At 56.7% G+C, this 57,671-nt stretch carries 52 protein-coding genes, 1 rRNA gene and 1 pseudogene (1 of these 54 running past the window's edge); 27 read left to right on the top strand and 27 right to left on the bottom strand.

All coding sequences use genetic code 11. The annotated features are described in order from the left end of the window. Positions 1–839 (top strand): annotated as a pseudogene (locus tag GVK32_RS29580) (IS4 family transposase) (it extends 472 nt beyond the left edge of the window). 50 nt (positions 840–889) lie between these two features. Here the strand turns inward: GVK32_RS29580 and pfkA are convergent. The 3 genes from pfkA to cpxP form a co-directional block, all read right to left on the bottom strand. Beyond that, entirely contained in the window at positions 890–1,852 is a 963-nt protein-coding gene (pfkA, locus tag GVK32_RS25180; RefSeq protein ID WP_041143431.1) for a 6-phosphofructokinase, read from the bottom strand. A 203-nt stretch (positions 1,853–2,055) separates the two neighbouring features. Continuing rightward, entirely contained in the window at positions 2,056–2,952 is an 897-nt protein-coding gene (gene fieF, locus GVK32_RS25175; protein ID WP_159873204.1) for a CDF family cation-efflux transporter FieF, read from the bottom strand. 158 nt (positions 2,953–3,110) lie between these two features. After that, positions 3,111–3,614: a cell-envelope stress modulator CpxP gene (cpxP, locus tag GVK32_RS25170; RefSeq protein WP_041143429.1), complete on the bottom strand. Its 504-nt coding sequence runs from the start codon at positions 3,612–3,614 to the stop codon at positions 3,111–3,113. A gap of 149 nt (positions 3,615–3,763) precedes the next feature. Between cpxP and cpxR the strand changes: the two genes are divergently transcribed. Together cpxR and cpxA are read left to right on the top strand one after the other, a co-directional pair. Continuing rightward, positions 3,764–4,462 carry an envelope stress response regulator transcription factor CpxR gene (gene cpxR, locus GVK32_RS25165; protein ID WP_004203671.1) on the top strand — a complete coding sequence of 233 codons (699 nt, stop codon included), beginning with the start codon at positions 3,764–3,766 and terminating at the stop codon, positions 4,460–4,462. Then, the gene (gene cpxA / locus GVK32_RS25160; RefSeq protein WP_159873202.1) at positions 4,459–5,832 is read left to right on the top strand and encodes an envelope stress sensor histidine kinase CpxA; all 1,374 of its coding nucleotides are present in this window, start codon (positions 4,459–4,461) and stop codon (positions 5,830–5,832) included. The genes cpxR and cpxA overlap by 4 nt, the downstream gene beginning before the upstream one ends. Positions 5,833–5,871: 39 nt before the next feature. Here cpxA and yiiM read toward each other — a convergent pair whose 3' ends face one another. Further along, the gene (gene yiiM / locus GVK32_RS25155) at positions 5,872–6,546 is read right to left on the bottom strand and encodes a 6-hydroxyaminopurine reductase (protein ID WP_041143427.1); all 675 of its coding nucleotides are present in this window, start codon (positions 6,544–6,546) and stop codon (positions 5,872–5,874) included. A gap of 71 nt (positions 6,547–6,617) precedes the next feature. Continuing rightward, positions 6,618–7,238 (bottom strand): superoxide dismutase [Mn], encoded by a 621-nt coding sequence (gene sodA, locus GVK32_RS25150; RefSeq protein ID WP_159873200.1) that lies wholly within the window; start codon positions 7,236–7,238, stop codon positions 6,618–6,620. Between the two features lie 291 nt (positions 7,239–7,529). Here sodA and rhaT point away from each other — a divergent pair, with 291 nt between their 5' ends. Further along, positions 7,530–8,564: an L-rhamnose/proton symporter RhaT gene (rhaT, locus tag GVK32_RS25145; protein WP_159873198.1), complete on the top strand. Its 1,035-nt coding sequence runs from the start codon at positions 7,530–7,532 to the stop codon at positions 8,562–8,564. Positions 8,565–8,568: 4 nt separating this feature from the next. Here the strand turns inward: rhaT and rhaR are convergent, their stop codons facing one another. Beyond that, a complete protein-coding gene (rhaR, locus tag GVK32_RS25140) occupies positions 8,569–9,417 on the bottom strand; it encodes an HTH-type transcriptional activator RhaR (protein ID WP_227697903.1) in 849 nt (282 codons plus the stop codon). A 73-nt stretch (positions 9,418–9,490) separates the two neighbouring features. Further along, positions 9,491–10,327 carry an HTH-type transcriptional activator RhaS gene (gene rhaS, locus GVK32_RS25135; protein WP_159873196.1) on the bottom strand — a complete coding sequence of 279 codons (837 nt, stop codon included), beginning with the start codon at positions 10,325–10,327 and terminating at the stop codon, positions 9,491–9,493. 313 nt (positions 10,328–10,640) lie between these two features. Between rhaS (GVK32_RS25135) and rhaB the strand changes: the two genes are divergently transcribed. From rhaB to rhaM, 9 genes are all read left to right on the top strand, one after another. Beyond that, positions 10,641–12,107, top strand: a complete 1,467-nt coding sequence (gene rhaB / locus GVK32_RS25125; RefSeq protein WP_159873192.1) for a rhamnulokinase — start codon at positions 10,641–10,643, stop codon at positions 12,105–12,107. Then, positions 12,104–13,363: an L-rhamnose isomerase gene (gene rhaA / locus GVK32_RS25120; RefSeq protein ID WP_159873190.1), complete on the top strand. Its 1,260-nt coding sequence runs from the start codon at positions 12,104–12,106 to the stop codon at positions 13,361–13,363. The genes rhaB and rhaA overlap by 4 nt, the downstream gene beginning before the upstream one ends. Before the next feature lie 77 nt (positions 13,364–13,440). Next, positions 13,441–14,271 carry a rhamnulose-1-phosphate aldolase gene (rhaD, locus tag GVK32_RS25115; protein ID WP_159873188.1) on the top strand — a complete coding sequence of 277 codons (831 nt, stop codon included), beginning with the start codon at positions 13,441–13,443 and terminating at the stop codon, positions 14,269–14,271. 142 nt (positions 14,272–14,413) lie between these two features. Further along, positions 14,414–15,400, top strand: coding sequence for a rhamnose ABC transporter substrate-binding protein (rhaS, locus tag GVK32_RS25110; protein WP_159873186.1), 987 nt, complete (start codon positions 14,414–14,416; stop codon positions 15,398–15,400). 51 nt (positions 15,401–15,451) lie between these two features. Continuing rightward, the gene (locus GVK32_RS25105; RefSeq protein WP_159873184.1) at positions 15,452–16,963 is read left to right on the top strand and encodes a sugar ABC transporter ATP-binding protein; all 1,512 of its coding nucleotides are present in this window, start codon (positions 15,452–15,454) and stop codon (positions 16,961–16,963) included. Then, positions 16,963–17,967 carry an ABC transporter permease gene (locus tag GVK32_RS25100; protein ID WP_159873182.1) on the top strand — a complete coding sequence of 335 codons (1,005 nt, stop codon included), beginning with the start codon at positions 16,963–16,965 and terminating at the stop codon, positions 17,965–17,967. The genes GVK32_RS25105 and GVK32_RS25100 overlap by 1 nt, the downstream gene beginning before the upstream one ends. Continuing rightward, entirely contained in the window at positions 17,964–18,965 is a 1,002-nt protein-coding gene (locus tag GVK32_RS25095; RefSeq protein WP_159873180.1) for an ABC transporter permease, read from the top strand. Before GVK32_RS25100 ends, GVK32_RS25095 begins: the two co-directional genes overlap by 4 nt. A 52-nt stretch (positions 18,966–19,017) precedes the next feature. After that, complete coding sequence (gene fucO / locus GVK32_RS25090) at positions 19,018–20,166, top strand: lactaldehyde reductase (RefSeq protein ID WP_159873178.1); 1,149 nt, start codon at positions 19,018–19,020, stop codon at positions 20,164–20,166. Next, complete coding sequence (gene rhaM / locus GVK32_RS25085) at positions 20,163–20,477, top strand: L-rhamnose mutarotase (RefSeq protein ID WP_159873176.1); 315 nt, start codon at positions 20,163–20,165, stop codon at positions 20,475–20,477. Before fucO ends, rhaM begins: the two co-directional genes overlap by 4 nt. 51 nt (positions 20,478–20,528) lie before the next feature. Here the strand turns inward: rhaM and GVK32_RS25080 are convergent, their stop codons facing one another. The 6 genes from GVK32_RS25080 to GVK32_RS25055 form a co-directional block, all read right to left on the bottom strand. Continuing rightward, positions 20,529–21,815, bottom strand: a complete 1,287-nt coding sequence (locus tag GVK32_RS25080) for a carbohydrate porin (RefSeq protein ID WP_370461204.1) — start codon at positions 21,813–21,815, stop codon at positions 20,529–20,531. Positions 21,816–22,014: 199 nt separating this feature from the next. Beyond that, positions 22,015–22,608, bottom strand: a complete 594-nt coding sequence (locus GVK32_RS25075; RefSeq protein WP_045853681.1) for a DapH/DapD/GlmU-related protein — start codon at positions 22,606–22,608, stop codon at positions 22,015–22,017. Between the two features lie 60 nt (positions 22,609–22,668). Further along, positions 22,669–23,934, bottom strand: coding sequence for an MFS transporter (locus GVK32_RS25070; protein ID WP_159873172.1), 1,266 nt, complete (start codon positions 23,932–23,934; stop codon positions 22,669–22,671). A gap of 41 nt (positions 23,935–23,975) precedes the next feature. Continuing rightward, complete coding sequence (locus GVK32_RS25065) at positions 23,976–26,099, bottom strand: alpha-galactosidase (protein WP_159873170.1); 2,124 nt, start codon at positions 26,097–26,099, stop codon at positions 23,976–23,978. 113 nt (positions 26,100–26,212) lie between these two features. Beyond that, positions 26,213–27,208, bottom strand: coding sequence for a substrate-binding domain-containing protein (locus GVK32_RS25060; protein ID WP_115193847.1), 996 nt, complete (start codon positions 27,206–27,208; stop codon positions 26,213–26,215). Between the two features lie 95 nt (positions 27,209–27,303). Further along, a complete protein-coding gene (locus GVK32_RS25055) occupies positions 27,304–27,852 on the bottom strand; it encodes a helix-turn-helix domain-containing protein (protein ID WP_159873168.1) in 549 nt (182 codons plus the stop codon). A 100-nt stretch (positions 27,853–27,952) separates the two neighbouring features. On the opposite strand from GVK32_RS25055, the gene GVK32_RS25050 reads away from it, so the two are divergent. Together GVK32_RS25050 and GVK32_RS25045 are read left to right on the top strand one after the other, a co-directional pair. Continuing rightward, the gene (locus GVK32_RS25050) at positions 27,953–28,612 is read left to right on the top strand and encodes an AzlC family ABC transporter permease (RefSeq protein WP_132514430.1); all 660 of its coding nucleotides are present in this window, start codon (positions 27,953–27,955) and stop codon (positions 28,610–28,612) included. After that, the gene (locus tag GVK32_RS25045) at positions 28,612–28,935 is read left to right on the top strand and encodes an AzlD domain-containing protein (RefSeq protein ID WP_159873166.1); all 324 of its coding nucleotides are present in this window, start codon (positions 28,612–28,614) and stop codon (positions 28,933–28,935) included. The genes GVK32_RS25050 and GVK32_RS25045 overlap by 1 nt, the downstream gene beginning before the upstream one ends. Before the next feature lie 41 nt (positions 28,936–28,976). Here the strand turns inward: GVK32_RS25045 and GVK32_RS25040 are convergent, their stop codons facing one another. Both GVK32_RS25040 and fdhD read right to left on the bottom strand, forming a co-directional pair. Continuing rightward, entirely contained in the window at positions 28,977–29,189 is a 213-nt protein-coding gene (locus GVK32_RS25040) for a YdgH/BhsA/McbA-like domain containing protein (protein WP_123710474.1), read from the bottom strand. A gap of 127 nt (positions 29,190–29,316) precedes the next feature. Continuing rightward, on the bottom strand, positions 29,317–30,153 hold the full coding sequence (gene fdhD / locus GVK32_RS25035) for a formate dehydrogenase accessory sulfurtransferase FdhD (protein WP_159873164.1): 837 nt from the start codon (positions 30,151–30,153) through the stop codon (positions 29,317–29,319). A gap of 156 nt (positions 30,154–30,309) precedes the next feature. Here fdhD and fdnG point away from each other — a divergent pair, with 156 nt between their 5' ends. The 5 genes from fdnG (at position 30,310) to GVK32_RS25010 (ending at position 36,943) form a co-directional block, all read left to right on the top strand. Beyond that, positions 30,310–33,360, top strand: a complete 3,051-nt coding sequence (gene fdnG / locus GVK32_RS25030; RefSeq protein WP_159873162.1) for a formate dehydrogenase-N subunit alpha — start codon at positions 30,310–30,312, stop codon at positions 33,358–33,360. 12 nt (positions 33,361–33,372) lie between these two features. Continuing rightward, complete coding sequence (gene fdxH, locus GVK32_RS25025; RefSeq protein ID WP_041143395.1) at positions 33,373–34,275, top strand: formate dehydrogenase subunit beta; 903 nt, start codon at positions 33,373–33,375, stop codon at positions 34,273–34,275. Further along, a complete protein-coding gene (gene fdoI / locus GVK32_RS25020) occupies positions 34,272–34,907 on the top strand; it encodes a formate dehydrogenase cytochrome b556 subunit (RefSeq protein WP_041143394.1) in 636 nt (211 codons plus the stop codon). Before fdxH ends, fdoI begins: the two co-directional genes overlap by 4 nt. Next, the gene (fdhE, locus tag GVK32_RS25015; RefSeq protein ID WP_045853695.1) at positions 34,904–35,833 is read left to right on the top strand and encodes a formate dehydrogenase accessory protein FdhE; all 930 of its coding nucleotides are present in this window, start codon (positions 34,904–34,906) and stop codon (positions 35,831–35,833) included. Before fdoI ends, fdhE begins: the two co-directional genes overlap by 4 nt. Before the next feature lie 189 nt (positions 35,834–36,022). Then, on the top strand, positions 36,023–36,943 hold the full coding sequence (locus GVK32_RS25010) for an alpha/beta hydrolase (RefSeq protein WP_159873160.1): 921 nt from the start codon (positions 36,023–36,025) through the stop codon (positions 36,941–36,943). Between the two features lie 13 nt (positions 36,944–36,956). On the opposite strand, the gene fabY is transcribed toward GVK32_RS25010, so the two are convergent. The 5 genes from fabY to typA form a co-directional block, all read right to left on the bottom strand. Next, on the bottom strand, positions 36,957–37,898 hold the full coding sequence (gene fabY / locus GVK32_RS25005) for a fatty acid biosynthesis protein FabY (protein ID WP_159873158.1): 942 nt from the start codon (positions 37,896–37,898) through the stop codon (positions 36,957–36,959). A 44-nt stretch (positions 37,899–37,942) separates the two neighbouring features. Next, positions 37,943–38,380: a D-aminoacyl-tRNA deacylase gene (gene dtd / locus GVK32_RS25000; protein ID WP_045853698.1), complete on the bottom strand. Its 438-nt coding sequence runs from the start codon at positions 38,378–38,380 to the stop codon at positions 37,943–37,945. After that, on the bottom strand, positions 38,377–39,237 hold the full coding sequence (locus tag GVK32_RS24995; RefSeq protein WP_159873156.1) for a virulence factor BrkB family protein: 861 nt from the start codon (positions 39,235–39,237) through the stop codon (positions 38,377–38,379). The genes dtd and GVK32_RS24995 overlap by 4 nt, the downstream gene beginning before the upstream one ends. Positions 39,238–39,239: 2 nt before the next feature. Continuing rightward, the gene (gene yihX / locus GVK32_RS24990; protein WP_159873153.1) at positions 39,240–39,830 is read right to left on the bottom strand and encodes a glucose-1-phosphatase; all 591 of its coding nucleotides are present in this window, start codon (positions 39,828–39,830) and stop codon (positions 39,240–39,242) included. Between the two features lie 134 nt (positions 39,831–39,964). Further along, positions 39,965–41,788 carry a ribosome-dependent GTPase TypA gene (gene typA / locus GVK32_RS24985; RefSeq protein ID WP_159873151.1) on the bottom strand — a complete coding sequence of 608 codons (1,824 nt, stop codon included), beginning with the start codon at positions 41,786–41,788 and terminating at the stop codon, positions 39,965–39,967. Positions 41,789–42,167: 379 nt separating this feature from the next. Between typA and glnA the strand changes: the two genes are divergently transcribed. The 3 genes from glnA (at position 42,168) to glnG (ending at position 46,232) form a co-directional block, all read left to right on the top strand. Continuing rightward, positions 42,168–43,577: a glutamate--ammonia ligase gene (glnA, locus tag GVK32_RS24980; protein ID WP_123710481.1), complete on the top strand. Its 1,410-nt coding sequence runs from the start codon at positions 42,168–42,170 to the stop codon at positions 43,575–43,577. 187 nt (positions 43,578–43,764) lie between these two features. Further along, positions 43,765–44,814: a nitrogen regulation protein NR(II) gene (glnL, locus tag GVK32_RS24975; RefSeq protein ID WP_041143386.1), complete on the top strand. Its 1,050-nt coding sequence runs from the start codon at positions 43,765–43,767 to the stop codon at positions 44,812–44,814. A gap of 8 nt (positions 44,815–44,822) precedes the next feature. Next, positions 44,823–46,232, top strand: a complete 1,410-nt coding sequence (glnG, locus tag GVK32_RS24970; RefSeq protein ID WP_041143385.1) for a nitrogen regulation protein NR(I) — start codon at positions 44,823–44,825, stop codon at positions 46,230–46,232. 69 nt (positions 46,233–46,301) lie between these two features. Here the strand turns inward: glnG and hemN are convergent, their stop codons facing one another. Together hemN and yihI are read right to left on the bottom strand one after the other, a co-directional pair. Then, positions 46,302–47,675, bottom strand: a complete 1,374-nt coding sequence (hemN, locus tag GVK32_RS24965) for an oxygen-independent coproporphyrinogen III oxidase (RefSeq protein WP_159873149.1) — start codon at positions 47,673–47,675, stop codon at positions 46,302–46,304. Positions 47,676–47,863: 188 nt separating this feature from the next. Further along, positions 47,864–48,370 carry a Der GTPase-activating protein YihI gene (yihI, locus tag GVK32_RS24960; RefSeq protein ID WP_041143383.1) on the bottom strand — a complete coding sequence of 169 codons (507 nt, stop codon included), beginning with the start codon at positions 48,368–48,370 and terminating at the stop codon, positions 47,864–47,866. A gap of 594 nt (positions 48,371–48,964) precedes the next feature. Between yihI and yihA the strand changes: the two genes are divergently transcribed. Further along, entirely contained in the window at positions 48,965–49,597 is a 633-nt protein-coding gene (gene yihA, locus GVK32_RS24955) for a ribosome biogenesis GTP-binding protein YihA/YsxC (protein ID WP_095105733.1), read from the top strand. Positions 49,598–49,957: 360 nt separating this feature from the next. Here yihA and polA read toward each other — a convergent pair whose 3' ends face one another. After that, positions 49,958–52,744 (bottom strand): DNA polymerase I, encoded by a 2,787-nt coding sequence (gene polA, locus GVK32_RS24950; RefSeq protein ID WP_159873147.1) that lies wholly within the window; start codon positions 52,742–52,744, stop codon positions 49,958–49,960. A 395-nt stretch (positions 52,745–53,139) separates the two neighbouring features. Here polA and GVK32_RS24945 point away from each other — a divergent pair, with 395 nt between their 5' ends. Next, positions 53,140–54,039, top strand: coding sequence for an acyltransferase (locus tag GVK32_RS24945; RefSeq protein ID WP_159873145.1), 900 nt, complete (start codon positions 53,140–53,142; stop codon positions 54,037–54,039). 51 nt (positions 54,040–54,090) lie between these two features. Here the strand turns inward: GVK32_RS24945 and dsbA are convergent, their stop codons facing one another. The 3 genes from dsbA to GVK32_RS24930 form a co-directional block, all read right to left on the bottom strand. Beyond that, complete coding sequence (dsbA, locus tag GVK32_RS24940; RefSeq protein WP_041143379.1) at positions 54,091–54,714, bottom strand: thiol:disulfide interchange protein DsbA; 624 nt, start codon at positions 54,712–54,714, stop codon at positions 54,091–54,093. 27 nt (positions 54,715–54,741) lie between these two features. Next, the gene (locus GVK32_RS24935; RefSeq protein ID WP_159873143.1) at positions 54,742–55,728 is read right to left on the bottom strand and encodes a serine/threonine protein kinase; all 987 of its coding nucleotides are present in this window, start codon (positions 55,726–55,728) and stop codon (positions 54,742–54,744) included. Between the two features lie 75 nt (positions 55,729–55,803). Beyond that, entirely contained in the window at positions 55,804–56,073 is a 270-nt protein-coding gene (locus GVK32_RS24930) for a YihD family protein (protein WP_045853708.1), read from the bottom strand. 71 nt (positions 56,074–56,144) lie between these two features. Between GVK32_RS24930 and mobA the strand changes: the two genes are divergently transcribed. Then, complete coding sequence (mobA, locus tag GVK32_RS24925; RefSeq protein ID WP_159873141.1) at positions 56,145–56,735, top strand: molybdenum cofactor guanylyltransferase MobA; 591 nt, start codon at positions 56,145–56,147, stop codon at positions 56,733–56,735. Then, complete coding sequence (gene mobB, locus GVK32_RS24920; protein ID WP_159873139.1) at positions 56,732–57,244, top strand: molybdopterin-guanine dinucleotide biosynthesis protein MobB; 513 nt, start codon at positions 56,732–56,734, stop codon at positions 57,242–57,244. The genes mobA and mobB overlap by 4 nt, the downstream gene beginning before the upstream one ends. Before the next feature lie 307 nt (positions 57,245–57,551). On the opposite strand, the gene rrf is transcribed toward mobB, so the two are convergent. After that, positions 57,552–57,667 (bottom strand): 5S ribosomal RNA (gene rrf, locus GVK32_RS24915). Positions 57,668–57,671 lie beyond the last annotated feature (4 nt).

Genomic DNA, 57,671 nt, shown 5'->3' with positions numbered 1-57,671 from the left:
GGATGGTTGGGCTGATGGCAACCCATTCTCATATGCTGCTGGATGCCGCGTTTGGTGGCGTTGCCGAAGGCGAGCTGACACTGGCTCACCGCCTGATTTCTTCTGCTCCGGACCATACCCTCACACTGTTCGACCGTTGTTATTTCAGCGCGGCTTTCTTCCTTGAGTGGTAACAGGCAGGCACCGCCACGCACTGGCTGACGCCCGTAAAAAGCAAGCTTCGCTACGAAGTTATCGAGCGATACAGCGATTACGACATGCTGATTGAGATGCCTGTCTCTCCTCAGTCCCGCAAGGCAGCCCCTCATCTTCCGGCCGTGTGGCGGGCAAGAATGGTGAGTTATGTCAGCGGTGGGGGAAAAGGAAAAATCACCGGATTTCTCACGTCCATGACGGACCCGGCGGTCTGGCCGGTAGAGGATTTATTGCGTATTTACTGGGAACGCTGGGAGATTGAACTGGGATATGGGGAGCTGAAGCGCCGTCAACTGAAGGGCGAAGTGACGCTGCGAAGCCGCTTTCCCGAGGGTGTGAAACAGGAATTATGGGGAATACTGGTCTCTTATAATCTGCTGAGAAAGGAAATGGTGGATATTGCAGGGGAAGCAGGAGTCATACCGACGCGAATTAGCTTTATTGCGGCATTAAATATCCTGGTGTCGCAGGTCAGAGTGAGTGGTAAAGGCGCGGCAGGAAGCATCCCTAAGCATCTGAAAGGTATGAGGGAAAATGTAAAAGCGTTTATTCTTCCAGAAAAAAGAAAGCACCGACGATACGATCGTACAGTGCTTTACGTTCCACCTACATATCCGTTCAGTTTTAAGTCACGTGGGGCTTAAGTGAACGGCATTATTCTCTCTGAGAAGGCCTTTTTGTTTTACGCCGAAACTTAGTACAGTTTCTTCGCGCAATCCAGCCAGTCATTTTTGAACGGACGCTTCATGTTTTCGATAGCGTCGATAATGTCATGATGAACCAGCTTCTCGTTCTGAATACCAACACAGCGGCCGCCGAAGCCCTGCAGCAACAGGTCAATCGCGTAGGCGCCCATGCGGGATGCCAGGATACGGTCATAAGGAACCGGAGAGCCGCCGCGCTGAATGTGACCCAGAACGGTTGCACGCGTTTCACGGCCGGTCTCTTTCTCAATGTAGTCAGCCAGTTCGTGGACGTCGCACATGTGCTCTGTGATGGCCACAATCGCATGTTTCTTACCTTTGGCGATACCCGCTTTGATTTCAGCGACCAAATCGTCGCGGCTGTAATCAACCTCAGGCACCATGACGAATTCACAGCCGCCGGAAATAGCAGCCGCCAGCGTCAGATCGCCACAATAGCGGCCCATCACTTCAACGACGGAGATACGCTGGTGTGAGGAAGAGGTATCACGCAGACGGTCAATCGCTTCAACAACGGTGCTCAGCGCGGTGAAGAAACCGATGGTGTAGTCGGTGCCTTTAATGTCGTTGTCGATGGTGCCCGGCAGACCGATGCACGGGAAGCCCATTTCGGTCAGGCGCATCGCCCCCATGTACGAACCATCACCGCCGATAACAACCAGCGCATCCAGACCGCGCTTTTTCATGTTCTCAAGGGCCACGGCGCGAACGTGCTCTTCGCGGAATTCCGGGAAACGAGCTGAACCCAGGAAGGTGCCGCCACGGTTGATCATGTCGGAAACGCTATAGCGGTCGAGCTGGATCATACGATCTTCATACAACCCAAGGTAACCGTCATAGATTCCAAAAATTTCCAGACCTTCCGTTAATGCCGCGCGCACAACGCCGCGAATTGCCGCGTTCATGCCCGGCGCATCACCGCCACTTGTCAACACACCGATTTTCTTAATCATGACTACCTCTGAACTTAGGAAGCAAAAAATAATCCTGTTGCCTGAAGCGCTCCCTTATCAGGAGTGCACGACGATAATTGCAATAGTATATCAAACGCTTCTGGCTGAATTGATTCAGGTCAGACCAAACGGCGGTAATTTATACAAATAATGCCGGCCTGCCCCACATTTTTACATCGAGTTTACAGACTATAACTCAAAGCTTAAAAAACGCCCTGCCGCGCCAGCGGCACCACAGAACAGGGGTCCTGATGAATAATGACATCGGAACCCGGAAAACGGTGCAGAATCGCCTGCTCCACCTGGTCGGCAATGACGTGTGCCTGAACCAATGGCAGGTTATCTTCCATTTCCAAATGTATTTGAATAAAACGAGTCGGCCCTGACTGCCGCGTCCGTAGATCGTGTGCCCCGCTGACGCCAGGCCATGCGGTCACGATATTGATAATGTCCTGACGTTCCTCATCAGGCAGCGCGCGGTCTAACAGCGACTGGACGGCCTCATAGGCCATGCGCAGCGCGCTATACAAAATATAGACGCCTATCCCTAACGCAAATAGCGCATCGGCACGATGCCAGCCGTACCAGGAGAGGCCCAGCGCCACCAGAATAGCGCCGTTCATTATAACATCAGACTGATAATGAAGCATATCTGCACGCACCGCCTGACTCTGCGTTTTTCTCACCACCCAGCGCTGGAAGGTCACCAGCACCAGCGTACTGAGCAGCGCAATCAGGGTCACAATCATCCCGACGCCCGCCGCCTGCATCGGTTCCGGGCGCGCCAGGTGCTGAATACCGGTTAAAAACAGGAACAGCGCCGACCCGGAGATAAACATACTTTGCGCCAGCGCCGCCAGCGACTCGGCCTTGCCGTGGCCAAAGGTATGCTCCTCATCGGCAGGTTGTAGCGAATAGCGCACCACCAGGAGATTGGTTAACGAGGCGGCAATATCCACCAGCGAGTCCACCAGCGCAGCCAGAATACTCACCGAGCCGGTATACCACCACGCAAAAATTTTAATCAAAAGTAACGCGGAAGCCATCACCGTCGCCGCAATGGCCGCACGACTCACCAGCCGCCCATAAGATTGATTCATAAACGCTCCTTCACCCGCAGTGCGCTTAGTATAACTCGATCTATTGCGACGACGGATGACAAGCGGGAGGTCGTTTAGCTGAATGACAGGCAAAAAAAACCCCCACATCATGTGGGGGAAGACAGGGATGGTGTCTATGGCAAGGAAAACAGGGTTTGTTACTGGGGTTGCACGGTATTGCTACTACTTGAAAGCATCTTTGCTGAGCCTTTCTGCATCCTTACAACCTCACGCAACTGATCCATTCGCTGCTGGTGCTTAGCATTTAAAACCGCTTGCTGCTCTGGCGTTAACAGGTGGTACATCTGGTTGCGAACCTTCGCCATTTCGATCTGGCGGTCAACCTGTTCCTGCGCCATCTTATCGGCCTGAGCACGCACAGCGTTTTCATCAAATTTTTCTGCGGTGACAAGGCTATGCATTGTCTCCATTTCGCTAACATTAACGGGTAACCTATCGTGGCGTGCCCGTTGCATAAGATCTCGTAACTGCTGTCGTTGCTGTTCGGTTAAACTTATGCCATCAAACATGTGGCCCTGGATGCTGCGCTGCGCCCCTTCTTCTCCGGGGAGCCAGTTAACGCTGGTAACGACTTCAGCGGCCTGGCTATTAGCACTTAGCGCCAGCGTTGAGGCCATGACGGCAGCAATAACATTGCGCATCACATACTCCCAAAACGTTTGTGTCGCGATTCAACGAGGGACAGTTTACGATTCGGGCTGCAAACATGCGTCAGGGGGTGTAAAACAACGTAAAGTCATGGATTAGCGAGCCTTGATGACGTAATTTCTGCCTCGGAGGTATTTAAACAATGAACAAAATCCTGTTAGTTGATGATGACCGGGAGCTAACCTCCCTGTTAAAAGAGCTGCTCGATATGGAAGGCTTCAACGTGCTCGTAGCCCATGATGGGGAACAGGCGCTGGCTCTCCTGGACGACAGCATCGATTTACTTTTACTTGATGTAATGATGCCGAAGAAAAACGGTATCGATACGCTTAAAGAGTTGCGTCAGACACACCAGACTCCCGTTATCATGCTAACTGCCCGCGGTAGCGAGCTGGATCGCGTTCTCGGCCTTGAACTGGGCGCGGACGATTATCTGCCTAAGCCGTTTAACGATCGTGAGCTGGTGGCGCGCATACGCGCGATTCTGCGCCGCTCCCACTGGAGTGAGCAGCAGCAAACCACCGAAGCCGGCTCACCGACGCTGGAGGTTGACGCATTGAGCCTCAACCCGGGCCGTCAGGAAGCCAACTTTGATGGTCAAACGCTGGAGCTTACCGGAACGGAATTCACCCTGCTGTACCTGCTGGCGCAGCATCTTGGCCAGGTGGTCTCTCGTGAACATCTGAGTCAGGAAGTATTGGGAAAACGCCTGACGCCGTTCGACCGCGCCATCGATATGCATATTTCTAACCTGCGGCGTAAGCTGCCGGAGCGTAAAGACGGCCACCCGTGGTTTAAAACCCTGCGCGGACGCGGCTATCTGATGGTTTCAGCTTCATGATTGGAAGTTTAACCGCACGCATCTTCGCTATTTTCTGGCTCACGCTGGCGCTGGTGTTGATGCTGGTTCTGATGCTGCCCAAGCTGGATTCGCGCCAGATGACCGAACTTCTGGAAAGCGAGCAACGCCAGGGCATCATGATTGAGCAGCACGTTGAGGCCGAGCTGGCGACCGATCCACCCAACGATCTGATGTGGTGGCGTCGTCTGTTTCGGGCGATAGATAAATGGGCTCCGCCGGGACAGCGCCTGCTGCTGGTCACCAGCGAAGGGCGCGTTATCGGCGCAGAACGCAACGAAATGCAGATTATTCGCAACTTTATCGGCCAGGCCGATAATGCCGATCATCCGCAAAAAAAACGCTACGGTCGTCTGGAAATGGTCGGCCCGTTTTCCGTCAGGGATGGTGAGGATAATTATCAGCTCTATCTGATCCGCCCCGCCAGCACGTCACAATCCGATTTCATCAACCTGCTGTTTGACCGTCCGCTGCTGCTGCTTATCGTCACCATGCTGGTCAGCGCTCCGCTGTTGCTATGGCTGGCGTGGAGTCTGGCAAAACCGGCTCGTAAGCTGAAAAATGCGGCCGACGAGGTCGCCCAGGGGAACCTGCGCCAGCATCCGGAACTGGAAGCCGGTCCGCAGGAGTTTTTGGCCGCCGGGACCAGCTTTAACCAGATGGTCACCGCTCTGGAGCGGATGATGACCAGCCAGCAGCGTCTGCTCTCCGATATCTCCCACGAGCTGCGCACGCCGCTTACGCGACTGCAGCTGGGCACCGCTCTGCTGCGCCGCCGCAGCGGCGAGAGCAAAGAGCTGGAGCGTATTGTGATGGAAGCGCATCGGCTGGACAGCATGATCAACGATCTGCTGGTGATGTCGCGCAATCAGGCCAACAACGCGCTGGTCAGCGAGACGGTAAAAGCCAACCAGCTGTGGGGCGAGGTGCTCGATAACGCCGCCTTCGAGGCCGAGCAGGTAGGAAAATCGTTCACCGTGGAGTATCCGCCGGGGCCGTGGCCGCTGTATGGCAACCCCAACGCGCTGGAAAGCGCGCTGGAGAATATCGTACGCAACGCGCTGCGCTACTCGCATACCCGAATTTCGGTGAGCTTCTCGGTGGATAAAGACGGCATTACGGTTAACGTCGATGATGACGGTCCGGGCGTCAGCCCTGAGGATCGCGAGCAGATTTTCCGCCCGTTCTACCGCACCGACGAAGCGCGCGATCGTGAGTCAGGCGGTACCGGTCTGGGACTGGCGATTGTCGAAGCCGCTATTCAGCAGCATCGTGGTTGGGTGAAAGCCGACGACAGCCCGCTGGGCGGCCTGCGGCTGACCATCTGGCTGCCGCTGTATAAGCGCACCTGACGCGACGTTCCCCGGTCTGCGCACGCAGCCGGGGAAGCCTTATTTCCCCGACAATCGGCGGGAATTATCTTCGATCTTGCCGCTTAAACGCCGCTTCTGCATAGTACGGCTCCAGCTTACCGACAGCCCTGCGGCACTGAGCAGGCGATGATACTGCTCATCATCAAACGGCATATGCCAGGCAATCGCGCCGGCCTCATGTACGCTGATATCACTCACCCTGGAGGCCAGCTCCAGCGGCGCGTCGCAGGAGACCACGCCCCCCGCCACCACCCGATACAGCCAGCCGGTTTTACCGCTATTCTGCATGCGCTGGGCCATATCGCTGATGGCAAAATGGAAGTTGAGCTTAAAGCACGGCGATCGCGGCTGCGTTACCTGAATCAGCGCCTCGCCCCAGCGAAAGATATCCCCGATATAGACGTTTTTCTCGGTCATTCCTTCAGCAGAAAGGTTTTCGCCAAAGGCCGGCGCGCAGAAAAGGTCGGCCTGCTGGGGGAATTCGCGGATCCAGTCGGCGTAGTGCTCGCGCGGGTACTGGCAGAGCGCGCGATCCGGGCCGCCGTGAATTTTCTTTTCCGCCTGCTCATCGCCTTCCAGCCCCAGATCGCCGAGGGTTAACTCACCGTCGACCTGGATTTTCCCGATGGCGCTCGGACGGCTTCCTTCGTAATCCCTTATCTTGCCCACAAAGACGTTCACCGGATAGTGCATCTGCTGCCCCCTGCTACAGGTATAAAAAAAGCGAGTCATCAGACTCGCTTCTCGTTCAGCACAATGCAACCTTATTTTTTGGCGGCAAAACGCGCTGCTGCTTCGTCCCAGTTAACCACGTTCCAGAACTCTTTGATGTAGTCCGGGCGGCGGTTCTGGAATTTCAGGTAGTAAGCGTGTTCCCACACGTCCAGGCCCAGGATCGGGAAACCGGAAGCGCCGGAGATAGCTTCACCCATCAGCGGGGAGTCCTGGTTCGCAGTTGAAACCACGGCCAGTTTGTCGCCTTTCAGCACCAGCCACGCCCAGCCGGAGCCGAAACGGGTGGCTGCAGCTTTTTCAAACTCAGCTTTGAAGTTATCAACGGAGCCGAAATCGCTCTCGATAGCCGCTTTCAGGTCGCCCTGCAGGGTGGTACCGGTTTTCAGGCCTTTCCAGAACAGGCTATGGTTAGCGTGGCCGCCCGCGTTGTTACGCAGAGGACCTTTTTTGTCAGCCGGCAGCTGATCCAGTTTAGTAATCAGCTCTTCAACAGACAGATCGGCGAATTCCGGCAGGCTTTCCAGCGCAGCGTTGGCGTTGTTAACGTAAGCCTGGTGGTGCTTAGTATGGTGGATTTCCATAGTCTGCTTGTCGAAGTGCGGTTCCAGGGCGTCATAAGCGTACGGCAGGGCTGGCAGTGTAAAACTCATAATCATCTCCATTATTGTCGAGCGGCTGAAAGTGTTAAGGCCGCGTAAGCAGTTGGTTCATTATAGTTAATTAAATGATATTGAAAACGCTTATCAATGCCGTATTTTAAATAAGGTTATAACAGAGTGTGATACCCGCGATTTTGTGAGCTGGAACAAGTAATTAAGCTGTTGGTTGCCAGGGTTTACCCACACGTGGCAACAGCCTGAAGGCGATAAAACTGACCGATTTTTACACTCATCGGGTCGGAAGAAGATTTATCCGATAAAAAATAGATGAGGATAAAATCAATGAATCACGCGATTACGATGGGTATTTTTTGGCATTTGATAGGTGCGGCCAGTGCAGCCTGTTTCTATGCTCCGTTCAAACAAGTTAAGCAGTGGTCATGGGAAACCATGTGGTCTATCGGCGGGATTGTCTCGTGGCTGATCCTGCCCTGGACTATCAGCGCCCTGCTGTTGCCTGATTTTTGGGCCTATTACAACTCCTTTAGCGCCTCGACTCTGCTGCCGGTCTTCCTGTTCGGCGCGATGTGGGGTATCGGTAATATCAACTACGGCCTGACCATGCGCTATCTCGGCATGTCGATGGGGATCGGTATCGCCATCGGCATTACCCTGATCGTCGGTACGCTAATGACCCCGATTCTCAACGGTCAGTTCGAGGTTTTAATCAATACCAAAGGCGGTCAGATGACGCTGCTCGGCGTGCTGGTCGCGGTGATTGGCGTCGCCATTGTGACCCGAGCGGGGCAGCTGAAAGAGCGCAAAATGGGCATTAAGGCCGCAGACTTCAACCTCAAAAAAGGTCTGGTCCTGGCGGTGATGTGCGGTATTTTCTCGGCGGGAATGTCGTTTGCAATGAACGCCGCCAAACCGATGCACGAAGCCGCCGCAGCGCTGGGGGTTGACCCGCTGTACACCGCCCTGCCTAGCTACGTGGTCATCATGGGCGGCGGCGCGCTGGTGAACCTCGGATTCTGCTTTATTCGGCTGGCAAAAGTGAAAAACCTGTCGATAAAAGCGGACTTCTCGCGGGCAAAACCGCTCATCATCGCCAATATCCTGCTTTCCGCGCTCGGCGGCCTGATGTGGTACCTGCAGTTCTTCTTCTACGCATGGGGCCACGCCAGCATTCCGGCGCAGTACGACTACATGAGCTGGATGCTGCATATGAGCTTCTACGTTCTGTGCGGTGGGCTGGTGGGGCTGGTGCTGAAAGAGTGGAAAAACGCCGGGCGGCGTCCGGTCGGCGTACTCAGCCTCGGCTGCGTGGTCATCATTATTGCCGCCAATATTGTCGGCCTGGGAATGGTGAACTAAACGCCTAAGCGGCGACGCGACTGCGTTGCCGCCACTGCCCCGGCGTCATGCCAATCTCACGGTTAAAGACTACCGAAAAGTAGTTACTGTCTTCGAATCCGCACAGCATAGCGATTTCGCCAATCAGGCGCTCCGTATGCTGCAGCAGGTACTGCGCGTGGCAAATTCTCAGCTGACGTAAATAGTGGTTGATCGTCATACCCGTCTGCTGGCGAAACTGCTGGCGCAGGGCGCGCTCGCTGCACGCTTCCCGCGCGCAAAAGCGATCGAGGAAAAAGGGTTGGTTCAGGCTGCCGGCCAGCTCGGTCAGCAGTTTATCGAGGAGGGCTTCGCTTTGGGTCGCCGCCAGGTTGTCGGTCGCGTAGCGATGTCGGTGCAGAATGAGCGCCAGCTGGGCGAACAGCAGCTCGGCCATCTGATTGGCCTGGGGGTCGCTGCGGTTGCTCTCCTGTTCAAGCTGGGTAATCACCTGCCGCACCTGGGTCATACCGGAGCTGCCGATTCGCCAGTGCGGGACCCACGGCGTACCAAACAGCCCGGGAATATGGGCCGCCCAGTCAAAGTTGAGCCGCAGCCGGTCCGGGCAGTAGATGACGTTTTGCAGGACCAAATCGTTCACCGACGCGTAGGAGTGCTTGTCCTGCGCGCGGATATAGAACAGATCGCCGCGGGTAATGCGCCACGGACGATCGTTAAGCACGTGCAGGCCGTTTCCCCGCCATACCAGCACCAGTTCGCAGAACTCATGGGTATGCTCGGCGAAGACGTTTTGCGGGTAGCGATCCGCTACCGCCACCGCCTGAGAAGGCGAGGTAAAAAACTCATCTTTGCGAAGAATCAACTGACCGGCCACCGCGACAACTCCAGGCACAAATAACGTTTCATTATTCGCGATTTTGCTCGCTAAAACGTTGACTGCTCTCGCGTTACTGAAGAATGGCGTCGCGTCCCTGGCGGATATCACGCGGTGACCAGGAAAACTCGCGGCGAAAAAGCGTCGAAAAGTGGTTACTGTCGCCAAATCCGCAGTGATAGGCGATATCCGTTACGCTGTCATCGCTGTGCCGCAGCAGATGGCGCGCCTTCATCAGCCGCACCCGGTTCAGGTAGCGCTGCGGCGTCAGGCCGGTCTGCTGCTTGAGCTGGCGATGCAGCGTGCGCAGCGACAGCGAAAACTGGGCCGCCACCTCTTCCCAGCAGACATCCTCGGCAAAGTGATCTTCCAGCCACGCCATCAGGTGATTGAGCCGCGCCTCGCTATCGGCGGCCCCTTCCGCGAGGCTGCTTTGGCGCAGCAGCACCAGCAGCTGCATAAATAAAATTTCCCGGCTGGCAATGGTATGCACATCCGACTCGCCGCCGAGGCTTTCCATCTGGCTGACGATCTGCCGCACCTGCTGCAAAGCCCCCTGATTAACCCGCCAGTGCGAGAGATAGTTGCCTTCCTGCTCCTGCGGCAGCAGCTGGCTGACGCCGCTCAGAAAGCGAAAAGCATCCGGTGCGCGGTAGAGCACGTTGGTCAGGCACAGGTTATCGGTATGTTCATAAAGATGGCGATCGTGATCGCGAATAAAACAAACCGAGCCGCCGCTGATGGTATAGGGCTGGCCGTTGAAAACGTGGATCCCCGTCCCGTGCTCGACGATAACAATTTCATGGAAATCGTGGTGATGCTCCGGAAACGCCGACTGAGGGAGGCGTGGCTCAATGGCAACAGCAGAAGTACCGGACTTAAAGAAATCCACACTGTGCAATACGGTCATAGCAGCTCCCTCGAAATGAGAAATGTTATCAATCAGTGTCGCAAATAGTAATTAAGGGCCGGCAATCCGGCCTTCAATTTTCGACCGCAAACGGCGTAAAGCCTGCCGCTTTTTCAAGAAACGGCCGGAAAGATCGGGAACTGCGGAGAGCGTCACATCCCCCGCGTCGATAGCGACAGAATGAAATTGTGAGCTATCTCACGGTCACCTTTGCTTTCTTGCCAGCGGATAAATTTCCCTGTCCGTGGCAAGAAGGTGCGCGACCGGCGACTTTTTTAGACTGCTGGCAATGATTTTCAGAAGGATCTCTGCCATGAGTTTTCGACATTGTGTCGCCGTTGATTTAGGCGCCTCCAGCGGGCGGGTGATGCTCGCCAGCTATGAAAGCGGACAGCGCACGCTGACGCTGCGTGAAATCCACCGTTTTACCAACAGCCTGCACAAGGTGGATGGCTACGACTGCTGGGATATCGATAGCCTGGAAGGCGAAATTCGCCGCGGGCTGGCGCTGGTGTGCGCTCAGGGCATTCTTATCGACAGCATCGGCATTGATACCTGGGGCGTGGATTATGTCCTGCTCGACGGTCAGGGCCAGCGCGTCGGCCTCGCGGTTTCCTATCGCGACGACCGCACCCACGGCCTGATGCAGCATGCCGAAGCGCAGATAGGCCGGTCGGATATCTATCGCCGCAGCGGCATTCAGTTTCTGCCGTTCAACACCCTTTACCAGCTGCGCGCCCTGGTTGAGCAGCAGCCGGAACTGGTGAGCCAGGCCGCGCACGCGCTGCTGATCCCGGACTACTTCAGCTTCCGTCTGACCGGCCAGATGAACTGGGAATACACCAATGCCACCACCACCCAGCTGGTCAATATCAACAGCGATAGCTGGGATGAGGATCTGCTGAACTGGAGCGGCGCGCCGCGCGAGTGGTTCGGTACCCCGACCCATCCCGGCAACGTGATCGGCCACTGGATTTGCCCGCAGGGCAAAGCGATCCCGGTCGTCGCCGTCGCCAGTCACGATACCGCCAGCGCGGTGATCGCTTCTCCGCTGGCCGGTAAAAATGCGGCCTATCTCTCCTCCGGCACCTGGTCGTTAATGGGCTTTGAAAGCAAAACCCCCTGCACCGGCGATGATGCACTGCAGGCCAATATCACCAACGAAGGCGGCGCCGAAGGCCGCTATCGGGTGCTGAAAAATATTATGGGCCTGTGGCTGCTGCAGCGGGTGCTGAAAGAGCAGAACGTCAGCGACCTGTCGGCGCTGATTGCCCAGACCGCCGGCCTCCCGGCCTGCCGCTCGGTGATTGACTGCAACGATGAGCGTTTTATCAACCCGGCCAATATGAGCGCCGAGATTCAGGCCGCCTGCCGTGAATCCGGACAGCCGGTGCCCGACGGCGACAGCGAGCTGGCGCGCTGTATTTTTGACAGCCTCGCCCTGCTGTACGCCCGCGTGCTCGGCGAGCTTGCCCGGCTGCGGGGCCAGCCCTTCAGCCAGCTGCATATCGTCGGCGGCGGTTGTCAGAACGCGCTGCTCAATCAACTGTGCGCGGACGCCTGCGGCATTACGGTTATCGCGGGCCCCGTCGAGGCCTCTACGCTCGGCAATATCGGCATCCAGCTGATGACGCTGGATGAGCTGAACAACGTCGATGATTTCCGTCAGGTGGTGCGCGACAACTACGCGCTCACCACGTTTACCCCTAATCCTGAACATGAAATTGCCCGCTTCGTTGCGCAGTTTCAGCAACAACAGACCAAGGAGCTTTGCGCATGACCACTCAACTTGAACAAGCCTGGGAAATTGCTAAACAGCGCTACGCCGCCGCCGGTGTGGATGTCGAGGAGGCTCTGCGCCAGCTGGACCGGCTCCCCGTATCCATGCACTGCTGGCAGGGCGATGACGTCGCGGGTTTTGAAAACCCGGAAGGCAATTTAACCGGCGGGATTCAGGCCACCGGCAACTATCCGGGTAAAGCCCGCAACGCGAGCGAGCTGCGCGCCGACCTCGAGCAGGCGCTGAGCCTGATCCCCGGTCCGAAACGGCTGAACCTGCACGCGCTGTACCTGGAGTCTGACACCCCGGTTGCGCGTAACGAAATCAAACCTGAGCACTTTAAAAACTGGGTGGAGTGGGCCAAAAGCAACGGCCTGGGTCTCGACTTTAACCCTTCCTGTTTCTCGCATCCGCTGAGCGCCGACGGTTTTACCCTCTCGCACGCTAACGATGAAATCCGCCAGTTCTGGATCGATCACTGCAAGGCCAGCCGCCGGGTTTCCGCCTATTTCGGCGAGCAGCTGGGCACCCCGTCGGTGATGAATATCTGGATCCCGGACGGTATGAAGGACATCACCGTTGACCGCCTGGCGCCGCGCCAGCGCCTGCTGAACGCGCTGGATGAGGTCATTAGCGAGAAGCTCGATCCGGCGCATCACATCGATGCCGTGGAGAGCAAGCTGTTCGGTATCGGCGCCGAAAGCTACACCGTCGGATCCAATGAATTCTATATGGGCTACGCCACCAGCCGGCAGACCGCGCTGTGCCTGGACGCCGGCCACTTCCATCCCACGGAGGTCATCTCCGACAAGATCTCCGCCGCCATGCTCTACATTCCGCGCCTGCTGCTGCACGTCAGCCGCCCGGTACGCTGGGATAGCGATCACGTGGTGCTGCTGGATGACGAAACCCAGGCCATCGCCAGCGAAATCATCCGCCACAACCTGTTTGACCGCGTGCACATCGGCCTCGATTTCTTCGACGCCTCCATCAACCGCATCGCGGCGTGGGTGATTGGTACCCGCAACATGAAAAAAGCGCTGCTGCGCGCGCTGCTGGAGCCGACGGAACAGCTGCGCCAGCTGGAAGCCGACGGCGATTACACCGCCCGACTGGCGCTGCTGGAAGAGCAGAAATGCCTGCCGTGGCAGGCCGTCTGGGAGATGTACTGCCAGCGTCACGATACCCCGGCGGGCAGCCAGTGGCTGGATAGCGTTCGCGGCTACGAGAAAGATGTGCTGAGCCTGCGCGGGTAGCCCGGCAACCGACAGATAAACAACCTATTCAGGGCGCGGGGTCAACCCCGCGCCGAATCAACAGGAAGCACAAAACTATGCACACCATTATCGACTCCTGGTTCGTCCAGGGCATGATTAAGGCCACCACCGATGCGTGGCTGAAGGGCTGGGATGAGCGCAACGGCGGCAACCTGACGCTACGCCTCGACGAAGCCGATATCGAACCTTTCGCGGCGGATTTCCACGCCAAACCGCGCTATATCGCCCTGAGCCAGCCGATGCCGACGCTGGCCAATCAGCCGTTTATCGTCACCGGCTCCGGTAAATTTTTCCGCAACGTGCAGCTCGATCCGGCCGCCAACCTCGGCGTGGTCAAAGTGGACAGCGACGGCGCGGGGTATCACATCCTGTGGGGCCTGGAGAACGAGGCGGTGCCGACTTCGGAACTGCCGGCCCACTTCCTGTCCCACAGCGAACGCATCAGGCTGACCGGCGGCAAAGATCGCGTGATCATGCACTGCCACGCCACCAACCTGATCGCCCTGACCTACGTGCTGGAGAACAATAGCGATCTCTTCACCCGCAAGCTCTGGGAAGGCAGTACCGAATGTCTGGTGGTGTTCCCGGACGGCGTTGGTATTCTGCCGTGGATGGTGCCAGGCACCGACGAAATCGGCGGAGCCACCGCGCTGGAAATGCGTCAGCATTCGCTGGTGCTGTGGCCGTTCCACGGCGTCTTCGGCAGCGGGCCGACGCTGGATGAGACCTTTGGCCTGATCGATACCGCCGAGAAATCGGCTGAAGTGCTGGTGAAGGTTTACTCCATGGGTGGCATGAAGCAGACCATCACCCGCGAAGAGCTGATTGCCCTCGGCAAGCGTTTTGATGTGCAGCCTATGCAGTCCGCGTTAGACCTTTATCAATAATTACATCGCGCCCCGCTCACCGAGACGGGGCGAACTCTGTCACCTGCAAACCCTACCCTAACTCTTTCGCCCTGCGGGAAGCCCATGTACCAGCAAGATGAAAGACGGCGGGAAACTAACTCAATCATGTGGAGTAAAAGCAATGAAAATAAAGACAAGCTTGATCCTCACCGTTGCCGCCCTGGCGTTGTCCGGTTCTGCTTTAGCTGAAGTTAAAATTGCCCTCGTGGCAAAATCATTGGGAAATGGATTCTTCGAGGCAGCGAACGTTGGCGCGCAGGAAGCGGCGAAAGAGTTAGGCGATGTGAAAGTGATTTATACCGGCCCCACCACCACCACCGCCGAAGCGCAGATCGAAGTGCTGAACGGGCTGATCGCCCAGGGGGTGGATGCGATCGCCATTTCCGCCAACGATCCTGACGCCGTGGTGCCGGTGCTGAAAAAAGCGATGCAGCGCGGGATCAAAGTGGTCTCCTGGGATTCCGGCGTCGCGCCGGCGGGGCGCCAGATCCACCTAAATCCTTCCAATAACGCACTTATTGGCGAGACCAACATCAGGCTCGCCGCGGACGCCCTGAAGGCGCTGAACGTCGAAAAAGGCGACGTGGCGATCCTCAGCGCAACCCCCACCTCAACCAACCAGAACATCTGGATCGAAGAGATGAAGAAGGTGCTACCGAAGTACCCTTCCGTCAACCTGGTCACCGTTGCCTACGGGGACGATCTCTCCGACAAGAGCTACCGCGAAGCGGTCGGCCTGCTGAAATCGTATCCCAATCTGAAAGCGATCGTCTCGCCTTCGTCGGTGGGGATCGTTGCCGCCGCCCAGGCGGTGAAGGATCAGGGCAAGATTGGCAAGGTGTACGTCACCGGACTGGGGCTGCCGTCTGAAATGGCCGGGGCGATTAAGTCCGGCGCCAGCAAAAGCTTTGCTATCTGGAACCCCATTGACCTCGGCTATGCCGCTACCTACCTCGCCGACGATTTAGTCAAAGGCACGGCAACCAAAACCGAAGCTAATATGGGCAGGCTCGGCAAGGTGAAGCTGGATGCCGACGGCAGCGGCGCGATGGCGGAGCCTTTCGTCTACGATGCCGGCAACATCGATAAGTTTTCCAAGATTTTCTAATCCTCAGCCCCTGTTTCACTCTCGGGACAGGGGCAAAACCGGAGACTTATCATGACGGCGTCCACCCCACTGCTGTCGCTTAAGGGCATCACCAAGGTTTTCCCCGGTGTGCGTGCCCTTGAGAACGTACAGCTCGATCTCTGGCCCGGCAAAGTGACCGCCTTAATTGGCGAAAACGGTGCCGGCAAATCCACGTTGGTCAAAGTGATGACCGGCATTTATCAGCCCGAAGAGGGCGAAATCCTTTATAAAGCGATCCCGATTCAACTGCCTCATCCGGAGTCGGCGCACCGGGTCGGGATCACCGCCATCCACCAGGAAACGGTGCTGTTTGACGAGCTCTCGGTGACGGAAAATATTTTTGTCGGCCAGTATCTGCATAAAGGCCTGCTGAAAAAGCTCGACTGGCCGGCAATGCACCAGAAAGCTGGGGATATTCTTCGCCGCCTGGAAGTGCAGATCGACCCGCGCGCGACGCTAAAAACGCTGAGCATCGCCCAGCGCCACATGGTGGCTATCGCCCGGGCGCTCTCCTTTGAGGCGCAGGTGGTTATCCTTGACGAGCCGACCGCCGCGCTCTCGCAACACGAAATTCTGGAGTTTTATCAGATAGTCGAGCGCCTGAAACAGGACGGTAAGGCCATCCTGTTTATCTCGCATAAGTTTGACGAAATCTTCGAGCTGGCGGACTACTACACCATCTTACGCGACGGCGTGTACGTGAGCTCCGGCGCCATCAACGAGATCACCGAAGAGCGGATGGTGTCGATGATGGTCGGACGCGCCATTACCCAAACCTACCCGAAGGTGAGCTGCACCCCGGGAGAAACGGTACTGGAGGTCAACAATCTCTGTCACCCCACCGAGTTCGCCAATATCAACTTCACCCTGCGCAAAGGCGAGATCCTCGGCTTCTACGGGCTGGTCGGCGCCGGGCGCACCGAGCTCATGCAGGCGCTGTCCGGCGTATCGCACCCTTCCTCCGGCGAAATGGTGCTGAATGGCAAAGCGGTGCGCTTTCGCCAGCCGGCGGACGCCATTCAGGCCGGTATCGTCTGCGTGCCGGAAGAGCGGCAGAAGCAGGGGGCGATCGTCGCCCTGCCGATCGTGCAGAACATCAGCCTGCCCCAGCTCTCCAGGCTCAACCCCCGCGGCGTGCTGAACGACGCCCGCGAATGGCGGCTGGCCGATGAGTATGCCTCGCGCCTACAGGTCAAGGCCTTTAGCTGGCAGCAGGCGGTAGAAACCCTCTCCGGCGGCAACCAGCAGAAAGTGGTGATCGGCAAATGGCTGGCCACCCATCCACAGGTGATCATTCTCGATGAGCCGACGAAAGGTATCGATATCGGTTCAAAAGCGGCGGTGCATCAGTTTATGTCCGAGCTGGTGGGCCAGGGACTGGCGGTCATTATGGTCTCATCAGAGCTGCCGGAGGTTATGGGAATGGCCGACCGCATCATCGTGATGCACGAAGGGCTGATGGTGGCCGAATATCGCGCCGGCGAAGCGACGGCGGAAACTATCGTCAGCGCCGCCAGCGGCACTGCCCGGGAGGCTGCGTAATGTGGCAACAACTGCTTAAAAACCGCGAAGCGCTGCTGGCGGCGGTCATTATCCTAATGGTCGCGGGCATCGGCAGCCGGGTACCGTCGTTCATCGCAGCGGAAAACCTGGTCGAGATGTTTAACGACACCTCGATTCTTATCGTCCTCGCTCTCGGCCAGATGATGGTGCTGCTGACCAAGGGGATCGACCTGTCGATGGCCGCCAACCTGGCGCTGACCGGGATGATCGTCGCCCTGCTTAATGCCCACCACCCGGACATTCCGGTGTGGGCGTTGCTGATGCTGGCGACCCTGCTCGGCCTGCTGATGGGGGTGATTAACGGTCTGCTGGTCTGGCGTCTCGGCATACCGGCGATCGTGGTCACCCTCGGCACCATGAGCATCTATCGCGGCATTATTTTCCTGCTCTCCGACGGCGGCTGGGTTAACTCGCATCAGATGAGCGCGGACTTCCTCGCCCTGCCGCGCGCCTCGCTGCTGGGGCTGCCGCTGCTGAGCTGGTGCGCCATCGCCGCCCTGCTGCTGGTGGGCTACTTCCTGCGCTACAGCCGCACCGGGCGGGCGCTATACACCGCAGGCGGCAACGCCACGGCGGCGTACTACACCGGCATCAACGCCGGGAAAATGCAGTTCATCAGCTTCTGCCTTTCCGGGGCGCTGGCGGGATTTTGCGGCTATCTGTGGATCTCCCGCTTTGCCGTCGCCTACGTTGACGTTGCCAACGGCTTCGAGCTGCAGGTCGTAGCCGCCTGCGTCATCGGCGGCATCAGCACCATGGGCGGCACCGGACGCGTAGTCGGCTGCCTGTGCGGCGCGCTGTTCCTCGGGATTATCAACAACGCGCTGCCGGTCATCGGTATCTCCCCCTTCTGGCAGATGGCCATCTCCGGCGCGGTTATTGTCATCGCCGTGGTGCTTAACGAGCGTGGGAACAAACGTCAAGGACGGCTCATTCTGCGCAGCGCGGTGCTGGCTTCGCAAAAACAGACGGTGAAACCATGAGCAAAATAATGACCACTGACGAGATGGCCGGCCGCCCGACGGCGCCGTCGCCGCTGCGCCGCCTGCTGTGCTGGGAAGGCTTCCTGCTGGCGGTGACCCTCGCCGTTTTTGCCGCCAACGCGCTGGCGTCGCCCTACTTCCTTAATATCTGGAACCTCTCTGACGCCACCTTCAACTTTACCGAGAAGGCGATTATCGTCCTGCCGATGGCGATGCTGATTATCGCCAGAGAGATTGACCTCTCGGTCGCCTCCACCATGGCGCTGAGCTCCACGGCGATGGGCTTTTGCGCGGCGGCGGGGATGGATACGCCGCTGCTGGTGGCCGTCGGGTTGGGAGTGGGCCTGCTGTGCGGCCTGTTTAACGGCATCCTGGTGACGCGCCTGAATCTGTCGTCGATCGTTATCACCATCGGCACCATGAGTCTGTACCGCGGCATGACCTACATCCTGCTGGGTGATAAGGCGCTAAATCACTATCCAGACAGCTTCGCCTGGTTCGGCCAGGGCTACGTTTGGGGGGCACTCTCGTTTGAGTTTGCGCTGTTCCTGCTGCTGGCGGCCGCCTTTACCTTCCTGCTGCATAAAACCAACTTTGGCCGCCGCACCTACGCGATTGGCAATAATCCGACCGGCGCCTGGTTTTCCGGGATCAACGTTAAGCGTCATAACCTGATCCTGTTTGCCCTGGTTGGGCTGATGGCGGGGCTGGCCGCGGTGCTGCTGACGTCACGGCTCGGCAGCACTCGCCCCTCGCTGGCGGTGGGCTGGGAGCTGGCGGTCGTGACGATGGCGGTGCTCGGCGGCGTCAATATCCTCGGCGGCTCCGGCAGCATGGTGGGGGTGATTATTGCCGCCTTCCTGATGGGGCTGGTGACCTTTGGCCTGAGCCTGCTCAACGTACCGGGCATCGTGATGTCGATAATCATCGGCGCCATGCTGATCGCGGTGATTTCGCTGCCGATTATCGCCCGGCGGGTGCTGCAGCGAAGACATTAGCCCTTCGCCTGACGGTGGGGGGGAACGGGATTTCATTAACAGGAGAGTTATCATGAGCTTTATGTTGGCATTGCCGAAAATCAGCCTGCACGGCGCGGGCGCCATTGGCGATATGGTCAATCTGGTCGCCGCTAAACAGTGGGGCAAAGCGCTGATCGTCACCGACGGTCAGCTGGTGAAGCTGGGTCTGCTGGACAGCCTGTTTGCCGCGCTCGACGCACACCAGATGTCCTGGCACCTGTTTGATGAGGTATTCCCGAACCCCACCGAAGCGCTGGTGCATAAAGGTATTACCGCCTTCCACGATGCGCAGTGCGATTACATTATCGCCTTTGGCGGCGGCAGCCCCATCGATACCGCGAAAGCGGTTAAAATTCTCACCGCCAACCCGGCCCCTTCCACCGCCTATTCCGGCGTCGGCAAGGTGAAAAACGCCGGCGTCCCGCTGGTGGCGATCAATACCACCGCCGGAACGGCGGCGGAGATGACCAGCAATGCGGTCATCATCGATTCCGCGCGCCAGGTAAAAGAGGTGATCATCGATCCGAATATTATTCCGGACATCGCCGTCGATGACGCCAGCGTGATGCTGGACATCCCGGCCTCCATCACCGCGGCCACCGGAATGGATGCCCTGACCCACGCTATCGAAGCCTTCGTCTCGGTCGGCGCCCACCCGCTCACCGATGCCAATGCCCTGGAGGCCATTCGGCTGATTAATCTGTGGCTGCCGAAAGCCGTCGACGACGGGCACAACCTTGAGGCGCGCGAGCAGATGGCGTTTGGTCAGTATCTGGCGGGCATGGCGTTCAACAGCGCCGGTCTCGGCCTGGTCCATGCGCTGGCGCATCAGCCTGGCGCGACCCACAATCTGCCCCACGGCGTATGCAACGCCATCCTGCTGCCGATCATCGAAAACTTTAACCGCCCGAACGCCGTTGCCCGTTTTGCCCGCGTGGCGCAGGCGATGGGCGTCGAGACCCGCGGCATGAGCGATGATGCTGCCAGCATGGCGGCAATCGAGGCGATTCGCACCCTGAGCAAACGCGTCGGCATTCCGCAGGGCTTCAGCCAGCTTGGGGTGACCAAATCCGACATCGAAGGCTGGCTGGACAAGGCCCTCGCCGATCCGTGCGCGCCGTGCAACCCGCGAACCGCCAGCCGCGACCAGGTGCGCGAGCTCTATCTGGAGGCGTTATGATCCGCAAGGCGTTTGTGATGCAGGTGAATCCCGACGCGCACGAAGAGTATGAGCGTCGACATTCGCCAATTTGGCCGGAGCTGGAGGCGGTTCTGAAGGCGCACGGCGTGCACCGCTACGCCATTTATCTCGATAAAGCGCGCAGCCTGCTGTTCGCCACGGTGGAGATTGAATCTGAAGCCCGCTGGAACGCGGTCGCCGGAACCGAGGTCTGTCAGCGCTGGTGGCGGCATATGCGCGACGTGATGCCCGCAAACGCCGATAACAGCCCGCTTAGCGCCGAGCTGAAGCCGGTATTCTATCTGGATTAAATCCCGGGCGGCCCCGCCGGACGATATTTAACGGGGCCGCTTTTACGGTCTTCAGAAGAAGTATTTAAAGCGCACCCGCGCGCCGTAGCGATCGTCGTCATCGCTCTTATTGGCCTGCACATCGCTATCAAGAATGGAGTAGTAGGCCCCGAGATAGATATTAAAGTTCTGCATATTCATCACGTTCGGGATTTGATACGAGGCGTGGAAGGTATGAATATTGTAGGTCCCCTCATCCTTAATCCAGCAGTCGTTATCGCAGATCACCCCGTCATAGTCGTTGATTTTGTTATGAGCGTAGATATAGCCCAGCTCAAAGCGCTGCCACAGCGCGTTAACCCCGGCGGTGAAGTCTTTTTCATTGCTGGCATCCATATACGCGGTGTTCACGTTCACCACCACCCCATCGGCCGGATTGGTTTTCAGGCCATTCCACGTCATGGTCAGGCCGTAGCCGGTACGATCGGACTGATCGACAAACTCTCCCCGCGCGTTGCTATAGCCGTAGGCGTTTTTCACCACGTTCGACTCCATCGCCGCGGCGACGGAGAGCTCATCCTTCGCCCACGAGACAACCGGGCGCAGATAGGCGACGTTCTTTTTTTGCTCCATGTCGCGGCCGTGGTAGTCACCGCCGTCATACAGGGAGGTGCCGTCCTCCAGCAGCGTATTCAGCTCGAAGTACCAGTTATCCAGCTGCTTGCTGAGCAGGAAGTTACCGCCCGCGTCGGATCGCCCGCGTCCCTCTTTCATCATGTAGATATAGCCGTGGCCGTCGCTGTAGAGATCGTTGGCGGTATTACCCGAATGCTCGACGAAGGTATCCTGGTTCAGCGGGAACATGTCATAGGCTTCAAAGCGCCCAACTTTTATCTTCCAGTCCTTCTCCTGGCCGAAGAAGAAGGCGGCATCGTCAAGGTTCATTGAGCCGGTCATATCGGCCAGCGGTTGAATCGAGAAGCCGGCGAAATAGCCGTTGCTCATGGTGCGGATGCCGTCAAAGCCCAGCAGAATGCGGCCGTTTAAGTCCCAGTTATCGTAGGTCGGGTCGCTGCCAACATCGGCGTTGGTCATCGCCAGCAGGCCGTGCTTGCTCTCCGCGTCCATGTTGAACTCAACGTCACCGTAGATCTTCAGATCGCCATAGCCGGAAAGCTTAAGCTCCGGCGCGGTAATATTCTTTTTGCTCTCCTCGACCGCCGTGACGCTTTTTACCGCAACGGTCGGTTGCGCCAGCGCAATAGCGGTGCGCTGTTTCTCCTGTAATTCTCGCACCTGGCCTTCCGCCACCGTAGCCCGGCTTTCCGCCGCGGCCAGCCGCGCTTCCAGCTGTTCCATACGCTGTTCAAGCGTCAGAGAATTATTTTTAGCAACTGCCGAACTTTCCATCAAACATAAACTAATCGCTAAGGCTATCGTCTTTTTATTCATTTTTATTTTCCGGAGGCAACAGGGAGGTAAGGTGAGTGAATAACTCACCTTTCTATCTTCATTATTTTTATATGGAAGCGAGTGCTAATTAATATGTGACTTATGTTTATTGGCCGGTATATAGCTGATGTTTATTTTTATCCTCATCGGTAATATCTCTTAATACCCGGCAGGGCACCCCGGCGGCAACAACGTTCGGTGGAATCGAGCGATTAACCACGCTGCCGGCGCCAATCACCGAGTTTTTGCCAATGGTAACGCCGGGATTAATAATCACGCCGGAGCCCAGCCAGACGCCATCCTCAATAATCACCGGCAGAGAGAACTGCTGCTGCGTGTGGCGCAGATCCGGATGCACCGGATGACCAGCGGTAGAGATCGTCACGTTCGGTGCGAACATCACGTTATTGCCGATAATAATCTCCGCGTCATCCACCAGCGTCAGGTTGAAGTTTGCGTAGAAGTTATCGCCAATAGTGGTGTGAGTTCCGTAAGCAAGATTGATCGGCGGCTCAATCCAGCACTGTTTCCCCACGCTCGCAAACATGCGCTGGATAATATCCTCTCTTAGCTCCTGACCGAATGGGTGCGAGTGGTTATATTCATAGGCCCGCACCTTTGCCATTAGCCGCTCCTCCGGCAGCCCGTAGCCGCCATCAGTATATAATTCACCACTGTTCATTCTTTTTTTAATATCCATAATCAATATGTTCTCCCGTTTATTCAGCACATCCCTGTGAGAGTTTATTCTGTTAATTGATCAAATTGTCATTGCTTTATTACTGACGCTTCCGGGCACGGACTTCCCTGAAAGCGTAAAGGCCGATATTAAGGTGACGGAGAGCGCAATACCGCCGAGGATCATATAGGTCTCCTGGAAACCGATCCGGTCATACATATTGCCGGCAAATGCGGAGAGGAAAATCGCCGCCACCTGCTTGGAAAACTGGAAGCCCACCAGATAAATCGTCGCCGACAGCCGGACGTCAAATACGCCGGTAATATATTTAAACGCCCCCACCAGCAGGAACGGCACTTCCAGGGCGTGGAGCATCTTCAGCGCCACAACCTCAACCGCGGTGGTGGCGAAGGATGAGCCGATCATCCGCGCCGCCATCACCATCCCGGCAATCAGCAGGGTGTTCTTCGCACCGATGCGGTTAATAATCCACGGCGAGCTGAACATAATGATAGCGTTGCAAATCTCCCCGGCGGTGGTCGCAAAACCAAAGGCGCGGGTACCCGATTCCGGCGTAGCGAAGAAGGATTTAAAGAAGGTGGCAAACTGCTGATCGAAGACGTCGTATACGCACGCCACGCCGACCACATACAGAATAAACATCCACATTTTGCGCTGGCGGAACATCCGCAGGGCGCTTTTTAAATCCACCGATGGGCGATTCGCGCCTAAGGAATCCAGCACCTGCGCGGACGAGCTGGCCTGCGGTTTCGCGATAGCCACCAGCACCACCAGCAGCAGCGCGGCGGCCGAGCCCATCCAGAATACCCACTCGGGATTGACGCTAAACAGCATCCCCGCGGTCGTCGCGCACAGCGCCCAGCCAAGGCAGCCAAAGGTACGCGCTTTACCGTACTCAAACCCGCTGTTGCGGCTGATGCGTTCGATATAGGCTTCCATCGCGCCGGCGCCGGCGGAGAACACGAAACCAATATAGGCGCCCCCGCTTAATGCCCCCAGCCAGATATTGGTTTTCAGCAGCGGCGCAAAAACATAGAGGAAGAACGGCGCAATCAGCACCAGCAAAATCGTCACGATCCACATCAGGTGTTTTTTCAGCCCCAGCTTATCGGAAATCACCCCCAGAACGGGCTGGAAGCAGATCGCAAACAGGGAAAGGCTGGAGAAAACGATGCCGGTCTCGGTTTTATTCAGGCCAATAACGTCCGACAGCCAGATCGGCAGGAACGGGAAGCAGGTGGCCATAATGAAAAAGTAGAGAAAAAAGAACAGGCCGAAAATCCAGAAGTTAGGGTTGTTTTTGTGGGTACAGGCAGTCGGGTTCATTTTATATTCCTCAGTCAGGGCCGCCTGGCGGCCCGTCACCATTACACGCGTTGCAGGCCAATTAAAATGGCGCTTTCCGGATCGAGGATTGGCAGCGCCAGCCCCGCCTGCTGTAGCCACTCGCCGCTCACCGTTTGCGGGGTCACCATCCATTCCGGCAGCTTACGCATGGTATGACCGCCCTCTCCCGTAATCTGAATATCCGGGTGATCGAGCAGCGTAACCTGATAGCGGGCGCCCGCCTCCAGCCCCGCAACGCGCAGCGGCGCCATCAGGGTGTAATCCGGCATCGCCAGCTGGCTGACGAGGAAAATCGCCTGGCTCTTATCTTCACTGACCACGCCGTGCGCCAGCGTGGTAGCGTCCGGCATATCCATACGCCACTGCACGCCGTGATGAATAACGTCGCGCCACTGCTTATGCAACGCGGCATACTTGCGGTAGCCCGCGCGCTCCTGTTCGTCGGCGCTCACCGGATCCAGCTCCAAACCCATATGGCCAAACAGCGCGGTCAGGCCGCGAAAGGCGATACTGTGCTGGCGGAAGGTGGCGTGGCAGTGGCGGTTGCCGATATGCGCGCCCATCACTTCCGGCGGGAAGAAATAGCTCATGCCGCGCTGGATAGTGTTGCGCTCCAGGGCATCGTTGTTATCGGAAGCCCAGAAGCGATGGCTGCGCTTCAGCACCTCATAATCGATGCGTCCGCCGCCGGAGGAGCAGGATTCAAATTCGATATGCGGGAAGCGGGCAACCAGCGCGTCCAGCAGACGATAAAACTCGCGGGTCTGCGCATCGGCGGCGGCTTTACCGTTATGGCCCGGCTGCACCAGCTCGCGGTTCATATCCCACTTCACATAATCCACGGCGTGCTCGCCCAGCAGCCAGCTCATCCGCTCCAGCAGATAGTCAAAGGCCTGCGGAATATTAAGGTTCAGGACGTACTGATGGCGGCCGGTCAGCGGCGTATAGCCCGGCAGGGCCAGCACCCAGTCAGGGTGGGCGCGGAAAAGGTCCGAATCCGGATTGATCATTTCCGGCTCAACCCAGATGCCGAACTCCATGCCCAGCGACTTCACGTGGTCGATAACCGGCGTCAGCCCGTTGGGGTACTTTTTCTCATCCAGATACCAGTCGCCGAGCGCCGCCCAGTCGTCGTTGCGCCCTTTGAACCAGCCGTCGTCAATGATGAAGCGCTCGACGCCAAGTTCCGCCGCCTCATCCGCCATGCGCATGATGTACTGCGGGTCATGATTGAAATAGATCCCCTCCCAGGTATTGAGATGCACCGGGCGCGGTTTGTTATCCGGGAAGTGCACGATCTGCTCGCGCAGGTAGCGATGAAACTGCTGGCTCATGCCGTTCAGACCCTGCGCCGAGTAGCTGGCGTACAGCGACGGCGTCCACAGGGTTTCGCCTTCGGCCAGCGCCATCTCCCCCGGTAAATAGAGCGCTTCCGCCTGCAGATAGCGGCGGCCATCGGTTTTTACCTCAGCGCGCAGGCGGTGGTTGCCGCTCCAGCCAAGGTGTACTCCCCACACTTCGCCCTGCATCTCGCTAAAGGAGGTGCTGCCGGTAATCAGCGCCGGGAAATGCTCGTGGGAGGTGCGCCCGCGGCGATTTTCCAGCACGAAGCTGTCGTGATCGAGGACCAGCCGATGCGGCTGAAACTCGCGGATCCAGCGGCCGTGAAAAGCCATCACTTCGCGGGCGCGTTCGGCAACCGGCAGCGTGACCGCTAGCCGGTCCACCTGCCAGGGCTGCACGCGCAGGTTGGTCAGACCGTGGCGAACGCTCAGCACGCCGCTGCTATCGAGCACAATTTCGCTACGCAGGCGCAGCCCGGCGTGCGGGTCCTCGCTGATAAGGGTTAGGCTTTGCCCGTCCTGCACGACCTCGGCGGTGGCAAACACCGGCGAGCCGTCCAGCCCCTGGCGGTGCCCTTCAATCCCAGGCGCGCCAAACAGCCCGTGACCCAGCTCAGCCATGAGCGTTACGGGGGAATCGACGTCCAGGCGACCGTTAGCCACCGGGCGCGTCAGGCTGGCCGCATCCTGCGGCGAAAAATGGCTTAAATGCGGCCCCCAGTAGATAATTTCGGCAAACGGATGGGTTTTGATTACCACATCGGCCCCTGCGCTTTGCAGGCGTACAATCGAATCAGACATCAGACATCTCCACAGCAAGGAATGCCTTACTGTTGATCCGAAACGTTTCGGTTAACAACCAAAACGTTTCGGATTCGTGATCGAGTGCAGAAATTAGCGTAGCGGGAGGGGAGTCAGGCAGTGTCGCCGGGAATAAATTCGGGCTGCCAGAGCACCTGCAGGGAGGAAAGATCGTCGCCGGCAATCAGCCGACGGACCATGCCAGCGATCTGGCGGCCAACGCCCTGGCGAGTGGATTGGATCACCGCCGCCACCGGGGTTTCAATAATGCTGTCCTGCGGCAGTCCGTCGTAAACCACCAGCGACACGCGGTTATCTCCGGTCAGGCGCCCCAGCTGGGAGAGCGCCATCGCCGCGCCGTCACCGTGGGTATTACAGTCGGTCACGATCGCCGTGGGGGGTTCCGGCAAACGCAGCAGCTCCATCGTCGCCTGATAGCCACCGCGGCGGGTTGGGGGCACGCTGCGCAGCCAGGTATCCGCTAATCCGGCCTCGCGCAGCGCCTGCAGATAGCCGTTGCGGCGCTGGGTGATAAACGCCTGATTGTTATTTTCGCTCAGCAGCGCGATGCGCCGATGCCCCTGGCTAATCAAATGACGGGTCGCACGCCAGGTTCCGGCCTGATTATCAAAATCAAACCAGGCATAGGGCTGCGGCAACCGGCTGCGGCCAAGAGCGAGGAAAGGAAAGCCGGAGGAGAGCAACTGCGTCAGGCGGGGGTCGTCATCCAGGGTATGAGCGACGATCAGCGCATCGACCCGCCGGCTCTGGACCATTCGCATATAGCCGTGCTTGTCCGCCTGTTCATCGTCGGCAATCAGCAGTAAATCAATCTCATAGCGCGACAGCTCGTGGCTAATTTCGCCGACCATGTCGAGAAATACGTTGTTATTCAGCGGGGCCGGGCTGATGGGAAAAACCAGACCCACGGCGTCAATTTTGCCCATTTTAAGGCGTCGCGCGAAGGTATTGGGCCGGTAGCCACGGCGCTGCGCTTCCGCCTCCACGCGGGCGCGCGTCTCCTGCGACACGTCGTCATAACCGTTCAGCGCGCGGCTGACGGTCGTTACCGAGATCCCAAGTTCTTTAGCAATAGCTTTCAGCGACATACGTATCCCAGTCGGCGGTGGAGGAAACGGCTAGTGTCCCGCAATACGGGCGGGACGTCCAGCGGGAGCGGCGCGGTCATTCCCGCAATAAAACGCTAGCTTTGCTCAGCCACCAGAATAGCCTGAGTATCCGGCTCCAGCGCCTGGAAGAGATGTTCCCGATCGGCGGGGTAACAGATGTAATCCCCCGGGCCCAGCTCTTCCGGCGCTTCGGTCAGGCCCACGCGCGCGCGGCCCTGGGTGACAATAATATGCTCTATCGATCCCGGCGGGTGCGGGTGAGAAATACGGTCAGCCCCGGGCTGGGTCAGCAGTAAATAGATATCGCGCCGGGCGCCGGGCGGGCAGGCCGCCAGCAGAATAGCCTGATAGTGGGCCTGCTCAGCCACCACCTTCGTCCCTTCCCCGCGACGCAGTACCTGCGTTTTTTGCGCCTGCGGCTCCAGCAGCCGGGCAAACGGAATATCGAGCGCGACGCAAAGCGCCCAGAGCGTCTCGAGGCTGGGGTTGCCGTTGCCTGACTCCAGCTGCGATAGCGTCGATTTAGCAATACCGGCCCGGCGCGCGACTTCCGCCAGCGAGAGCCCGGTGCGCGAGCGCTCGCGTACCAGGCTCCGGGCAATCAGGCTAATTGGCTGTGTCATACACGGCTCCACGTTTTTTATATCGAACGATTCGTTCGACTTGAAAGCCTATAGGGTTGCGTTCATTATAATGGAAATTCGTTCGATATGGCTAAATAGTATGAAGCAGCACTTTTCCTGTCTCAAAGCAGACACAATAAAAGCGATATTCCTGGTATGCCTGGCCGTTGGCGTCGTCGGCCTCTCCTACGGTTCGCTGGCGATAGCCTATGGCTTCCCGGTGTGGGTGCCGTTCGTGCTGTCGATTTGCGTGCTGGCGGGCGCCTCGGAGTTTATGTTTATCGGCATCGTCGCCAGCGGCGGTAATCCACTGGCCGCCGCCGCCGCGGGATTACTGGTCAACGCCCGCCACGTGCCGTTCGGCGTGACGGTTCGCGATCTGGTCGGCAGGCGCGGCGCCAGCCTGCTGGGCTGCCATATTATGAATGACGAGAGCGTGGTCTTCGGGCTGTCGCAGAAAACGCCGGAGCAGCGTAAAGCCGCCTACTGGCTGTGCGGACTCGGCGTGGCTATCATCTGGCCGCTGGGCGCGCTGCTTGGGGCCCTGGTCGGCAAGATCCTGCCGGCCCCGGAAACCATCGGCCTCGATGCCGTCTTCCCCGCCATTCTGCTGGCGCTGGTCATTCCCGCGTTTAAAAACCGCACCACTTTAATCCGCGCCTGCAGCGGTGCAGCGTTATCCCTCGCAGCGGTCTCCTTTGCGCCAGCGGGCCTGCCGGTGCTGTTCTCCCTGTTCGGCCTGCTGGCGAGGAAAAAATAATGGGCAACATCACGCTGTTTATCATCGGGATCGCTATCCTGTCGGCAGGAACCTACCTGATGCGCCTCGGCGGCGCGAAGATCGGTAGCCGCCTGGCGCTTTCCGAGCGTTCTCAGGCGCTGCTCTCGGACGCCGCGACGATACTGCTATTTTCCGTCGCCCTGGCGACTACATTTTATGAAAGCGAACATTTTGCCGGTATGGCTCGGGTGCTGGGGGTGGGCTTCGCGGTATTTCTCGCCTGGCGCAAAATGCCGCTGATCGTGGTGATTATTGCTGCGGCGGTGGTTACCGCCCTGCTGCGGCTGGCGGGCATAAACTAAAAAAGCGCCCCAGGGGCGCTCTTTCGACAGTAGCTCTTTATTTATTTGTTCAGTTCTGCCGTCATATGCACGCGATTACCGGTAAAGGCTTCGGTAATTTTATAAGATGATGCGCCAGCAGCCTGGGCCTGAGCGGCAATTTTAGCTTCAGCGCCGTCCATGGTTGCGGCGGTGGCGGTCACGCTTTGAGCGGCGAAAGAACCAAAAGAAGCGGCCAGAGCGATAACTGCTACAAAAGTTTTGACGTTTTTCATGAGATAAATCCTTCAGTAAGTTGTTTGGGTAAGGCGTTGTGCCTTGATGAGATAAATAATAGACCTCACATCCCATAACAAAAAGCGGAAGGTTTTGTTCACATCATTCAAAAAAATTGATCATATCTCAACCCGCAATAATCCGCTGCGGGTGGGTATAAATCGTCGCTCTGCCCGGCTTGCAAAAACCGACCAGCGTCAGGTTGCAGCGTTCCGCGACCTCAACCGCCAGCGCGGTCGCGGCGGAGACCGCAAACAGAATTTCCACGCCGCACATGGCCGCCTTCTGCACCATCTCGTAGCTGGCCCGGCTGGAGACCAGCGCCGCGCCGTTCTTCCAGTCGCTTCCCTCCTCCACGCGCCGCCCGAGCAGCTTGTCGAGAGCGACGTGACGGCCAACGTCTTCATGCCCGCCCGCCAGCTGGCCCGACGGCCGAACCCAGGCGGCCGCGTGGGTGCACCCGGTGATGCGGCCGATGGGCTGCACGTCGTTAAGGTGCTCCAGCGCGCGATCGAGGTTCGCGAGGTTGAAGGTTTGCGTAAACGGCAGCGGGCGCACCGGCCTGCCGATATCGTTTAGCTGCTCCACGCCGCATACTCCGCAGCCGGTGCGTCCCGCCAGCGCACGGCGGCGCTCTTTCAGCCCCATAAACCGGCGGCTGGAGAGCTCAATTCTGACGGCCAGGCCGTTGCATTCCTGCACTACGTCCATGCCGTAGATCTCGGAGCGATTTTCGATAATCCCTTCGGATAACGAAAAACCGACGGCGAACCGCTGCAGATCGCCCGGAGAGGCCATCATCACAACGTGGGAGATGCCGTTATAGACCAGGGCGACCGGCACCTCTTCAGCTAACTCGTCCGGCTGAGGATGTTGCAAATTATCGCGCTTCCACAGCGCGACCTGGCGGTAACCCGTGACAGTTGTCACATTTTTGATTTGTTCGAGAGGGTTCTTATTCACTTTGTCTTAACCGTATTGGAACAGGCATACACACAATGTGGTATTCTTTACATACCCCCTCAAGAAAGAGGGTGATTGCCCCTAATTCTGAACCTTTGCGACCCTTACCGCAAAGTAAATAACTACATGTGACAATGTCGATACAAGGAGTGAACCATGCAGGTCAGCAGAAGGCAGTTCTTTAAGATCTGCGCTGGCGGTATGGCAGGTACAACGGCAGCAACGCTGGGCTTCGCCCCGGCCATTGCGCTCGCGGAGACCCGGCAATATAAGCTGCTGCGTACCCGTGAAACCCGCAACACCTGTACGTACTGTTCCGTTGGCTGTGGGCTGTTAATGTATAGCCTCGGTGACGGTGCGAAAAACGCCAAAGCATCCATCTTTCATATCGAAGGTGACCCCGATCATCCGGTCAACCGTGGTGCACTCTGCCCGAAAGGGGCCGGTCTGGTGGACTTTATCCACTCCGAAAGCCGGCTGAAGTTCCCGGAATATCGCGCACCTGGCTCCGATAAATGGCAGCAAATCAGCTGGGACGACGCGTTCGATCGTATCGCGAAGCTGATGAAAGAAGACCGTGATGCCAACTTTGTCGCCAAAAACGACGCCGGCACCACCGTTAACCGCTGGCTGACCACCGGTATGCTGTGCGCATCCGCCTCCAGCAACGAAACCGGCTATTTAACGCAGAAATTCACCCGCGCGCTCGGTATGCTCGCGGTCGACAACCAGGCGCGCGTCTGACACGGACCAACGGTAGCAAGTCTTGCTCCAACATTTGGTCGCGGTGCGATGACGAACCACTGGGTTGACATTAAAAATGCCAACCTCGTTGTGGTCATGGGCGGTAACGCCGCTGAAGCGCACCCGGTAGGATTCCGCTGGGCGATGGAAGCCAAAATTCACAATGGCGCGAAGCTCATTGTTATCGACCCGCGCTTTACGCGTACCGCGTCGGTAGCCGACTTCTATACCCCGATTCGCTCTGGTACTGACATTACCTTCCTGTCAGGCGTCATCCTGTACCTGTTGAATAACGAAAAAATCAACCGCGAGTACACCGAAGCCTATACCAACGCCAGCCTGATCGTGCGTGAGGATTACAGCTTCGATGACGGCCTGTTTAGCGGCTACGACGCCGAAAAACGCAGCTACGATAAGACCAGCTGGAACTACGAGCTGGACGAAAACGGCTTTGCCAAACGCGATACCTCCCTGCAGCATCCGCGCTGCGTCTGGAATCTGCTGAAACAGCACGTCTCCCGCTATACGCCGGAGGTCGTGGAAAATATCTGCGGGACGCCAAAAGCCGACTTCCTGAAAGTCTGCGAATACATCGCCGAAACCAGCGCCCATGATAAAACCGCTTCGTTCCTCTATGCCCTTGGCTGGACGCAGCACTCTATCGGCGCGCAGAACATCCGCACCATGGCGATGATCCAGCTGCTGCTCGGCAATATGGGGATGGCGGGCGGCGGCGTGAACGCGCTGCGCGGCCACTCCAATATTCAGGGGCTGACCGACCTGGGGCTGCTCTCCACCAGCCTGCCGGGTTACATGAACCTGCCGAGCGAAAAACAGGCCGATATCCAGACTTACCTGGCCGCCAGCACGCCGAAACCGCTGCTGAAGGATCAGGTTAACTACTGGGGCAACTACCCGAAATTCTTCGTCTCAATGATGAAGGCCTTCTACGGCGATAAGGCAACGGCGGAGAACAGCTGGGGCTTTGACTGGCTGCCGAAGTGGGATAAAGGGTACGACGTTCTGCAGTACTTCGAGATGATGAACCAGGGCAAAGTGAACGGCTATATTTGCCAGGGCTTTAACCCTGTGGCCTCGTTCCCGAATAAAAACAAGGTCGTCGCCTCGCTGTCGAAGCTGAAGTTCCTGGTCACTATCGACCCACTCAGCACCGAAACGTCCACCTTCTGGCAGAACCACGGTGAGTCGAACGACGTCGATCCGGCGAAAATCCAGACTGAAGTCTTCCGCCTGCCGTCAACCTGCTTCGCCGAAGAGAACGGCTCTATCGTCAACTCCGGACGCTGGCTGCAGTGGCACTGGAAAGGCGCGGACGCCCCGGGGATTGCCGTCACCGATGGCGAAATCCTCGCCGGTATCTTTATGCGCCTGCGGAAAATGTACGCCGAAGAAGGCGGCCCGACGCCGGAGCCGGTGCTGAACATGACCTGGGACTACTCCACCCCGCATGAACCGGCTTCGGAAGAGGTGGCGATGGAGAGCAACGGCAAGGCGCTGGCGGATATAACCGACCCGGCCACCGGCGCGGTTATCGTCAAGAAGGGCCAGCAGCTCAGCTCCTTTGCGCAGCTGCGCGATGACGGTACCACCTCCAGCGGCTGTTGGATCTTCGCCGGCAGCTGGACGCCGGACGGTAACCAGATGGCGAGACGCGATAACGCCGACCCGTCGGGCCTCGGCAATACCCTGGGCTGGGCATGGGCGTGGCCGCTTAACCGCCGCATCCTGTATAACCGTGCTTCCGCAGACCCGCAGGGCAAGCCGTGGGATCCGAAGCGCCAGCTCCTCAAATGGGATGGCGCAAAATGGGGCGGTATGGATATTCCTGACTACAGTGCCGCCGCGCCGGGCAGCGACGTCGGGCCGTTTATCATGCAGCCTGAAGGAATGGGCCGCCTGTTTGCTATCGACAAAATGGCGGAAGGACCGTTCCCTGAGCACTACGAACCGTTCGAAACGCCGCTGGGCACTAACCCGCTGCACCCCAACGTGGTCTCCAACCCGGCCGCCCGCGTCTTTAAGGGTGACCTGGAGCAGATGGGTAAAGCGGATAAGTTCCCGTACGTTGGCACCACCTATCGTCTCACCGAGCACTTCCACTACTGGACCAAGCACGCGTTGCTCAACGCCATCGCGCAGCCGGAACAGTTTGTTGAAATCGGCGAGAAGCTGGCGAATAAGCTCGGTATTGCCCACGGCGATACCGTCAGAGTCTCCTCCAACCGCGGCTATATCAAGGCCAAGGCGGTGGTGACCAAGCGAATTCGCACGCTGAAGGTGGACGGTAAGGATATCGATACTATCGGTATTCCGATCCACTGGGGCTATGAAGGCGTGGCGAAGAAGGGCTTTATCGCCAACACGCTAACGCCGTTCGTCGGTGATGCGAATACGCAGACGCCGGAGTTCAAAGCCTTCCTCGTGAACGTGGAAAAGGTGTAAGGGAGACGACTTATGGCTTATCAATCGCAAGACATTATTCGTCGTTCCGCGACTAACGGTTTCACCCCCGCGCCTCAGGCGCGGGACCACCAGCAGGAGGTGGCGAAGCTTATCGACGTCACCACCTGCATCGGCTGCAAAGCCTGTCAGGTGGCCTGTTCGGAGTGGAACGATATCCGTGACGAGGTCGGTCACAACGTCGGCGTGTACGACAACCCGGCCGATCTGACCGCCAAATCCTGGACGGTAATGCGCTTCTCGGAAGTGGAGCAAAACGACAGGCTGGAGTGGTTAATTCGTAAGGATGGCTGCATGCACTGCGCCGATCCGGGCTGCCTGAAGGCGTGTCCGGCAGAAGGGGCTATCATTCAGTATGCTAACGGTATCGTTGATTTCCAGTCCGAGCAGTGCATCGGCTGCGGCTACTGCATTGCCGGCTGCCCGTTCGACGTGCCGCGCCTGAACCCGGAAGACAACCGCGTCTACAAGTGCACGCTGTGCGTCGATCGCGTCAACGTCGGCCAGGAGCCGGCCTGTGTGAAAACCTGCCCGACCGGCGCTATCCACTTTGGCTCCAAAGAGGATATGAAAGTGCTGGCAGGCGAGCGCGTCGCCGAGCTGAAAACCCGCGGTTATGACAACGCGGGCCTGTACGATCCGGCCGGCGTCGGCGGCACGCACGTGATGTACGTCCTGCACCACGCCGATAAGCCGAATCTGTACCACGGCCTGCCGGAAAACCCGGAAATCAGCGCCACCGTGAAGTTCTGGAAAGGCATCTGGAAACCGCTCGCGGCGGTGGGCTTTGCCGCGACCTTCGCAGCCAGCATCTTCCACTACGTCGGCGTCGGTCCGAACCGTGCGGAAGAGGAAGAAGACAACCTGCATGAAGAGAATGACGAGGTGCGCAAATGAAAAGACGTGACACCATCGTGCGCTACACGGCGCCGGAGCGAATCAACCACTGGGTGACCGCCTTCTGCTTTATGCTGGCGGCCATCAGCGGGCTGGGGTTCTTTTTCCCCTCCTTCAACTGGCTGATGCAGATCATGGGCACCCCGCAGCTGGCGCGAATTCTGCACCCGTTTGTCGGGGTTATCATGTTTGCCTCGTTCATCATCATGTTTTTCCGCTACTGGCATCACAACCTAATCAATCGGGATGATATCTTTTGGGCGAAGAATATTCGTAAGATCGTCGTCAACGAGGAGGTAGGTGACACCGGGCGCTATAACTTCGGTCAGAAATGCGTATTCTGGGCGGCGATTATTTTCCTGGTTCTGCTGCTGATAAGCGGCGTGATCATCTGGCGTCCGTATTTTGCGCCTGCGTTCTCAATCCCGGTGATCCGATTTGCGCTAATGCTGCATTCATTTGCCGCAGTAGCGTTAATTGTGGTTATCATGGTGCATATCTACGCCGCCCTGTGGGTGAAAGGCACCATTACCGCGATGGTGGAAGGTTGGGTTACCAAATCATGGGCGAAGAAACATCACCCACGCTGGTATCGCGAAGTTCGCCAGAAACAGGAAAAAAAGACTGAATGAGTATTCGCATAATCCCGCAAGATGAGCTGGGTTCGAGCGAGAAACGCACGGCGGAATATATTCCGCCGCTACTGTTCCCCAGGCTAAAAAATCTTTATAACCGCCGCGCCGAGCGCCTGCGCAAGCTGGCGGAGAGCAACCCGCTGGGCGACTATCTGCGCTTTGCTGCGCTGATCGCCCACGCCCAGGAAGTGGTGCTGTACGACCATCCGCTGCAGATGGATTTGACGGCCCGCCTCAAAGAGGCGAATGCCCAGGGCAAACCGCCGCTGGATATTCACGTCCTGCCGCGCGATAAGCACTGGCACAAGCTGCTGCATTCGCTTATCGCCGAGCTGAAGCCGGAAATGAGCGGCCCGGCGCTGGCGGTGATCGAAAACCTGGAAAAAGCGTCCGAACAGGAGCTTGAGCTGATGGCGAGCGCGCTTTTCGCCTCCGACTTTGCTTTGGTCAGCAGCGATAAGGCCCCGTTTATCTGGGCCGCGCTGTCGCTCTACTGGGCGCAGATGGCGAGCCTGATCCCCGGTAAAGCCCACGCCGAGTACGGCGAGCAGCGTCAGCACTGCCCGGTTTGCGGCTCGATGCCGGTCTCCAGCATGGTGCAAATCGGTACCACTCAGGGGCTGCGCTACCTGCACTGCAATCTGTGCGAAACCGAATGGCACGTCGTGCGGGTGAAGTGCAGCAACTGCGAACAGAGCCGCGATTTGAACTACTGGTCGCTGGATAACGAGCAGGCGGCGATCAAGGCTGAAAGCTGCGGCGACTGCGGGACCTACCTGAAGATTATGTATCAGGAAAAAGATCCCAATGTCGAAGCCGTCGCTGACGATCTTGCCTCGCTGGTGCTGGACGCCCATATGGAGCAGGAAGGTTTTGCCCGAAGCTCTATCAACCCGTTTATGTTCCCGGGTGAAGGCGAGTAAAAAGTAGTTGATGGCCGGGTAACGCAGGTTGCCCGGCCAGCCATCAGGCCGCACAGGCCGAAGCCTCACCGACGTTATCCGCGCCCTTTTGTACGCCATCTCCCCGCTCCAGCCCCAAATAATCCCGTGTTCATCCGCCATAAATCAGGCTATAAAGCTGTATATCCATACAGAAGAAAGGAGTGAGAGATGACGCTAGAAAAAGGCATTAACCGCCTGGTGGATGAGTTTATCGCGGCGGGTCGCCCCTCTTCGCGGGAGCAGAATATTGATGACCGGAGAGCGGGCTACGTGGCAAGCGTGGTGCTGGCCGGCGCGCCTGAAACCCGCGTCCAGGTCGAGGATATCGCCTTAGAAGGTATGACCTTTCGCGTGATATCGCCGCTTGATGCCGAGGGCGCGCGGCCCACCGTTATTTACTATCACGGCGGCTGTTTTATCAGCGGCGGATTCGCTACCCACGATCGGCAGCTTCGACAGCTGGCGTATGAGAGCCGCTGCCGGGTCATCGCCGTGCAGTACCGGCTGGCGCCCGAACATACCTTCCCTGCCGCACATGACGATGCGCAGCGCGGTGCCGAAATTATCCACCACCACGCCGAGCGGCTGGGGGTCGATACCTCACGCATAACGCTTGCCGGAGACAGCGCCGGCGGCCATCTGGCCCTGGTTACCGCCCTACGGCTGAAAGCCGCGGCAGAGTGGCAGCCCGCCGGGATTATCCTGATTTACCCGATGCTGGACGCCACCGCCCGCTCGGCAAGCTACGTCAGCAACGGCGAAGATTACCTCATCACCCGGGATACGCTGCTGAGCGGCTACGAGATCTATCTCTCGTCGACCGACTTTTCCCACCCGGAGGCGAGCCCGCTGTGGCGAGAAGACTTCAGCGGCCTGTCGCCGGTGCATATTATTACCGCAGAGTACGACCCGCTGCGTGATGAAGGTGAAGCGTTATATCGCCGGCTGCTCGAGCAGAACGTCGAGTGCAGCGCTCAGCGCTATCTCGGGGTTATTCACGGCTTCTTTCAGCTTGGAGGGATAAGCCCGGCGGCGCGGGATGCTATGCGGGATATCGCCTGGCGAAGCGGTTCACCAGGCGCCGCATAAGGCAGGAGGCGGGCTACTCCTCCTCGTTACCGCCCTCTTCGTATGAGCCAAACGGCTTCGCGGGCAGAACGATATAAATGCCTTCAAAAACGGCACCCAGGTTCTCATCGCCAAACAGCTCAACCTGCAGCTGTACCCGCGCCTTTCGGCCGCGAGCGAGGCGGTCAAGATCGCCGCTTAAGGAGCCGAGGTCCGCCACCGCGCTCGGGCGGCCGCTAATCGGCTGGCTGTAGCGGATATGCGCGTCGGCGAGGATAATCGTTCCGCCGAGGTGTCGCTCGCGCAGCATCAGCCAGATAAGCCCCCAGCCGGTGAGGGTTGCCTGGGAAAAGAGGCTCCCGGCAAACAGCGTGTGGTGCGGATTCTGGTTGCCGGCTTCAGGCATGGTGGTGATGAATTTTTTCCCGGTGTACTGCTGAATGCGCACGCCCATTTTTTCGCTGAGCGGAATGTGCTGGTACCAGGCCTGCTGCAGCTGTCCGCACCAGTCGCCGCGGTGAAGAATATCGTCCAGCGAGGCAATCGGCTTGATCATCAGGAAATGGCGGATAGGCGTGGTGGTTGGCGTGGTTATCTCGCCCTGGTTAACGAACCCCAGCTTGGCGAAGAAATCCATCGCGTCCTCGCGCGCGCTGCAGGTTACGCGCTTCACCCCTTCCTGGCGCGCCACCGACTCCAGGGTCATCGCCATTAAGGTCCCGAGCCCTTTATCCTGTACGGACGGGTGCACCGCCATAAAGCGAATGGAGGCCTCATTTTCGGCGTTAACGTACAGCCGCCCCACGGCGACCAAATTTCCGTCCTCATCGACCACCATCTGGTGATGCGCCATGGCATCCCAGGCATCGCGTTCCGAGCCTTTTGGCTGATGCAGCGGCTTACGCAGCATCTCCCAGCGGAACTGATAGTAGCTCTCTAACTCTTCTTCTGTTTGCGGTACACGAAGGTGATACATAGCTGTACTCTCTTTTGTTACCCGCAGCCTTCCCGGAAGCTGACTCATACCTGTAACCAGAAGGTGACAGGGCCATCATTGACCAGCGAGACCTGCATATCCGCAGCGAATCTCCCAGTCTGTGTGTGCATTTCCTGCTGGCGGCAGCGCGCGACGAAATAGTCATACAGCGCCTCAGCGGCATCAGGCGCGGCGCCTTTTGAGAAGCCCGGGCGCATGCCGCGCTCGGTATCCGCAGCCAGCGTAAACTGGGAAACCACCAGCACGCTGCCGCCGGCCTGCTGGACGTTAAGATTCATTTTACCTTCCGCATCGCTGAAGATGCGGTAGCCGAGCACGCGTTCACAGAGGCGGTTCGCCTTCTGCTCATCGTCATCTTTCTCGACCCCTAGCAGCACCAGAAGCCCCGGGCCGATTTCGCCCGTCACCTCGCCCTCCACGGTAACGCTTGCACGGGATACGCGTTGAATTAATGCAATCATGGTTGTTCTGTTTCTTCTTTTTTTAGTTTGCGGTATTCCCCGAGAGTGACAGTAATTTCAGCCCCAAGCAAGACGATACACCACGTCCAGTACACCCAAACAAACAAAAGGGGCACCACGGCTATGACGCCATAAATCAGCTGGTACGACGGAAAGGCGGTGATATACAGGGCAAACGCTTTTTTACCGGCCTCAAACAGCAGCGCGGCCACCAGCGAACCAATCAACGCGTCACGGTTTCGCACCTGCGCCGTCGGGACAATGCTGTAAAGCAGCCAAAACGCCGCCCACGATAGAATCAGCGGGAAGATGCGCAGCACGTCATCAATAACGCTATTGAGCTCGCTGGCCCAGCGCAGCGACAGCAGATAAGAGCTGATCGCCAGGCTGGCCCCCGCCAGTAAGGGTCCGAGGGTAAGGATCATCCAGTAGACCGCAAAAGAGTAAATTTTTGGCCTGGCGCGCGGGCTGCGCCATATGGTATTCAGCGCACTATCTATCGAATACATCAGCAGCAGCGAGGTCACGATCAGTCCAAAAGCCCCGACGGCCGTCATTCGGCTGGAATTCGCGACAAACTGCTCGATATAGCGCTGAATGACGTCCCCCGTCGCCGGGATAAAGTTGGCAAAGATGAAGTGGCGTATCTGCCCGCTCACTTCAGAAAACATGGGAAAGGCGGAGAAAAGCGCGAACACAACGGCAATCAGCGGCACCAGCGCGAGTAACGACACGTAGGCAAGATTCCCTGCCAGCGTCGTCATATTGTCTTCATCAATCCGGCGCCACAGCAGCTTTAGCCAGGCCAGCAGCAGACGGCAGCGATGCTTTGCTTTTTGATGAACGGTTTTGAGCATAATCATTGCGCAAAGTAGTCGGGGATAGTCTCCTTTCCGGTCACCAAAATGCTGGTTATTCCCAGCCGGTTCGCACCGGCGATATTCTCGGCATTATCGTCAAAGAAGACCGTATCGGCAGCGGAAAATCCCTCCTGCTGCACAACGCTTTGGTAGATCCGCGCCTCGGGCTTGCGCATCCCCATCTCCTGGGAAAGATAGATATGGTCGGCAGCGGCCCGGACCTGCGGATATTCATCCGGCCAGAAAGTGGTATGCAGGCGGTTGGTATTCGACAGGACAACCACGCGGTGCCCCTGCTCACGCAGTTTTTGCATAATGGCGGTCACTTCCGGGCGCAGGGCGACAAAAACAGCCTGCCAGCCGTGGGAGAACTGCTCGTAGCTCAGCGGCATATTCATTTCATGGCACATCGCTTCGGCAAAGGCTTCATCGCTAATTTCACCACGTTCGTGCTGATGGAACGCCTCGCCCATTGTGAAATGCTGCTTGAGCGTCGCCAGCGGGATGCGGCTCAAATCGCTCCATGTCCCAAGTACCCGGTTGAAGTCGATGTCGACAATCACATTACCTAAATCAAAGATATAGAGCATGGCCCTCTCCTTTTGCACCGTGGAAAATTAACTGTAGCGGGAAAGGCGAGGTTTGACTATGAGGTGGGGGCTTTGGAGACAAAAAAGAAACCCCGCCATTAAGGCGGGGTTTAGATATCAACGGACGGCGAGAATTAGTCTTCTTTCGCACCGCGCATGGCGCGTTTACGATCGTTCTCGGTCAGGTGACGTTTACGAATACGTACGGAAGTCGGGGTGACTTCTACCAGTTCGTCGTCATCGATGAACTCAAGAGCTTGCTCCAGCGTCATTTTCAGTGCCGGAACCAGGGTCGTCGCTTCGTCAGTACCGGAAGCACGCATGTTGGTCAGTTTCTTACCGGTCAGGCAGTTTACAGTCAGGTCGTTAGAACGACTGTGAATACCGATGATCTGGCCTTCGTAAACTTCTGCACCGTGGCCCAGGAACAGCTTACCGCGGTCCTGCAGGCTGAACAGTGCGAACGCAACCGCTTTACCCTGGCCATTGGAGATCAGAACGCCGTTCTGACGCTGACCCACATCACCCGCACGAACGTCGTCGTAATGGCTGAAGGTGGAGTACAGCAGACCGGTACCGGAGGTCATGGTCATGAATTCTGAACGGAAGCCGATCAGGCCACGGCTTGGGATCACGTAGTCAAGACGTACGCGGCCTTTGCCATCTGGATTCATGTTTTTCAGATCGCCTTTACGCTCACCCAGTGCCTGCATCACAGAACCCTGGTGCTGCTCTTCGACGTCCAGCGTGACGTTTTCGAACGGCTCTTGTTTACGGCCATCGATTTCGCGGAAGATAACTTTCGGACGGGAAACCGCCATCTCGAAACCTTCACGACGCATGTTCTCGATAAGAACAGACAGGTGCAGTTCACCACGGCCAGAAACGCGGAATGCGTCTGCATCCGGAGTTTCTTCAACGCGCAGCGCCACGTTGTGCACCAGCTCTTTGTTCAGGCGGTCAAGGATCTGACGAGAGGTAACGTACTTACCTTCTTTGCCACAGAACGGAGAGGTGTTAACGCAGAAGAACATGGTTACGGTCGGCTCATCAACAGACAGCGCCGGCAGCGCTTCAACATTCTGCGTATCGCAGATGGTGTCAGAGATGTTCAGCTCGCCCAGACCGGTGATTGCAATGATATCGCCAGCTTCTGCAACGTCGCTCTCGATACGCTCAAGACCCAGATGGGTCAGAACTTTACCGACTTTACCGTTACGGGTTTTGCCTTCGCTATCAACGATAGTAACCTGCTGGTTCGGCTTCACTTTACCGCGTTTGATGCGGCCGATGCCGATGACGCCAACGTAGTTGTTGTAGTCCAGCTGGGAGATTTGCATCTGCAGCGGGCCATCAAGGTCAACGTTCGGAGCCGGTACGCGATCGACGATAGTCTGATACAGCGGAGTCATATCGTCAGCCATATCTTCGTGATCCAGACCCGCGATACCGTTCAGCGCAGAAGCGTAAACGATAGGGAAGTCCAGCTGTTCGTCGGTAGCGTCGAGGTTTACGAACAGGTCGAATACCTGATCGACAACCCAGTCAGGGCGTGCGCCCGGACGGTCAACTTTGTTGATAACAACAATGGGCTTCAGGCCATGAGCAAAGGCTTTTTTGGTCACGAAGCGCGTCTGCGGCATCGGACCATCCATTGCATCAACGACCAGCAGAACGGAATCGACCATGGACATGACACGTTCAACTTCACCACCGAAGTCGGCGTGCCCCGGGGTATCAACGATGTTGATACGGTAATCATTCCATTTGATAGCGGTGTTTTTCGCGAGGATGGTAATCCCACGCTCTTTCTCCAAATCGTTGGAGTCCATCACACGCTCTTGAGTTTCGGCACGCGCATCGAACGTACCGGATTGCTGCAGCAGCTTATCAACCAGGGTAGTTTTACCATGGTCAACGTGCGCGATGATGGCGATGTTACGCAAATTTTCGATCACAACTTTGCCTCAGGCATTTAGAAATAGCGCGTTATTGTACACGGATTAATCGCACTACAAAACAGGATCACAAACATCCCCCGCAAACAAGTATTGCAGAGTTTCTTTGTGACCGCTTTCACGGAGCGTTAAAAGGGTTATTAAAGGTCAATTGCACCAAATAAGTGCCCAATGTTCACACAACTGCACTATTATAGTGCAATGCATTCATAATGGTGCAGCCCTTTTGCACGATGGTGTGCATGATAACGCCTTTTGGGGGCAATTTAAAAGTTGGCACAGATTTCGCTTTATATTTTTTAAGGCAACAACGCCACCTTAAGCAGTTAGAAAGTTTTCGTTACCACGACGACAATGACCAATCCGGGAGAGTTTAAGTATGTCCGCTGAACACGTTTTGACGATGCTGAACGAGCACGAAGTGAAGTTTGTCGATCTGCGCTTCACCGATACCAAAGGTAAAGAACAGCACGTCACAATTCCTTCTCATCAGGTTAATGCCGAATTTTTCGAAGAAGGCAAAATGTTTGATGGCTCCTCGATTGGTGGCTGGAAAGGTATTAACGAATCTGACATGGTTCTGATGCCGGATGCGACCACCGCGCTGATCGACCCGTTCTACGAAGAACCGACGCTGATTATTCGCTGCGATATCCTGGAACCAGGCACCCTGCAGGGCTACGACCGCGACCCGCGCTCCATCGCTAAACGCGCTGAAGAGTACCTGCGTTCTACCGGCCTGGCAGATACCGTACTCTTCGGGCCAGAACCAGAGTTCTTCCTGTTTGACGACATCCGCTTTGGCGCTTCTATCTCCGGTTCCCACGTGGCTATCGACGATATCGAAGGCGCATGGAACTCCTCCACCAAATACGAAGGTGGCAACAAAGGTCACCGTCCAGGCGTGAAAGGCGGTTACTTCCCGGTTCCACCGGTTGACTCCTCTCAGGACATCCGCTCTACCATGTGTATGATCATGGAAGAAATGGGCCTGGTTGTTGAAGCTCACCACCACGAAGTCGCCACTGCTGGTCAGAACGAAATCGCTACCCGCTTCAACACCATGACCAAAAAAGCGGACGAAATTCAGATCTACAAATACGTTGTACACAACGTTGCTCACCGCTTTGGTAAAACCGCAACCTTTATGCCAAAACCAATGTTTGGCGATAACGGTTCCGGTATGCACTGCCACATGTCCCTGTCCAAGAACGGCGTAAACCTGTTCTCTGGTGACAAATATGCTGGCCTGTCCGAGCAAGCGCTGTTCTACATCGGCGGTGTAATCAAACACGCTAAAGCGATTAACGCCCTGGCTAACCCGACCACCAACTCCTACAAGCGTCTGGTCCCGGGTTACGAAGCACCGGTTATGCTGGCTTACTCTGCCCGTAACCGTTCTGCCTCTATTCGTATTCCGGTAGTCACCTCTCCGAAAGCGCGTCGTATCGAAGTGCGCTTCCCGGACCCGGCTGCCAACCCGTACCTGTGCTTCGCTGCGCTGCTGATGGCTGGTCTTGACGGTATCAAGAACAAAATCCACCCGGGCGAAGCCATGGACAAAAACCTGTATGACCTGCCGCCGGAAGAAGCGAAAGAGATCCCACAGGTTGCTGGCTCTCTGGAAGAAGCACTGAACGCGCTGGACGCTGACCGTGAGTTCCTGACCGCGGGTGGCGTATTCACCAACGACGCTATCGATGCCTACATCGCCCTGCGTATTGAAGAAAACGACCGCGTACGCATGACTCCGCACCCGGTTGAGTTCGAGCTGTACTACAGCGTCTAATTTTGCTGTAAATCCTCGGTATTCCGTGTTGTGGCGTGGGGTACCAGGGATATTTTGTTGCCGTGGAAACTTTCAGCCCATCTCAGGATGGGCTTTTTTCTCCACCAACATGCTGATCTTATGCGCTTTTTACTTATAAAAAGCTATACTGCACTAAAATGGTGCACTCTTTTCAGGAGACTGTCAGATGGCAACAGGCACTCAGCCCGATGCTGGGCAGATCCTTAACTCTTTAATTAACAGCATCTTATTGGTCGATGACGACCTGGCGGTGCACTACGCGAACCCGGCGGCGCAGCAGCTGCTGGCCCAAAGTTCACGCAAGCTGTACGGCACGCCACTCCCCGAGCTGTTGAGCTACTTTTCGCTGAATATCGGTCTGATGCAGGAGAGCCTGCAGGCGGGCCAGGGCTTTACCGACAACGAAGTCACTCTGGTCATTGATGGCCGCTCGCATATCCTGTCCTTAACCGCACAGCGCCTGCCTGAAGGGCAAATCCTGCTGGAAATGGCGCCCATGGATAACCAGCGGCGTCTGAGCCAGGAGCAGCTGCAGCACGCGCAGCAAATCGCGGCGCGTGATTTAGTCCGCGGTCTGGCCCACGAGATTAAAAATCCGTTGGGCGGCCTGCGGGGTGCGGCGCAGCTGCTGAGCAAAGCGCTGCCCGATCCGGCGCTGATGGAATACACCAACGTCATCATTGAGCAGGCCGACCGCTTGAGAAACCTGGTCGATCGCCTGCTGGGACCGCAGCACCCCGGAATGCACGTCACCGAAAGCATCCATAAAGTCGCTGAGCGGGTGGTGAAGCTGGTGTCGATGGAGCTGCCGGACAACGTCAAGCTTATCCGTGATTACGACCCTAGCCTGCCGGAGCTGGCGCACGACCCGGACCAAATTGAACAGGTCCTGCTGAATATCGTACGCAATGCGCTGCAGGCGCTGGGGCCAGAAGGCGGAGAAATTATTCTGCGCACCCGTACCGCCTTCCAGCTGACGCTGCATGGCGTACGCTACCGTCTCGCCGCACGCATTGATGTGGAAGACAACGGCCCGGGAATTCCGTCCCATTTACAGGATACGCTTTTTTATCCCATGGTCAGCGGTCGCGAAGGCGGTACCGGTCTGGGGCTTTCCATTGCCCGCAGTCTTATCGATCGACACTCCGGCAAAATTGAATTTACCAGTTGGCCAGGGCATACCGAATTCTCGGTATTCCTGCCTATTCGGAAGTAGAGGTGTTTATGCAACGAGGGATAGCCTGGATCGTTGATGACGATAGCTCCATCCGTTGGGTGCTTGAACGCGCGCTCACCGGGGCAGGCTTGAGTTGTACAACGTTTGAAAGCGGCAACGAGGTGCTTGATGCACTCACCACCAAAACCCCGGATGTACTGCTGTCTGATATTCGGATGCCGGGGATGGATGGACTCGCGCTGCTGAAACAAATTAAGCAACGCCATCCGATGCTTCCGGTCATCATAATGACCGCGCATTCGGATCTGGATGCGGCAGTAAGCGCCTATCAGCAGGGGGCCTTTGATTATCTGCCGAAACCTTTTGATATTGATGAAGCCGTGGCGCTGGTTGACCGCGCTATCAGCCACTATCAGGAGCAGCAGCAGCCGCGAAATGCGCCGATAAACAGCCCAACGGCCGATATCATCGGTGAAGCGCCGGCGATGCAGGATGTCTTTCGCATTATCGGCCGCCTGTCGCGCTCTTCTATTAGCGTGCTGATCAACGGTGAATCCGGTACCGGTAAAGAGCTGGTCGCTCACGCCCTGCACCGCCACAGCCCGCGGGCGAAGGCGCCGTTTATCGCGCTGAATATGGCCGCGATCCCAAAAGACTTGATCGAGTCCGAGCTGTTCGGTCACGAGAAAGGGGCGTTTACCGGTGCTAATACCGTACGCCAGGGCCGCTTTGAGCAGGCCGATGGCGGCACGCTGTTTCTCGATGAAATTGGCGATATGCCGCTGGACGTGCAGACGCGCCTGCTGCGCGTGCTGGCCGACGGTCAGTTCTATCGCGTTGGCGGCTATGCGCCGGTGAAGGTGGACGTCAGGATTATTGCCGCGACCCACCAAAACCTCGAGCAGCGCGTCCAGGAGGGTAAATTCCGTGAGGACCTGTTCCACCGTCTGAACGTGATTCGCGTCCATCTGCCGCCGCTGCGCGAGCGTCGGGAGGATATTCCGCGCCTGGCTCGCCACTTCCTGCAGGTTGCGGCGCGCGAGCTGGGCGTTGAAGCTAAGCTGCTGCACCCGGAAACGGAAACGGCGCTCACCCGTTTGGCCTGGCCCGGCAACGTGCGTCAGCTCGAAAATACCTGCCGCTGGCTGACGGTGATGGCCGCCGGTCAGGAAGTGCTGACCCAGGATCTTCCCAGCGAGCTGTTTGAAACCTCGGTACCGGACAGCCCCACGCATATGCAGCCGGATAGCTGGGCGACGCTGCTGGGACAGTGGGCCGACCGCGCCCTGCGATCCGGTCATCAAAACCTGCTCTCTGAGGCTCAGCCGGAAATGGAGCGGACGCTGCTGACCACCGCCCTGCGCCATACGCAGGGGCACAAGCAGGAGGCTGCACGCCTGCTGGGATGGGGACGAAACACGCTTACCCGCAAGCTGAAAGAGTTGGGAATGGAATAACACGGTTCGCGCTGGCCGCTCGGCCAGCCGCTTCATCGCCCCGGCAACCCTACGTCGCCGGGGTTTTGCTTAAATCACCCGAGAGAACTGCTGCATTCGCGCTTTCTGGCGCAGATAGCTATCAAAACACATGCAGATATTGCGGATCAGCAGGCGGCCTTTCGGCGTGACCTGAATCCCCTTTTCATCGACGTCCACCAGCCCATCTTTCGCCAGCGGTGCGAGCAGCTGCAAATCTTCGGCAAAATAGTGCTGACAATCGATATCCCACTGGATGGTGACGGCAGCAAAATCGAGACGGAAATTACAGATCAGCGATTTGATGACGTCCCGACGTATGCAGTCATCGCGGGTCAGCGCAATGCCACGCCACAGGGCGTTCCCGGTTTCATCAACCTGCTGATAGTAGTGCTTCAGTTCTTTCTGGTTCTGCGCGTAGCAGTCGCCAATCATGCTGATCGCAGAAACGCCCATCCCCAGCAGGTCGGTGTCGCCCTGGGTGGTGTAGCCCTGGAAGTTGCGATGCAGCACGCCTTCTCGTTGGGCAATCGCCAGCTCGTCATCCGGGCGCGCAAAATGATCCATGCCGATAAACTGGTAGCCGGCATCGGTGAGTGAGCCAATCGTCTCCTGCAGGATATCCAGCTTCTGTTCCGCCGTAGGCAGGTCCGCATCTTTGATTTTACGCTGCGCGGCAAAGAGCGTGGGCAGATGCGCATAGTTAAATACGCTCAGTCGATCGGGGTTGAGTTCGGCCACCTTCTGCAGCGTAAAGGCAAAACTTTCCGGCGTTTGCTTCGGCAGGCCATAAATCAGATCGATATTGGTAGAGGTAAACCCAATATCACGCGCATGGTTGAGCAGAGCAAAGATAAAGTCTTCATCCTGCTCGCGGTTAACCAGACGCTGCACCTCTTTATTGAAGTCCTGCACGCCCATACTCAGGCGATTGAAGCCCTCAGCGCGCAGGTGGTCAAGCACGTCCAGCTCAATTTCCCGCGGATCGACTTCAATTGAAATCTCGGCATCGGCAATAAAACTGAAGTGGGTGCGCAGCAAATTCATCAGCCGGCTGATTTGTTCTTTATTCAGATAGGTTGGCGTTCCGCCGCCCCAGTGCAGCTGGTGGACCTGGCGTTCGCTAAACAGCGGGGCCCGATGAATAATCTCCTGCTCGAGCACGTCCAGGTACTGGTCGGCCTTATGCTGCTGGCGGGTCACAATTTTATTGCAGCCGCAGAAATAGCAGAGCTTATGGCAAAACGGGATATGCACGTACAGCGATAGCGGGCGCTGCGGATAGCGGGCCACCGCCTCGTCGAACTCAGCGGCGCCAAATTCGGGAGAAAACTCCAGCGCGGTGGGGTACGAGGTATAACGCGGCCCGGAATAGTTATATTTTTGGATCAGGGCCAGATCCCAGTCGATTAACTGCACAGACATGCTCACTCCTTCCGATGGTGCCGCCGGCGGGTACGCCGCCCCGGCCCAACCGCACTTCGGGTAATGAGCCGGTTGCGCAGCCATTTCTGACGCCGCGACAACCGTCGTAGTTTAGCGAATAACCACAGCAGATAACACATAACCAGAAGGGTTATAAGCAGGACCGGGAATCCGACTGAGTGCAAACGTTAGTTTCCACCCTTCAGCAGGCGCATCATATCTTCCTTGCGCTCTTCTTCTTCCTCATCTTCGTCGTCGTCGTAGGAGAGGCCGAGCTGCTGCATAAGCTCATCAATGCGATCGAGCTTGGCATCAACCCAGGTTTGCTCTTCAGCATTCAGGGAACCACCCTCTTCCAGACGTTCCAGCAGCGCGTCCAGGCGCTCATCGTTTTCCAGCAAATCCAGCTCAGCCTGCGGTGAAAGCATAGGTTTCTCGCTCTTCGGTTTGTGCTGCTTAGTAGCCGGGGTGCTCTCGGTCACGCCCAGCGGAATCGGTTTCTTGCTACCAATACGCGGATCTTGCTGCTGACCTGTTTTTTTGCCAGCCGAAGAGGCTTCGCCGCCGGTGGCACGACTTCCTGCCGTATGACCGCGATGCTTCTTCTGACGCTTGCGATCGCGGGATTCCTGATTCATTTCTTCACGCGTCTTACGCTGTGTTTTACCACGGGATACAGATGTCGGTTTTTTCATGGTGTGTAATCTTCAGATCGTTTTCTTCAGTATAGAATTGAGGCGGAATCTAGCAGAAAGCAAGCAAAGAAAAAAGGCGACAGATTACTCTGTCGCCTTTTTCCTCACGAACAACCCTTAAAGGGTTTCCACTTTCCATGTTAGCTAACGACAAACCCTGTCTTTCCCTTAGCTAATAACGTTCCTTGTTACGTCCCTTTCCCTTTGAAAACGTCTCCAGACGCTAGTCATCTTGACAATCCCTGGTCTTCGCCTCCTGGCGCTCCCTGACCGCTCATCCTGAGCCCTGTTCCTGTTGGCATCCTCGCCTTGACCACTACTTTACCGGGTTAGAGGAATCCTACAACCAGGTAGCGAGCAAAAAGATAATTTTCAGAATTTTCTTCAAGACATAATGCATTGATAAATAATAATTTTAAGCATCAATCCGCCACGCTTGTTCATGGATTTCCCATACCACGAATGGTCAATGTCTCACAAAGCATAGGGTTTTCACCTACAGCAGCCTTAATTTGAGGGATGCGGTAAAAACAGCCTTTTTCTGTTGTTCAGGTATAATCCCCGCCATAGCCTTATTTAACGGAGACGACAGTCTTGACCAACTGGAACTATCAACAGACGCATTTTGTCACCAGCGCACCGGATATCCGCCATCTTCCTTCCGATACCGGAATCGAAGTGGCGTTTGCCGGTCGCTCAAATGCCGGGAAATCCAGCGCCCTGAATACGCTGACTAATCAGAAAAGCCTGGCGCGTACCTCAAAAACACCGGGACGTACCCAGCTGATTAACCTGTTCGAAGTTGCCGACGGTAAACGCCTGGTCGATTTACCGGGCTACGGCTACGCTCAGGTCCCCGAGGAGATGAAGATCAAATGGCAGCGGGCGCTGGGTGAATATCTCGAGAAACGCCTGTGTCTGAAAGGGCTGGTTATTTTGATGGATATTCGCCATCCGCTGAAAGATCTCGACCAGCAGATGATCGAATGGGCCGTAGAAAGCGATATCCAGGTGCTGGTGCTGCTGACTAAGTCCGATAAGCTGGCCAGCGGAGCCCGTAAAGCGCAGCTCAATATGGTGCGTGAGGCGGTACTCGCCTTTAACGGTGATGTGCAGGTTGAGGCGTTCTCTTCGCTGAAGAAAACAGGCGTCGATAAGCTGCGGCAGAAGCTCGATAGCTGGTTTAACGAAATCCCTCCTCAGGAAGAGATCGAAGACGGGGAGTAATCTCCGCCAGACTCCCCGGATAACGGCGCTTAGCGCCTTATTCGGGCGACAAAATCAGACCAGCGCCCACCATTCCGGTCGATAAAAACTTTTCTTTCACGCAATAAAAAACGCCCCGGTCATAAATGACCGGGGCGGCTAAAATATTCAGCCAAATCCGATTACGTGAAGTAAAAGGTCTGAAAGATAGAACATCTTACCTCTGTACCCTACGTCATTAACTCTACTCTTCTTTCAGTTATGGAGAAAGCACTTTTTGTAGTTTTTTTTCACTCTTTACATAGCAAATTCGAATGATCGTCACAAAACGCTATAAGTTATGTTGCTTACTTACAGGAAAACGCTCTCTCCACGAAATACTTAGTGCGCTTGATCCCAGTTTTCTCCGCTACCCACTTCCACCAGCAGCGGAACCGCCAGCGTGGTGCTGTTTTCCATTAATTCATGGACCTTTTTCGCCACGCTATCGAGATCGTCTTTATGCACTTCAAAGACCAGTTCATCGTGCACCTGCATGATCATCCGCACCCGCGGCTTCTCGGTCAGCAGCCACTCATCAACGGCAATCATTGCCCGCTTAATGATATCCGCCGCCGTCCCCTGCATTGGCGCGTTGATTGCCGCTCGCTCAGCGCCCGCACGACGTGCGCCGTTGCTGGATTTGATGTCCGGGAGATAGAGCCGACGACCGTCCAGGGTTTCTACATATCCCTGCTCTTTCGCCTGCGCGCGGGTGCGCGCCATATAATCCAGCACGCCCGGATAGCGCTCGAAGTAGAGATCCATATACTTTTGCGCTTCTCTACGCGGAATATTGAGCTGGCGCGCGAGGCCGAATGCGCTCATGCCGTAGATCAAACCAAAGTTGATCGCTTTAGCGCTACGACGCTGCTCGCTGCTGACGCTTTCCAGCGGCAGGCTAAAGACCTCCGCCGCCGTCGCCCGGTGGATATCTTTCCCTTCGGCAAAAGCGGTCAGCAGGCCATTATCGCGAGATAAATGGGCCATAATGCGCAGTTCAATCTGCGAGTAGTCGGCAGAGACGATGAGATAATCCTGCGGCGCGATAAACGCCTGACGAATGCGTCGCCCTTCGTCGTTACGCACCGGTATATTTTGCAGGTTAGGGTCCGTGGAAGAGAGACGCCCGGTGGCGGTAACGGCCTGATGGTATGAGGTATGGACCCGGCCGGTTTTGGGGTTAATCATCAGCGGCAGCTTATCGGTATACGTCGACTTCAGCTTGGCCAGCCCGCGGTACTCAAGAATCACCTTCGGCAGCGGATAGTCCAGCGCCAGCTCCTCCAGCACCTCTTCCGAAGTCGATGGTGCGCCGCCCGGAGTTTTCTTCAGCGGTTTAATGCCCTGCTTTTCAAACAGAATCGTTTGCAGCTGCTTCGGTGAGGAGAGATTGAACTCTTCCCCGGCGATCTCATAGGCCTTCTGCTCCAGCTCAACCAGACGCTTAGCGATCTCCTGAGAATGGGCATGCAGCACCGCCGGATCAATTTTAACCCCGTTGCGCTCAACGCGGGATAACACCGGTACCAGCGGCATTTCGATGTTTTTAAATACGTGCAGCGGCCCTTCGTGCTGCTGCAGCTTCGGCCACATCTTCAGGTGCAGCTGCAGAGTGACGTCGGCATCTTCAGCCGCATAGCGGCCCGCTTCTTCCAACGCAATCTGGTTAAACGTAAGCTGATTCTTTCCTTTGCCGGCAATCTCTTCAAAGGTGATGGTTTTATGCTGCAGCCAGCGATCGGAGAGGCTATCCATGTCATGACGCCCCGCCACGCTATCAAGGATGTAGGACTCCAGCATTGTATCAAAGGCAATGCCACGGAGCTCAATGCCATAGTTCGCCAAAATCCCGCGGTCGTACTTCAGGTTTTGCCCAACTTTGAGGAGGCTATTATCTTCCAGCAGCGGCTTGAGCAGCTCAAGCACGCGATCGCGCGGGATCTGATCCGGCGCATCGAGATAATCATGCGCAACCGGCACATAGGCTGCAACGCCGGGTTCGATAGCGAACGATAGGCCGACCATGTTGGCCGAGATGTTATCCAGGCTGTCCGTTTCCGTATCGAAAGCAAACAATGGCGCTTTCTTGAGCTTCTCAATCCACGCCGTTAGCGTCTCTTCATCGAGAATGGTGACGTAGTTTTCGGCAGACAGCGTTGCCGCAGCTTCAACAACCTCTTCTTCAGCCACCGCCGCTTGCGTCGGTTTTGCCGCAGGCTTGCTCCCTTTTGCCTGCATCCATTTGCCGGACTCCACGTCGGTTATCCAGCGCTTGAATTCATACTTTTTGAACAGCGTCAGCAGATCGTCCGCCGCTGGTTCCAGAACCAGCAGCTCTTCGCAGCTCAGATCCAGCTCCACGTCTGTTTTAATGGTTGCCAGCTGATAGGAGAGGTACGCCACCTCTTTATTCTGCTCGAGCTTCGCCGCCATTGTTTTGGCGCCACGGAAGCTCAGGCCAGCGATTTTTTCCGCTTCGGCATACAGCGTATCAAGACCACCCAATCCCTGTAGCAGGGCCTGAGCGGTTTTCTCTCCGACCCCCGGAACGCCTGGAATGTTATCCGAGGAGTCGCCCATCAGGGCGAGGAAATCGATGATCAGCTCTGGCGGAACACCGTACTTCGTCACCACTTCATCCGGGCCGAGGATCGTATTGGTCATGGTGTTAATCAGGGTGATACCCGGCGTGACCAGCTGGGCCATGTCCTTATCGCCGGTACTGATCAATACTGGACGACCCGCTTTTTCGGCCTCGCGCGCCAGGGTGCCAATCACATCGTCAGCCTCCACGCCCGGTACCGCCATCAGCGGCAGGCCCATGGCTTTCACCATCGTGTGCAGCGGCTCAATCTGCGCGCGCAGATCGTCTGGCATCGGCGGACGGTGGGATTTGTAGTGCTCAAACAGTTCGTCACGGAAAGTTTTTCCTTTGGCATCAAACACCACCACGGCATGGGTGGGCTGGTACTGCAGGATCAGGCTTCGCAGCATATTCAGCACGCCATACATTGCGCCGGTCGGCTCGCCTGCGCTGTTGGTCAGCGGCGGGAATGCGTGATACGCCCGGTAAAGGTAAGAGGAGCCGTCAACGAGGATGAGAGGGTTTTCAGGGATCTGAACCATAATTTCCGTGCCTGTTTATCAGATTATGGATAAAGGATGCCACAGACAGGCATGAAAACCTGAATTTTTCCCACATTTCGCCGAAAAGATTCATCGATCCGGTCGATCCTGCGGTGCGGCTATCTGTGGATAAGTTTGTGCATAGTTTTAGGCCGGTAGCCAGCGCGTTTGCAAAAAAGCGCATATCATCATAATTATCCTTTATTTATCATGATATTATGTATAAATTATTGATTTAAAGCCGCCACGATGACTCAATGCTCCATGTGGATATAAGATCCGCCTGTTTTTCTGTTCTCGTTAGACCCGTCATTTGCTGCGTTTTCTGATAAAATCAGGCTCTTGCGCTGTTTAATCGCGCTCTTTCTCAGCCTAACTTTCTGAATAAAATAACTATGTCGAGATTACTCGCTGCGATAACGCTTCCTCTAAGTATCGCTCTTACCATCCTGGTCACCATTATTTGTTCCGTACCGATTATCATCGCCGGAGTCATTAAACTGCTGGTGCCGATCCCTGTGGTATGGCGCGCTATCTCTCATTTTTGTAATTTCATGATGTACTGCTGGTGCGAAGGGCTGGCGCTGCTGCTGTACCTCAACCCGGGGCTGAAGTGGGACGTGCAGGGTCTTGAAGGGCTGAATAAAAAGAACTGGTACCTGCTCATTAGCAATCATCATAGCTGGGCAGATATCGTGGTGCTCTGCGTGCTGTTCCGCAAGCATATACCGATGAACAAATACTTCCTCAAGCAGCAGTTAGCCTGGGTACCTTTTATCGGTCTTGCCTGCTGGGCGTTGGATATGCCCTTTATGCGCCGCTATTCGCGAGGCTATTTAATTCGCCACCCGGAGCGCCGCGGCAAAGATGTTGCAACGACCCGTCGTTCCTGCGAGAAATTCCGCGCTTACCCAACGACCATCGTTAACTTTGTAGAAGGGTCACGTTTCACCGAGGAGAAACAGCACCAGACTCGTTCGCCTTATAGCAACTTATTGCCACCAAAAGCGGCAGGCGTTGCGATGGCGCTAAACGTACTGGGCAGTCAGTTCGATAAGCTGCTGGATGTGACCTTATGCTACCCACAGAATAACCGGCGCCCCTTTTACGACATGCTTAGCGGCCGCCTCACGCGAATTGTGGTCCGCGTTAATCTGATGCCCGTCGCTGAAGATCTGTACGGTGATTACGTGAATGATAAGAACTTTAAACGTCGCTTTCAGCGCTGGCTGAACGAGTTATGGCAAGAAAAAGACGCCCGGCTGACGGAAATGCTGCAACGGCAGGAAAAGTAACTTTATTGAGCCCGAAAACAACAACGCCGGTCAGTGACCGGCGTTATTTTTTTATTTCTTCTCAACCAGCTGCTTAACGGTATCAGCATACTGGGCGACAAATGCGTCCATATTACTGGTATCCATCCCCTGCGGGTTCAGCTGATACTTACCATTAACATACATCGCCGGTACACCCTGCAGCTGCAGGTCAGCCGCGGCTTTTTCCTGCTGGGCAACCAGAGATTTCACCACGAAGCTGTTCCAGGCCGCATCGTAATCTTCACCCTTCACGCCGGCATCAACGAAGACTTTACGAATATCGGCAACGGTCTGCACGGTTTGTGTTTTCTGCACCGCTTCAAACATCGGCACGGTGATCCGATCTTCAACGCCCAGCGCCATGGCCACCGCCCACGCCTGAGTTAAATCTTTGCCCAGCGGGCCAAGGAACTCAACGTGGTACTTCGTCATTTTGACGCCTTCCGGCAGCTTTTTCTTCACGTTGTCAGAAACGTGCAGCACTTCTTCAAACTGATAGCAGTGCGGGCAGTAGAACGAGAAGAATTCGAGCACCTGCGGCTCGCCGGCAACCGGCTTCTCGAGGGTAATGTACTGCTTGCCGTCGGTTATCTGGGCAGCGGATGCACTAAAAGCCAGAATCATACCAGCCAGCGCCAGCCAAATTTTTTTCATTTTTAACTCTCTCCTGGAAATATCAGATTAATACATTGGCGTTAACTGAAGAGGGGGTTCCTGTAGAACCTTCACCTGCTCAAGAAAAGTTTTGGTCTGCCCGCGCCAATAGTCTTCCCCGGTAAGCCATGGGAAGTTGATAGGGAAGGCAGGATCGTCCCAGCGTCGGAGCAACCACGCAAGGTAGTAGACTAAGCGCATCGCGCGTAAAGGTTCGATGAGGGCAATTTCGTCGGTGTTAAACGGGCTGAATTCTTCATAGGCTTCAACGATCGTCTCCAGCTGCATGCGCTGTTCGGCTTTATCACCGTTCAGCAGCATCCAGAGATCCTGGATAGCAGGGCCGTTGCGGGCATCATCCAGATCGACAAAAAGCGGGCCATCGCGCCAGAGAATATTTCCGGCATGGCAGTCACCGTGCAGACGCAGAATCTTAGCGCCGCCGTCCCACTTCACCGTGACCGCCTCGATCAGCTTATCCGCCGCAGCGAGAAAACGCCTCTTCAGGCCGGCCGGTATCAGATTGGAGTGCTCAAAGACCGCGCGCGGTTCGAGTAAATATTCCTTAATACCGATCTCTGGTCGGGCAACAAAGAGCTGCTTGCGCCCGGTTTGATGCAAGCGGCCAAGAAAACGCCCTACCCATTCCATCTGATCAAGGTTATCCGCTTCAAACTGACGCCCGCCCAGGCTTGGGAAAACGGCAAAGAAGAAGCCCTGGTGTTGATGAAGCGAGCGATCGTTGAAGAGCAGCGGCGCGGCGACGGGCACCTCATCCTGCTCCAGCTGGAAGGTAAACTGGTGTTCTTCGAGGATCTGTTCGGCAGACCAACGCTCAGGACGATAGAACTTCACCACATAGCGGCGACGATCTTCGTCCTGAAACTGGTAAACGCGGTTTTCATAGCTATTTAGCGGGGTGAGACCTGAGTCTACCCGCATCCCCAGATCAAACAGGCCATCAATGATGGTATCCGGGTGAAGCGTCTGAAAATTGAAAGCCTTATCGTGCATCCTGACATCCGATAATCGTACGAATAGTTCAGGATATCATCTCATAACTCATTCTGTGGTCGCACTTACAACCTTTTACTCTTTAATCACGCCGCGAGCGCGCAGCAGCGCCGTTTTGAAATCTTCTTCGTAATCTTTCTTAATCCCTGGAATAACGGCTTCTTTTGTCGAGTCACGCATCTTCAGATGGTAAATAAGAATATCGTCAGAAAGATCGGCAAGTTCCCCCTTATAGCCAGCCTCTTTCGCCAGTTTCTGCAAGAATTGAATCAGATTCAGTTCCGGCTCTTTTTGCCATGCTGGCTGGAGGAGTTCAATAACTTCATTCAGACGTTTACATTTCATGGTCATGCTCCTTACTCTTGATAGGGACAAGTTAACAGGGTCAATCCCACAATGAAAGAGGCGATATTTCTATGCAAGGCGAGGCAATAACCGGCGTCGTGCTGGCCGGCGGAAAAGCCACGCGGATGGGTGGAGTGGATAAAGGACTGCAGCCGCTAAACGGGCAGCCGCTATGGCGTTACGTTACGGATGCACTGGAACCGCAGGTGACCAATCTGGCGATCAGCGCCAACCGTAATCTGCAAAGCTGGCAAGCGACGGGTTACCCAATCTATACCGATAGCCTTAGCGATTTTCCCGGACCGCTGGCCGGTATGCTGTCGGTGATGCAGCAGATAGAGTGCCCCTGGTTTGTGTTTTGCCCCTGCGACACACCGTTTATTCCGCCGTTTCTGGTTGCGCGTTTGATGCAGCAGAAACAAGCATCCTCGGTGGTTTGGGTGCACGACGGGGAGCGGGATCATCCCGCTATTGCCCTGATACATCGTCGGCTGATACCCCAACTGGAGGCCTATCTGGCGGCCGGTGAACGGCGGGTGATGGTCTTTATGCGCCAGGCAGGCGGACATCGCGTCGATTTTAGCGACGCAAAGTCTGCGTTTATTAATGTGAATACACTTACTGACTTACAGAATATTCACGATATGCAGGAGCCGTTATGATCCCTGTTTTAGCCATTTCAGCCTGGAGCGGAACCGGTAAAACAACGTTATTAAAGCAGCTGATCCCGGCATTGTGCGCCGAGGGGCTGCGCCCTGGTTTGATAAAGCATACCCATCATAATATGGATGTCGATAAGCCAGGGAAAGACAGCTATGAACTGCGCAAAGCAGGCGCCGCGCAGACTATTGTCGCCAGTACGCAGCGCTGGGCGCTGATGACTGAAACCCCGGATCAAGAAGAAGTAGACCTGCCGTGGCTGGTTAGCCGGATGGATGCCGCAAAGCTGGACATTGTGCTGGTAGAGGGTTTCAAGCATGAACCAGTGGCGAAGATCGTGCTTTTTCGGCAAAACGGCGGCCATCGTGTTGAGGATCTTGTTCTCGATAAGTACGTTATTGCGGTGGCCAGCGATGCGCCGGTGATGACTTCTTTGCCCCAGCTGGACTTAAATGATATTGCGCAGATCGCGGCATTTATTGTGAGCTGGTTAGAAGAACAACGCGGGTGATGGCAGCAAGCTTTAGCGCCTGAAGGGGCAGGGATCGCGGCGCGCAGCGCCCGATCCGGGCGGCGTCCGGCCGCTTTTCATGAACCGCAGACAACAAAAAACCCCATGCCTGCGCATGAGGTTTCTTTGTTTGTTTGATGCCTGACAGTTGTATGGCGGGCCTCCTGCCCGCCACCCTCCGGGCAGCACTGCGTGCTGTGCAAATTCGTTCCCGACGAATTTGTCCTCCTCAGGAGAGCGCTTACCGACAAACAACAGATAAAGCAAAAGGCCCAGTCTTTCGACTGAGCCTTTTGCTTTATTTGATGCCTGGCAGTTCCCTACTCTCACATGGGGAGACCCCACACTACCATCGGCGCTACGGCGTTTCACTTCTGAGTTCGGCATGGGGTCAGGTGGGACCACCGCGCTATTGCCGCCAGGCAAA

This window comes from Klebsiella sp. 18074, from assembly GCF_902705905.1.
GTDB classification, from domain to species: Bacteria; Pseudomonadota; Gammaproteobacteria; order Enterobacterales; family Enterobacteriaceae; genus Klebsiella; species Klebsiella terrigena.
The sequence above is the reverse complement of the archived record's forward strand: the minus strand, read 5'-3'. Positions and strand labels throughout refer to the sequence as shown.

Bases quoted from the DNA above. Each gene is read 5' to 3' on its own strand.
- pfkA (WP_041143431.1), bottom strand. From the start codon at position 1,852: ATGATTAAGAAAATCGGTGTGTTGACAAGTGGCGGTGATGCGCCGGGC.
- fieF (WP_159873204.1), bottom strand. From the start codon at position 2,952: ATGAATCAATCTTATGGGCGGCTGGTGAGTCGTGCGGCCATTGCGGCG.
- cpxP (WP_041143429.1), bottom strand. From the start codon at position 3,614: ATGCGCAATGTTATTGCTGCCGTCATGGCCTCAACGCTGGCGCTAAGT.
- cpxR (WP_004203671.1), top strand. From the start codon at position 3,764: ATGAACAAAATCCTGTTAGTTGATGATGACCGGGAGCTAACCTCCCTG.
- cpxA (WP_159873202.1), top strand. From the start codon at position 4,459: ATGATTGGAAGTTTAACCGCACGCATCTTCGCTATTTTCTGGCTCACG.
- yiiM (WP_041143427.1), bottom strand. From the start codon at position 6,546: ATGCACTATCCGGTGAACGTCTTTGTGGGCAAGATAAGGGATTACGAA.
- sodA (WP_159873200.1), bottom strand. From the start codon at position 7,238: ATGAGTTTTACACTGCCAGCCCTGCCGTACGCTTATGACGCCCTGGAA.
- rhaT (WP_159873198.1), top strand. From the start codon at position 7,530: ATGAATCACGCGATTACGATGGGTATTTTTTGGCATTTGATAGGTGCG.
- rhaS (WP_159873196.1), bottom strand. From the start codon at position 10,327: ATGACCGTATTGCACAGTGTGGATTTCTTTAAGTCCGGTACTTCTGCT.
- rhaB (WP_159873192.1), top strand. From the start codon at position 10,641: ATGAGTTTTCGACATTGTGTCGCCGTTGATTTAGGCGCCTCCAGCGGG.
- rhaA (WP_159873190.1), top strand. From the start codon at position 12,104: ATGACCACTCAACTTGAACAAGCCTGGGAAATTGCTAAACAGCGCTAC.
- rhaD (WP_159873188.1), top strand. From the start codon at position 13,441: ATGCACACCATTATCGACTCCTGGTTCGTCCAGGGCATGATTAAGGCC.
- rhaS (WP_159873186.1), top strand. From the start codon at position 14,414: ATGAAAATAAAGACAAGCTTGATCCTCACCGTTGCCGCCCTGGCGTTG.
- GVK32_RS25105 (WP_159873184.1), top strand. From the start codon at position 15,452: ATGACGGCGTCCACCCCACTGCTGTCGCTTAAGGGCATCACCAAGGTT.
- GVK32_RS25100 (WP_159873182.1), top strand. From the start codon at position 16,963: ATGTGGCAACAACTGCTTAAAAACCGCGAAGCGCTGCTGGCGGCGGTC.
- GVK32_RS25095 (WP_159873180.1), top strand. From the start codon at position 17,964: ATGAGCAAAATAATGACCACTGACGAGATGGCCGGCCGCCCGACGGCG.
- fucO (WP_159873178.1), top strand. From the start codon at position 19,018: ATGAGCTTTATGTTGGCATTGCCGAAAATCAGCCTGCACGGCGCGGGC.
- rhaM (WP_159873176.1), top strand. From the start codon at position 20,163: ATGATCCGCAAGGCGTTTGTGATGCAGGTGAATCCCGACGCGCACGAA.
- GVK32_RS25080 (WP_370461204.1), bottom strand. From the start codon at position 21,815: ATGGAACAGCTGGAAGCGCGGCTGGCCGCGGCGGAAAGCCGGGCTACG.
- GVK32_RS25075 (WP_045853681.1), bottom strand. From the start codon at position 22,608: ATGGATATTAAAAAAAGAATGAACAGTGGTGAATTATATACTGATGGC.
- GVK32_RS25070 (WP_159873172.1), bottom strand. From the start codon at position 23,934: ATGAACCCGACTGCCTGTACCCACAAAAACAACCCTAACTTCTGGATT.
- GVK32_RS25065 (WP_159873170.1), bottom strand. From the start codon at position 26,099: ATGTCTGATTCGATTGTACGCCTGCAAAGCGCAGGGGCCGATGTGGTA.
- GVK32_RS25060 (WP_115193847.1), bottom strand. From the start codon at position 27,208: ATGTCGCTGAAAGCTATTGCTAAAGAACTTGGGATCTCGGTAACGACC.
- GVK32_RS25055 (WP_159873168.1), bottom strand. From the start codon at position 27,852: ATGACACAGCCAATTAGCCTGATTGCCCGGAGCCTGGTACGCGAGCGC.
- GVK32_RS25050 (WP_132514430.1), top strand. From the start codon at position 27,953: ATGAAGCAGCACTTTTCCTGTCTCAAAGCAGACACAATAAAAGCGATA.
- GVK32_RS25045 (WP_159873166.1), top strand. From the start codon at position 28,612: ATGGGCAACATCACGCTGTTTATCATCGGGATCGCTATCCTGTCGGCA.
- GVK32_RS25040 (WP_123710474.1), bottom strand. From the start codon at position 29,189: ATGAAAAACGTCAAAACTTTTGTAGCAGTTATCGCTCTGGCCGCTTCT.
- fdxH (WP_041143395.1), top strand. From the start codon at position 33,373: ATGGCTTATCAATCGCAAGACATTATTCGTCGTTCCGCGACTAACGGT.
- fdoI (WP_041143394.1), top strand. From the start codon at position 34,272: ATGAAAAGACGTGACACCATCGTGCGCTACACGGCGCCGGAGCGAATC.
- fdhE (WP_045853695.1), top strand. From the start codon at position 34,904: ATGAGTATTCGCATAATCCCGCAAGATGAGCTGGGTTCGAGCGAGAAA.
- GVK32_RS25010 (WP_159873160.1), top strand. From the start codon at position 36,023: ATGACGCTAGAAAAAGGCATTAACCGCCTGGTGGATGAGTTTATCGCG.
- fabY (WP_159873158.1), bottom strand. From the start codon at position 37,898: ATGTATCACCTTCGTGTACCGCAAACAGAAGAAGAGTTAGAGAGCTAC.
- dtd (WP_045853698.1), bottom strand. From the start codon at position 38,380: ATGATTGCATTAATTCAACGCGTATCCCGTGCAAGCGTTACCGTGGAG.
- GVK32_RS24995 (WP_159873156.1), bottom strand. From the start codon at position 39,237: ATGCTCAAAACCGTTCATCAAAAAGCAAAGCATCGCTGCCGTCTGCTG.
- yihX (WP_159873153.1), bottom strand. From the start codon at position 39,830: ATGCTCTATATCTTTGATTTAGGTAATGTGATTGTCGACATCGACTTC.
- glnA (WP_123710481.1), top strand. From the start codon at position 42,168: ATGTCCGCTGAACACGTTTTGACGATGCTGAACGAGCACGAAGTGAAG.
- glnL (WP_041143386.1), top strand. From the start codon at position 43,765: ATGGCAACAGGCACTCAGCCCGATGCTGGGCAGATCCTTAACTCTTTA.
- glnG (WP_041143385.1), top strand. From the start codon at position 44,823: ATGCAACGAGGGATAGCCTGGATCGTTGATGACGATAGCTCCATCCGT.
- hemN (WP_159873149.1), bottom strand. From the start codon at position 47,675: ATGTCTGTGCAGTTAATCGACTGGGATCTGGCCCTGATCCAAAAATAT.
- yihI (WP_041143383.1), bottom strand. From the start codon at position 48,370: ATGAAAAAACCGACATCTGTATCCCGTGGTAAAACACAGCGTAAGACG.
- polA (WP_159873147.1), bottom strand. From the start codon at position 52,744: ATGGTTCAGATCCCTGAAAACCCTCTCATCCTCGTTGACGGCTCCTCT.
- GVK32_RS24945 (WP_159873145.1), top strand. From the start codon at position 53,140: ATGTCGAGATTACTCGCTGCGATAACGCTTCCTCTAAGTATCGCTCTT.
- dsbA (WP_041143379.1), bottom strand. From the start codon at position 54,714: ATGAAAAAAATTTGGCTGGCGCTGGCTGGTATGATTCTGGCTTTTAGT.
- GVK32_RS24935 (WP_159873143.1), bottom strand. From the start codon at position 55,728: ATGCACGATAAGGCTTTCAATTTTCAGACGCTTCACCCGGATACCATC.
- GVK32_RS24930 (WP_045853708.1), bottom strand. From the start codon at position 56,073: ATGAAATGTAAACGTCTGAATGAAGTTATTGAACTCCTCCAGCCAGCA.
- mobA (WP_159873141.1), top strand. From the start codon at position 56,145: ATGCAAGGCGAGGCAATAACCGGCGTCGTGCTGGCCGGCGGAAAAGCC.
- mobB (WP_159873139.1), top strand. From the start codon at position 56,732: ATGATCCCTGTTTTAGCCATTTCAGCCTGGAGCGGAACCGGTAAAACA.